Annotated in this window: 55 protein-coding genes, 1 tRNA gene, 4 pseudogenes and 1 riboswitch (2 of these 61 only partly in view); of the genes and pseudogenes, 10 read left to right on the forward strand and 50 right to left on the reverse strand. The window is 68.4% G+C overall.

Annotated features, from left to right (window positions below):
- The 4 genes in view from N0A24_06000 to N0A24_06015 are tightly spaced (at most 5 nt apart) and all read right to left on the reverse strand, a layout consistent with a single transcriptional unit that may run on beyond the window.
- On the reverse strand, positions 1 to 1155 hold the 5' portion of the coding sequence (locus tag N0A24_06000; protein ID MCS7172939.1) for a glycerate kinase. 207 nt of this gene lie to the left of the window's left edge; 1155 of the gene's 1362 nt are visible here — the first part of the coding sequence; it begins with the start codon at positions 1153 to 1155; the stop codon falls past the left edge of the window.
- A 2-nt stretch (positions 1156 to 1157) separates the two neighbouring features.
- Positions 1158 to 2369, reverse strand: a complete 1212-nt coding sequence (locus tag N0A24_06005) for a glycosyltransferase (protein ID MCS7172940.1) — start codon at positions 2367 to 2369, stop codon at positions 1158 to 1160.
- Entirely contained in the window at positions 2366 to 3136 is a 771-nt protein-coding gene (locus tag N0A24_06010; protein MCS7172941.1) for an MBL fold metallo-hydrolase, read from the reverse strand. The genes N0A24_06005 and N0A24_06010 overlap by 4 nt, the downstream gene beginning before the upstream one ends.
- A 5-nt stretch (positions 3137 to 3141) precedes the next feature.
- The gene (locus tag N0A24_06015) at positions 3142 to 4368 is read right to left on the reverse strand and encodes a glycosyltransferase family 4 protein (GenBank protein ID MCS7172942.1); all 1227 of its coding nucleotides are present in this window, start codon (positions 4366 to 4368) and stop codon (positions 3142 to 3144) included.
- A gap of 75 nt (positions 4369 to 4443) precedes the next feature.
- On the opposite strand from N0A24_06015, the gene N0A24_06020 reads away from it, so the two are divergent.
- Both N0A24_06020 and moaA read left to right on the forward strand, forming a co-directional pair.
- A tRNA-Gly gene (locus N0A24_06020) sits at positions 4444 to 4518 on the forward strand.
- 98 nt (positions 4519 to 4616) lie between these two features.
- On the forward strand, positions 4617 to 5594 hold the full coding sequence (gene moaA, locus N0A24_06025) for a GTP 3',8-cyclase MoaA (protein ID MCS7172943.1): 978 nt from the start codon (positions 4617 to 4619) through the stop codon (positions 5592 to 5594).
- Between the two features lie 147 nt (positions 5595 to 5741).
- Here moaA and sigH read toward each other — a convergent pair whose 3' ends face one another.
- The 21 genes from sigH to ispE all read right to left on the reverse strand — a co-directional run bounded on the left by sigH (position 5742) and on the right by ispE (position 24854).
- Positions 5742 to 6383, reverse strand: a complete 642-nt coding sequence (gene sigH, locus N0A24_06030) for an RNA polymerase sporulation sigma factor SigH (protein ID MCS7172944.1) — start codon at positions 6381 to 6383, stop codon at positions 5742 to 5744.
- 78 nt (positions 6384 to 6461) lie between these two features.
- Entirely contained in the window at positions 6462 to 7823 is a 1362-nt protein-coding gene (locus N0A24_06035; GenBank protein ID MCS7172945.1) for a VanW family protein, read from the reverse strand.
- Between the two features lie 7 nt (positions 7824 to 7830).
- A complete protein-coding gene (rlmB, locus tag N0A24_06040) occupies positions 7831 to 8625 on the reverse strand; it encodes a 23S rRNA (guanosine(2251)-2'-O)-methyltransferase RlmB (GenBank protein MCS7172946.1) in 795 nt (264 codons plus the stop codon).
- Positions 8625 to 10163, reverse strand: coding sequence for a cysteine--tRNA ligase (gene cysS / locus N0A24_06045; GenBank protein MCS7172947.1), 1539 nt, complete (start codon positions 10161 to 10163; stop codon positions 8625 to 8627). The genes rlmB and cysS overlap by 1 nt, the downstream gene beginning before the upstream one ends.
- 17 nt (positions 10164 to 10180) lie before the next feature.
- Positions 10181 to 10666, reverse strand: coding sequence for a 2-C-methyl-D-erythritol 2,4-cyclodiphosphate synthase (ispF, locus tag N0A24_06050; protein MCS7172948.1), 486 nt, complete (start codon positions 10664 to 10666; stop codon positions 10181 to 10183).
- Positions 10645 to 11334, reverse strand: coding sequence for a 2-C-methyl-D-erythritol 4-phosphate cytidylyltransferase (gene ispD / locus N0A24_06055; GenBank protein MCS7172949.1), 690 nt, complete (start codon positions 11332 to 11334; stop codon positions 10645 to 10647). The genes ispF and ispD overlap by 22 nt, the downstream gene beginning before the upstream one ends.
- Before the next feature lie 10 nt (positions 11335 to 11344).
- Positions 11345 to 12397 carry a TRAM domain-containing protein gene (locus N0A24_06060; protein ID MCS7172950.1) on the reverse strand — a complete coding sequence of 351 codons (1053 nt, stop codon included), beginning with the start codon at positions 12395 to 12397 and terminating at the stop codon, positions 11345 to 11347.
- 68 nt (positions 12398 to 12465) lie between these two features.
- The gene (radA, locus tag N0A24_06065; GenBank protein MCS7172951.1) at positions 12466 to 13818 is read right to left on the reverse strand and encodes a DNA repair protein RadA; all 1353 of its coding nucleotides are present in this window, start codon (positions 13816 to 13818) and stop codon (positions 12466 to 12468) included.
- Between the two features lie 160 nt (positions 13819 to 13978).
- Complete coding sequence (locus N0A24_06070; protein MCS7172952.1) at positions 13979 to 15196, reverse strand: aspartate kinase; 1218 nt, start codon at positions 15194 to 15196, stop codon at positions 13979 to 13981.
- 11 nt (positions 15197 to 15207) lie between these two features.
- Positions 15208 to 16533, reverse strand: coding sequence for a homoserine dehydrogenase (locus N0A24_06075; GenBank protein MCS7172953.1), 1326 nt, complete (start codon positions 16531 to 16533; stop codon positions 15208 to 15210).
- Complete coding sequence (thrC, locus tag N0A24_06080) at positions 16533 to 17591, reverse strand: threonine synthase (GenBank protein ID MCS7172954.1); 1059 nt, start codon at positions 17589 to 17591, stop codon at positions 16533 to 16535. The genes N0A24_06075 and thrC (N0A24_06080) overlap by 1 nt, the downstream gene beginning before the upstream one ends.
- A complete protein-coding gene (pheA, locus tag N0A24_06085) occupies positions 17588 to 18406 on the reverse strand; it encodes a prephenate dehydratase (GenBank protein MCS7172955.1) in 819 nt (272 codons plus the stop codon). Before pheA ends, thrC (N0A24_06080) begins: the two co-directional genes overlap by 4 nt.
- A gap of 1 nt (position 18407) precedes the next feature.
- On the reverse strand, positions 18408 to 19220 hold the full coding sequence (proC, locus tag N0A24_06090) for a pyrroline-5-carboxylate reductase (GenBank protein MCS7172956.1): 813 nt from the start codon (positions 19218 to 19220) through the stop codon (positions 18408 to 18410).
- A gap of 312 nt (positions 19221 to 19532) precedes the next feature.
- Positions 19533 to 19886 (reverse strand): ribosome silencing factor, encoded by a 354-nt coding sequence (rsfS, locus tag N0A24_06095; protein ID MCS7172957.1) that lies wholly within the window; start codon positions 19884 to 19886, stop codon positions 19533 to 19535.
- Positions 19887 to 19891: 5 nt separating this feature from the next.
- Entirely contained in the window at positions 19892 to 20518 is a 627-nt protein-coding gene (nadD, locus tag N0A24_06100) for a nicotinate-nucleotide adenylyltransferase (protein ID MCS7172958.1), read from the reverse strand.
- Positions 20519 to 21580, reverse strand: coding sequence for a GTPase ObgE (gene obgE / locus N0A24_06105; protein MCS7172959.1), 1062 nt, complete (start codon positions 21578 to 21580; stop codon positions 20519 to 20521).
- A 106-nt stretch (positions 21581 to 21686) separates the two neighbouring features.
- A complete protein-coding gene (rpmA, locus tag N0A24_06110) occupies positions 21687 to 21950 on the reverse strand; it encodes a 50S ribosomal protein L27 (GenBank protein ID MCS7172960.1) in 264 nt (87 codons plus the stop codon).
- 6 nt (positions 21951 to 21956) lie between these two features.
- Complete coding sequence (gene rplU, locus N0A24_06115; protein MCS7172961.1) at positions 21957 to 22271, reverse strand: 50S ribosomal protein L21; 315 nt, start codon at positions 22269 to 22271, stop codon at positions 21957 to 21959.
- Positions 22272 to 22338: 67 nt separating this feature from the next.
- Positions 22339 to 23226 (reverse strand): pur operon repressor, encoded by an 888-nt coding sequence (gene purR / locus N0A24_06120; GenBank protein MCS7172962.1) that lies wholly within the window; start codon positions 23224 to 23226, stop codon positions 22339 to 22341.
- Between the two features lie 3 nt (positions 23227 to 23229).
- On the reverse strand, positions 23230 to 23988 hold the full coding sequence (locus tag N0A24_06125) for a nucleotidyltransferase family protein (protein MCS7172963.1): 759 nt from the start codon (positions 23986 to 23988) through the stop codon (positions 23230 to 23232).
- Complete coding sequence (gene ispE, locus N0A24_06130; GenBank protein MCS7172964.1) at positions 23985 to 24854, reverse strand: 4-(cytidine 5'-diphospho)-2-C-methyl-D-erythritol kinase; 870 nt, start codon at positions 24852 to 24854, stop codon at positions 23985 to 23987. Before ispE ends, N0A24_06125 begins: the two co-directional genes overlap by 4 nt.
- Positions 24855 to 25283: 429 nt before the next feature.
- Between ispE and N0A24_06135 the strand changes: the two are divergent.
- Positions 25284 to 25784, forward strand: a pseudogene (locus N0A24_06135) (LCP family protein).
- A gap of 256 nt (positions 25785 to 26040) precedes the next feature.
- Here N0A24_06135 and N0A24_06140 read toward each other — a convergent pair.
- Positions 26041 to 26139, reverse strand: a pseudogene (locus N0A24_06140) (AMIN domain-containing protein).
- On the opposite strand from N0A24_06140, the gene N0A24_06145 reads away from it, so the two are divergent.
- The gene (locus N0A24_06145) at positions 26094 to 26342 is read left to right on the forward strand and encodes a LytR C-terminal domain-containing protein (protein MCS7172965.1); all 249 of its coding nucleotides are present in this window, start codon (positions 26094 to 26096) and stop codon (positions 26340 to 26342) included. The pseudogene N0A24_06140 and the gene N0A24_06145 overlap by 46 nt on opposite strands.
- Here N0A24_06145 and rsmA read toward each other — a convergent pair.
- The 4 genes and pseudogenes from rsmA to N0A24_06165 all read right to left on the reverse strand — a co-directional run bounded on the left by rsmA (position 26339) and on the right by N0A24_06165 (position 28892).
- Positions 26339 to 27217, reverse strand: a complete 879-nt coding sequence (rsmA, locus tag N0A24_06150) for a 16S rRNA (adenine(1518)-N(6)/adenine(1519)-N(6))-dimethyltransferase RsmA (GenBank protein MCS7172966.1) — start codon at positions 27215 to 27217, stop codon at positions 26339 to 26341. The two genes, N0A24_06145 and rsmA, sit on opposite strands and share 4 nt — an antisense overlap.
- A gap of 29 nt (positions 27218 to 27246) precedes the next feature.
- A pseudogene (locus N0A24_06155) lies at positions 27247 to 27522 on the reverse strand (3D domain-containing protein).
- Between the two features lie 57 nt (positions 27523 to 27579).
- Positions 27580 to 28185 (reverse strand): annotated as a pseudogene (locus N0A24_06160) (ubiquitin-like domain-containing protein).
- A gap of 191 nt (positions 28186 to 28376) precedes the next feature.
- Entirely contained in the window at positions 28377 to 28892 is a 516-nt protein-coding gene (locus tag N0A24_06165) for a GerMN domain-containing protein (protein ID MCS7172967.1), read from the reverse strand.
- Positions 28893 to 29112: 220 nt separating this feature from the next.
- Here N0A24_06165 and N0A24_06170 point away from each other — a divergent pair, with 220 nt between their 5' ends.
- Genes N0A24_06170 through N0A24_06180 form a run of 3 tightly spaced genes read left to right on the forward strand, consistent with a single transcriptional unit; the run spans position 29113 to position 32845 of the window.
- Positions 29113 to 29613, forward strand: coding sequence for a (2Fe-2S)-binding protein (locus N0A24_06170; GenBank protein ID MCS7172968.1), 501 nt, complete (start codon positions 29113 to 29115; stop codon positions 29611 to 29613).
- Between the two features lie 5 nt (positions 29614 to 29618).
- A complete protein-coding gene (locus N0A24_06175; GenBank protein MCS7172969.1) occupies positions 29619 to 31982 on the forward strand; it encodes a xanthine dehydrogenase family protein molybdopterin-binding subunit in 2364 nt (787 codons plus the stop codon).
- Positions 31979 to 32845, forward strand: a complete 867-nt coding sequence (locus N0A24_06180; GenBank protein MCS7172970.1) for a xanthine dehydrogenase family protein subunit M — start codon at positions 31979 to 31981, stop codon at positions 32843 to 32845. The genes N0A24_06175 and N0A24_06180 overlap by 4 nt, the downstream gene beginning before the upstream one ends.
- 38 nt (positions 32846 to 32883) lie before the next feature.
- On the opposite strand, the gene mptA is transcribed toward N0A24_06180, so the two are convergent.
- From mptA to N0A24_06220, 8 genes are all read right to left on the reverse strand, one after another.
- Positions 32884 to 34362 (reverse strand): GTP cyclohydrolase MptA, encoded by a 1479-nt coding sequence (mptA, locus tag N0A24_06185; protein ID MCS7172971.1) that lies wholly within the window; start codon positions 34360 to 34362, stop codon positions 32884 to 32886.
- An 81-nt stretch (positions 34363 to 34443) separates the two neighbouring features.
- On the reverse strand, positions 34444 to 35307 hold the full coding sequence (locus N0A24_06190; GenBank protein ID MCS7172972.1) for a uracil-DNA glycosylase: 864 nt from the start codon (positions 35305 to 35307) through the stop codon (positions 34444 to 34446).
- 38 nt (positions 35308 to 35345) lie between these two features.
- On the reverse strand, positions 35346 to 35798 hold the full coding sequence (locus N0A24_06195) for a GNAT family N-acetyltransferase (protein MCS7172973.1): 453 nt from the start codon (positions 35796 to 35798) through the stop codon (positions 35346 to 35348).
- Between the two features lie 79 nt (positions 35799 to 35877).
- Positions 35878 to 37101, reverse strand: coding sequence for a threonine synthase (thrC, locus tag N0A24_06200; protein ID MCS7172974.1), 1224 nt, complete (start codon positions 37099 to 37101; stop codon positions 35878 to 35880).
- 3 nt (positions 37102 to 37104) lie between these two features.
- The gene (thrB, locus tag N0A24_06205; GenBank protein ID MCS7172975.1) at positions 37105 to 38019 is read right to left on the reverse strand and encodes a homoserine kinase; all 915 of its coding nucleotides are present in this window, start codon (positions 38017 to 38019) and stop codon (positions 37105 to 37107) included.
- Between the two features lie 56 nt (positions 38020 to 38075).
- Positions 38076 to 38183: riboswitch (SAM riboswitch) on the reverse strand.
- A 59-nt stretch (positions 38184 to 38242) separates the two neighbouring features.
- On the reverse strand, positions 38243 to 39235 hold the full coding sequence (locus tag N0A24_06210) for an ABC transporter permease (protein MCS7172976.1): 993 nt from the start codon (positions 39233 to 39235) through the stop codon (positions 38243 to 38245).
- The gene (locus tag N0A24_06215; protein MCS7172977.1) at positions 39232 to 40170 is read right to left on the reverse strand and encodes an ABC transporter ATP-binding protein; all 939 of its coding nucleotides are present in this window, start codon (positions 40168 to 40170) and stop codon (positions 39232 to 39234) included. The genes N0A24_06210 and N0A24_06215 overlap by 4 nt, the downstream gene beginning before the upstream one ends.
- Positions 40167 to 41345, reverse strand: a complete 1179-nt coding sequence (locus N0A24_06220) for an NEW3 domain-containing protein (GenBank protein MCS7172978.1) — start codon at positions 41343 to 41345, stop codon at positions 40167 to 40169. The genes N0A24_06215 and N0A24_06220 overlap by 4 nt, the downstream gene beginning before the upstream one ends.
- A gap of 147 nt (positions 41346 to 41492) precedes the next feature.
- Here N0A24_06220 and lgt point away from each other — a divergent pair, with 147 nt between their 5' ends.
- From lgt to N0A24_06235, 3 genes are read left to right on the forward strand one after another with little or no spacing between them, the layout of a single operon-like run.
- On the forward strand, positions 41493 to 42296 hold the full coding sequence (lgt, locus tag N0A24_06225) for a prolipoprotein diacylglyceryl transferase (GenBank protein ID MCS7172979.1): 804 nt from the start codon (positions 41493 to 41495) through the stop codon (positions 42294 to 42296).
- A complete protein-coding gene (locus tag N0A24_06230) occupies positions 42293 to 43372 on the forward strand; it encodes a class II aldolase/adducin family protein (GenBank protein ID MCS7172980.1) in 1080 nt (359 codons plus the stop codon). Before lgt ends, N0A24_06230 begins: the two co-directional genes overlap by 4 nt.
- Before the next feature lie 3 nt (positions 43373 to 43375).
- Positions 43376 to 44608, forward strand: coding sequence for an alcohol dehydrogenase catalytic domain-containing protein (locus N0A24_06235; protein ID MCS7172981.1), 1233 nt, complete (start codon positions 43376 to 43378; stop codon positions 44606 to 44608).
- Positions 44609 to 44612: 4 nt separating this feature from the next.
- On the opposite strand, the gene N0A24_06240 is transcribed toward N0A24_06235, so the two are convergent.
- The 12 genes in view from N0A24_06240 to nuoF are tightly spaced (at most 44 nt apart) and all read right to left on the reverse strand, a layout consistent with a single transcriptional unit that may run on beyond the window.
- The gene (locus N0A24_06240; GenBank protein ID MCS7172982.1) at positions 44613 to 45551 is read right to left on the reverse strand and encodes a diacylglycerol kinase family lipid kinase; all 939 of its coding nucleotides are present in this window, start codon (positions 45549 to 45551) and stop codon (positions 44613 to 44615) included.
- A gap of 44 nt (positions 45552 to 45595) precedes the next feature.
- A complete protein-coding gene (locus N0A24_06245; protein ID MCS7172983.1) occupies positions 45596 to 45886 on the reverse strand; it encodes a 4Fe-4S dicluster domain-containing protein in 291 nt (96 codons plus the stop codon).
- Between the two features lie 15 nt (positions 45887 to 45901).
- The gene (locus N0A24_06250; protein MCS7172984.1) at positions 45902 to 47215 is read right to left on the reverse strand and encodes an FAD-dependent oxidoreductase; all 1314 of its coding nucleotides are present in this window, start codon (positions 47213 to 47215) and stop codon (positions 45902 to 45904) included.
- The gene (locus N0A24_06255; GenBank protein ID MCS7172985.1) at positions 47212 to 48621 is read right to left on the reverse strand and encodes an NADH-quinone oxidoreductase subunit N; all 1410 of its coding nucleotides are present in this window, start codon (positions 48619 to 48621) and stop codon (positions 47212 to 47214) included. The genes N0A24_06250 and N0A24_06255 overlap by 4 nt, the downstream gene beginning before the upstream one ends.
- Entirely contained in the window at positions 48618 to 50081 is a 1464-nt protein-coding gene (locus N0A24_06260) for an NADH-quinone oxidoreductase subunit M (GenBank protein ID MCS7172986.1), read from the reverse strand. Before N0A24_06260 ends, N0A24_06255 begins: the two co-directional genes overlap by 4 nt.
- Positions 50081 to 51937 (reverse strand): NADH-quinone oxidoreductase subunit L, encoded by a 1857-nt coding sequence (gene nuoL, locus N0A24_06265; GenBank protein MCS7172987.1) that lies wholly within the window; start codon positions 51935 to 51937, stop codon positions 50081 to 50083. Before nuoL ends, N0A24_06260 begins: the two co-directional genes overlap by 1 nt.
- Positions 51938 to 51939: 2 nt before the next feature.
- Positions 51940 to 52245, reverse strand: a complete 306-nt coding sequence (gene nuoK, locus N0A24_06270; GenBank protein MCS7172988.1) for an NADH-quinone oxidoreductase subunit NuoK — start codon at positions 52243 to 52245, stop codon at positions 51940 to 51942.
- Positions 52242 to 52811 carry an NADH-quinone oxidoreductase subunit J gene (locus N0A24_06275; protein MCS7172989.1) on the reverse strand — a complete coding sequence of 190 codons (570 nt, stop codon included), beginning with the start codon at positions 52809 to 52811 and terminating at the stop codon, positions 52242 to 52244. The genes nuoK and N0A24_06275 overlap by 4 nt, the downstream gene beginning before the upstream one ends.
- A 1-nt stretch (position 52812) precedes the next feature.
- Positions 52813 to 53298 carry an NADH-quinone oxidoreductase subunit NuoI gene (nuoI, locus tag N0A24_06280; protein MCS7172990.1) on the reverse strand — a complete coding sequence of 162 codons (486 nt, stop codon included), beginning with the start codon at positions 53296 to 53298 and terminating at the stop codon, positions 52813 to 52815.
- A 10-nt stretch (positions 53299 to 53308) separates the two neighbouring features.
- On the reverse strand, positions 53309 to 54280 hold the full coding sequence (gene nuoH, locus N0A24_06285; GenBank protein MCS7172991.1) for an NADH-quinone oxidoreductase subunit NuoH: 972 nt from the start codon (positions 54278 to 54280) through the stop codon (positions 53309 to 53311).
- Complete coding sequence (gene nuoG / locus N0A24_06290; GenBank protein ID MCS7172992.1) at positions 54277 to 56838, reverse strand: NADH-quinone oxidoreductase subunit NuoG; 2562 nt, start codon at positions 56836 to 56838, stop codon at positions 54277 to 54279. Before nuoG ends, nuoH begins: the two co-directional genes overlap by 4 nt.
- Positions 56839 to 56862: 24 nt before the next feature.
- A protein-coding gene (gene nuoF, locus N0A24_06295) for an NADH-quinone oxidoreductase subunit NuoF (protein ID MCS7172993.1) crosses the window boundary here: on the reverse strand, positions 56863 to 57088 show its end. 1064 nt of this gene lie beyond the right edge of the window; the window shows 226 of its 1290 coding nt (coding positions 1065-1290); the start codon falls outside the window, past its right edge — the gene reads right to left on this strand; it ends in the stop codon at positions 56863 to 56865.

The following is a 57088-nucleotide window of genomic DNA, read 5'->3' on the forward strand; positions in this document are numbered from 1 at the left end:
CGTAGCCAAACTCACCACCAACACCCCCCTTACCCCTTCTAGGGCCACGGCCGCGCTGAGGGCGAGCTCCTGGTTGCGGCCGCCTTTCCCCCTGCCCCGTACCGTCACCGTGGTCTCCCCGCCCAAGAGGAGGCAGGCGGGCAGCGGCAAAGGCCGGCCGGCCCTGCGTTCCTCGCGTGCCAGAGCCGCCACCACCCTTCCCACCTCCCGGGCTTCTCCCTCGAGGAACGTGGTGAGGACGAAGGTGTGGTACCCCAGGGTCTTGGCTTGCCCGGCCGCCGCCTCCACGGCTTGGGCGAGGTTTCCGACGATCACCGCATGCACCCGCTCGAAGGCGGGATCTCCGGGTTTAGGCGTCTCCGGGATCTCCCCGGCCATCCCCTGCTCCAGGTGGCGGCGCACGGCTTCCGGTATTTCCGCCAACAGGCCATACCGTTCCAGGATCTCCACCGCGTCGCGGTACGTGGTGGGATCTGGGGCAAGCGGACCCGAGGCGATGGTGTTCAGGTGGTCGCCCAGCACGTCGCTCAGCACCAGGGCCACCACCGTGGCCGGAAACGCGGCCTTTGCGAACCACCCACCCTTGATGGCAGACAGATGCTTGCGCACCGCGTTGAGCTCCCCGATGGTGGCGCCGGTGCGGAGCAACAGGTCCGTGGTACGCACCTTGTCCTCCAGGGTGAGGCCCGGAGCAGGCAGCGCAAGCAAGGCGGACCCCCCTCCCGAGACGAGGCAGAGCAGGAGATCACCCTCCCCGGCCTGCCGCGCAAGGTCGAGGGCGCGGCGCGCCGCTTCCTCCCCCCTCACATCTGGCAGGGGATGCCCAGCCTCCACCACCTCCACGTGCCGCAGCCCAAGACCGTGTCCTTCCTTGGTCACCACGAGTCCTCCGGAAATCCGGTCCCCCAGGAGCTCCTCCACCGCCTGCGCCATGGCCACGCTGGCTTTTCCGAAGCCGATCACGAGGACCCGGTCGTAGGCCTCCAGGGGATACGCACGGTCTGCGACGCGCAGCATCCCGTCCTCCATGCGCAAGAACCTGCGGACCGCTTCCCGGGCGTCTACCGCCCGAAGGGCCGATTGGAGGATGCAGGCCGCATCCCGACGTAGTTCCGGATCCTCCCCCACCCGTAGCCACCGACTGTCCCGCCACATGCCTACGCCCGGTTCCACAGCGCCAGCAGATACGGCTTGTGCACCTCGAAGGCCTCCGCCTGCCGCTCCACCACCGTCTCCGCTTCCCGCGTGGTCATCCCCTCCGTCTCCTGCACGAAGGCTGCCACCCGGCCAAAGTACAGGGGAACCAGGGCTTCCAGGAGTTCACCGGCCTTCATCCGGTGGAAGGCCACGGCAAAGGCATAGCAGATCCGCGCCCAGAGGGGATCCGGGAGTTCCGAAACCTCCATGCGGGAGGCCAGCGTCGCGAACTCCTCCGGTCCCAGCACCTCCCGCCACATCTCCCCGAAGCGGGAGAACCCGCTCCGGAATCCTTCCACGAGGGCTGCGCGGTTCACGGGAACCGGCTCGGGCTCTACCTCCACGGGTTCGCCTACCAGAGGGGCAGGCACACTGCCCACGATCCGCCGCCACCGATCCGTGTACGTCTCCATCAGGTTGAAGAGGGTTCCCACCACCTGGCGGAACATGGGACCGAGGTGCGCGGCCGGATCCCGGGGATCGTGCAATTTTACGCCAAGATGCGCCTGGACCACCCGGTAGCCTCCGTTGAGGGCGGTGGTGGTCATCCAGATGTCCACCCCGAACCGCGCCACGTCCCCCTCCCAAACGGGTGCCTGCAGCGCCCGTGCCGCGAATTCTCCGGAGAAGGCGAAGTCTCCACCGATGGGCTGGCGTACGCGCACACCGTACAGGGCCCTCGTCATAGGGTAGGCTAGGTGGTTGGTGATGGTGCCGTCGTACTTGTGCCGCACGTAGTACGGCGCCACGTACTCCGCCTCGCCCCGGACCACGGGCGCAAGCAGCCGCTCCATCCACCACGGTGCGATGGACCGAAGGTCCGCATCCAGGGTGGCGCAGGCCCGGGCGCCCAGAAGGCGGGCAGCCTCGAAAACGGCCCGCACCGCGCTCCCCTTTCCCGGGGGACCCTCGTACGGCGTGGTGAGCACCGCGACGCCCTCCGGAACCCGGGCGCTCAAAGCCAGCTGCGGGGTGCCATCCGTGGATCCTCCGTCGACGTTGAGGATCACGATGCGAAGACCCGGGAACGACCCTCGGGCGCCCTCCGCGGCTGCTTCCACCACGTAGCGGATGGTGGAGGCGTTGTGGTGGCTGGGAATGCCGATGAGGAGGTCCGCTTGCCCGACGCGCAGGAGTTCGCCCCGGGCCATTTCCGAAAGCGCTCGGCTCATTCCCCTACCCTCCACCACGCGCCCCCTGTATTGGGCCGGACGGTTTCCACCGCCACCTGGTCGATGCCCTCCCGGTGCAGGGCCGTGATCACGATGTCCCGGGCAAGGGGGGCGAGGTTGTTGACCTCGCTGAGGTGCACGAGGACCACCCGCTGAGGTTTTCCCGTGTGGAGCCGCACGCTCAGGCGCGCGGCCGCGTCGTTGCTCAGGTGGCCCCGGGGGCTCATGAGCCGCCGTTTCACCGCGGCGGGGTATGGACTTACCCCCAGCAGCCGCGGGTCGTAGTTCGCCTCCAGGAGCACCAGGTCCGCGCCCATGGCCCGCTCCACGAAGGCCTCATCGGCCCTGCCTAGGTCCGTAGCGATCACCACCCGCCTTCCCTCCCCCTCGATGACGAAAGCCACGGGATCCGCGGCGTCGTGCGAGACGGGGACCGCCTCCACCAGCAGCTCCCCGATCCGGAAAGGCCGTAGGTTCTCGAACCGTTCGTGTCCTGCCCGCAAGTCAGGGCAGGCCCGCAGGGTTCGCTCGTTCGCAAGGACCACGGTTCCCATAGCCCGGGCCACGGACGCGGCGCCCCGGGTATGATCGTCGTGCTCGTGGGTGAGGAGAACCGCGTCCAGCCGTGCGGGGGCGATCCCGAACCGTGCCAGCCACCGGCGGATGGCCCGGGCGGGAAGTCCCGCGTCCACCAGTACCCGCGTGGATCCCCCCTCCACCAGCACCGCGTTTGCTGTGCTGCCGCTTGCCAGGACATACACCCGCATTCGACCTACCTCCCTGCCGCCGCGGGGTGCAGGAGTCGATCCAGCAGCGGCTGCATCCTCTCGTGGAAGACGCGATCCCAGGTAAAGCGCTCGAGGATCCTCCGACGCAGTGCACTCTGCGGGTTCTGGGCGAGGTCCCTGAGGATTTCCCGGGCGATCTCCTCCGGCGAGTCCTGGGGAGGGAAGAACCGCACGTGAGGGCCTGCCACCTCCTGCAGGGCCGGAATCGCGGTGCAGAAGACCGGCACACGCATCAGTCCCGCCTCCGCCACCGGGAGCCCGAACCCTTCCTGGACGCTCGTGAGGAGCACCGCATCCGCCATCAGGTAGAGGTCGCCAACCATGCGGGCAGTACACCGCACCCCAAGTTCTGCAAGGAACACGCAGTGCGCCCTCAGGCCGAGTGTGTCCCGCAGCGCAGCCAGCTCCCCGAGGTAGCTCCGGTTGGCGGCGGTGTGGGCTCCGGGAGGTCCCGTGACTACCAGGAGCGGAGCAGCGCCCGCATCCCGGATGGCCGCGGTGATGCGCACCGCGAGTTCCAGGTTCTTGCGCCGGGTGACCCGTACGGGCGTGAGGAGGACGGGGAACCGATCCGGGATCCGCAGCCGCTCCAGGAGCGTCCGGGTCCGTGGCTGTAGGGGATGCAAGGACTCCAGGGAAACCCCCGGTGGGATCACCGGTACCTTCTCGGGCTCCACCCCGAGGACTCGGATCAGGAGATCCCGCACCGCCTCGCTGACGGCCACATAGGTGATCTCCGGCCGCGGCGTCCGCAGTAGGCTCCAGGGGTATTCCGGCCGCATCCGAGAGGCCACCGCAGGATCCGCCCAGCTGAGGTCGTGAGTCCACGCCACCATCCGAGCCCACGGGAAGCGGTCCAGGAGACGGTGCAGGGCCGCGGTGAGGGGGAGGTTTTTATCTAGGGTGAACACGTTGTGCACGAGAAGGAGGCAGTTCTGAACGTACGCGGTAAGGTCCTGCACGATCCGGTCCCGCACCCGCTCAAAGGGCCGCGGATCTCCCCGCTCCATGGCCCGGTGTGCGGCCTGAATCTCGGGGTGGCGGCCGTAGAGGAGCGGCAACAGGGTATGCCCTTCCTCCTTTCCCCCCCGACCCGTGAGGATCCGGACCCGGTACCCCGCGGCCCGGAGCAAGCGGGCTTGCTCCGCGAGCACGCCTTCCACTCCGCCCACCACCGGCGGGGCCGTGTAATGGAGGAGGACGATCTCCATCCCGGATAGAATTCCACCCCCTGGGGGCAAAATCCCCCGGACTTGCTGAGATCTGCTACAATGAGGGCTAGGCGGGCGGGTGTAGCTCAGGGGTAGAGCGTCGGCCCCCCAAGCCGAAGGCCGCGGGTTCGAATCCCGTCGCCCGCTCCAGGCAGGCCTTTCGAGGGCTCCGGATGCTGTCGCCGTCGGGTGGAATTCTTGATTGGATTGGTTTAGAATCGTCCCGGTGACCCGTCGCGGAGCCGTGGATGCTGGATCAGTACGGACGCCCCATCCAGGATCTGAGGATCTCCCTCACGGACCGCTGTAACCTTCGCTGTGTGTACTGCATGCCGGAGGAAGGGATCCCGTTCCTCCCCCGGGAAGGCCTGATGCGGGTAGACGAGATCCTCACCCTCACCCGCATCGCGGCGGAGCTGGGAGTGGTCAAGGTCCGGCTCACGGGCGGGGAGCCTACGGTGCGACCGGATCTTCTGGACATCGTACGGGGGATTGCGGAGATCCCGGGCATCCGGGACGTGGCCATGACCACGAACGGCGTGCGGCTGCGCAGCCTCGCGGGGCCTCTAGCCCGCGCGGGGCTCCGGAGGGTGAACGTGAGCCTGGATACCCTCAACCCCCAGACCTTCGCCCGCATCACCCGGGGAGGGCGACTCCGGGACGTCCTGGAAGGCATCCGGGCCGCGGAGGAGGCGGGGCTCCACCCCATCAAGGTGAACACGGTGGTGGTGCGATCCTTCAACGACGAGGAGGTCACAGACCTCGCCGCGCTCACCCTGAACCACGCATGGGAGGTCCGGTTCATCGAGGTCATGCCCTTCGGGGAGGTGGCAGATCTGGCCCTGGCGGGGGTTGTGCCCAGCGAGGAGACCATGGCCCGCATCGAGGCCGCCTTCGGACCGCTCGAACCCCTGGACCTGTCTGGGGAAGATCCGGCCCGCACCTACCGAATTCCCGGCGCGGCAGGAACCCTCGGGTTCATCAGTCCCGTAAGCCAACCCTTCTGCAGCAAGTGCGGACGGCTGCGGCTCACGCCGGACGGCAAGCTGCGGCTCTGTCTTTTACGGGACGACGAGGTGGATCTGCTGACTCCCCTGCGCCGCGGCGCCACGTACGAGGAGCTGCGGGAGATCTTCCGGGCCGCCGCCTACCGCCGTCCCTTCGGCCACGCCCTGGCGGAGCGCATGTACCCCCAGCAGCGGGTCATGACCCAGATCGGGGGCTGAGCTCAGGCATCCTCCGGATCCACCCACTCCTCCTCCGGAGGCTCGAAAACGTGCCCGCAGCGAGGACACCGCACCTGCTCGCCTTCTTCTGTGGGGGTCGTACGGAGGATGGGTGCGCCGCAGTGGGGGCAGGGGATGCGCACCAAGCTAGTCGTCCTGCTCCAGGTTCTTCTCCAGCTTGCGCTTCACCCGCTGGAGGGCGTTGTCGATGGACTTCACATGCCGCCGCAGTTCCGCGGCCATCTCCTGATAGGACTTGCCCTCCAGGTACGCGGTGAGGACCTGATGCTCCAGCTCGCTGAGGTTACGCCGGATCCTGTCCCGCATCCGGGCGGAGGTCTCCCGATTGATGACCAGCTCCTCAGGGTCCGCCACCTTCATGCCGCTGATCACGTCGAGGAGCGTGCGATCCGAGTCCTCGTCGTAGATGGGCTTGTTGAGGGAGATGTAGGAGTTGAGCGGGATGTGCTTCTGGCGGGTTGCGGTTTTGATGGCGGTGATGATCTGGCGGGTGATGCACAGTTCCGCAAAAGCCCGGAAAGAGCTGAGCTTGTCGCGCCGAAAATCCCGGATGGCCTTGTAAAGCCCAATCATCCCTTCCTGGATGATATCTTCCCGGTCAGCCCCTACCAGGAAGTAGGCCTTGGCCTTCACGCGGACGAAGTTCCGGTACTTGTTGATCAGGTATTCTGAAGCCCGATCATCCCCCCGTTTCGCCGCCTCCACCAGATCCTCATCGAGCATCTCCGTATAGCAGGATGAAGTGGCTTCCTTTCGGGCAACCGCCACACGCGCCTCCACGGATTCGGACTGCTCGAGCGATTGGCTTCGGGCCGCTGTCATTATAGGGAGCCTCGATGGGAAGGGTCAAGGTGAACGCGGCGCCCGGGCGAGGGATCGGACGCCCATCTTCACCGTAGCCGGGATGGGGCGGTAGAAGGAGCGGGCCACCACCTCCCGCCGCACCACCCTGCCCCCTTCCCGCACGACGCGCCAGGTGGTGGCTCGGAAGCCAGGTCTCGGCGGCAGGACCTTCACCACGCCCTCCGGAAGCTCCGGATCCGCCCGCACTACCCATCCCTCGGGCGGGGGAAGGCGCACCACATCCGTAACGAGGATCTCGACCTGCCGATCGGGGGGCCTGCGGCCGTAAAACCGAACTCGCAGCTCCCCGTTCCGCACCTCCGCCCAAAGTAGGAGCGGCGGGTCGTCGTTCCGGAAGACCAGGTCCACCGATCCGTAGACCACGGTGGCATCCCGGCCGATGGGGAGGTACCCCACGGGAATGCTGTGGTTGGTGCGGCTGAGGATGGTGAGCCCTGCCAGGAGGGCCGCGTTGAAGAGGGTGCTGGATACTTGGCAGACGCCGCCACCGTCCCCGGGGACGAACTCGTCGTTGAGGATCACCGGCGCGGGCCGGAAGCTCCGGGCCGGGGTGCGGGGCCCTACGACCGCATTGAAGGAGAAGACCTCTCCGGTACGCAGCAGGCGGCCCCGAAGCAGCCGCGCGGTGAGGAGGATGTTGTGGGTGCGATCCGGGTCTGGGGTGATCCGGGTGCGGAACTCCGCCACCACCTCCCGGATCCCCAAAGCCGCGGCTCCCTCCGTGGTCAGACGCGGCCGGATCACCCGAAGCGGAAGATCCACCACATCCCGGCCCTCGACCACCGCCCGGACCAACCGTTGCCGCGCCGCGGCCTCGTCCAGGGCAACGCCATCTTGGCTGGGGAGGATCCGAACCCCCTGGTCATCCACCCAGAACCGGGCGTCCCGGGGGGATCTGTAGACCGCGCGCGCGGCTTCGCGGAGGAAGGCTTCCAGCCGTTCTGGCTGCCTCCGGATCGGGATTCGGAGCACCACGGGCCTGCGCCACAACCGCCAGCGAGCCTGCATCCGGTCCATGAGGCTGCCGGTGCGCCCCACGGCGTACGCTTCCCGCAGTACAGAGGCAAGGTCGGGGGTGAACCCGAGCTCCTGCGGAGTCCGCCGCCACATCCAGATCTGCCCCGGAGGGGAGACACGCACGGAGAGGGGACGGCGGAACCGGGCGTCCGTCCGGTTCCGCAGCAGCATCCTCGCCTCTCCCACGGCCTTCCCGCCCACGGGCACGTCTTGCACCCACACACCGGGAAGGATGCGGCCCGCGAACTGAAGTTCCTGCGCCGCGTAGGCCACGGGGATGGCCCCCGTGACCGCGAGCAGGATCACGGCACCCCACCGCGCCCGCACCGCCCGCTCACCCTCTGGCGTTTTCCCCCCGGCAGGGGGCCTGCGGGAGCGCCCCGGCACGCCGCAGGCTCCGGACCACTTCGTAGAGCAGGATGCCCGCAGCCACCGAAGCGTTCAAGGAGGAGACCCTGCCATACATGGGGATGCACACCAGCCGGTCGCACCGCTCCCGCACGAGCCGGCTCACGCCCGTGCCCTCCCCTCCGACCACCAGGGCAATGGGTGGACGCAGATCCACCTGGTCGTAGGGATCCCCTTCCAGGTGGGCGGCCACTACGGAGATTCCCCAGTCTTTACACGCCTCCACCGCCCGCGGGAGATTGGGGACCACGGCCACGGGGAGATATGCCACCGCGCCCGCAGAGGCCTTTGCCACCGCAGGGGTTAGGCCCACGGATCGGTGCTTGGGGATCACCGCACCATGCGCGCCCGCAGCTTCCGCGGTCCGGAGGATGGCCCCGAGGTTGCGGGGATCCTGAACGGAGTCCAGGAGGACGAGGAAGGCCTGGCCCTGCGCGCACGCCCGGTCCAAGAGGTCCTCGAGCGCCATGGGGGGCACGACGTGGGCGAAGGCTATGACTCCCTGGTGCGTGCCTGTCTGAGAGAGGGCGTCCAGGTGGCGGGGATCCACGAACTGCACAGGGATCCCGCGGGACCGGGCTTCCGCCACGATACGGGCCACGCTCCCGCTGAGGCGGGCGGTACGGGAGATCTGGATCTTCCGGAGCGGCTTTCCCGCCCGCAGGGCCTCCAGAACCGGATTCCGCCCTTCCAGCTGTACAGCCGCCTTGCCAGCCGACATCACTCCTCCGCGCGATCCCGGAGTCGCCAGCGGCTTCCGCCCGGGAAGTCCTCCACCACCACCCCGATCTCCGCGAGGCGCTGGCGGATCCGGTCTGCCACGGCGAAATCGCGCCGCTCCCTGGCCCGCTGCCGGACCTCCAGGATACGCTCCAGCACCTCCTCCGCACCCCCTTCCCCATCCACGTCCCGCAGGACCTCCTCCTCCGAGAGGAGCCGTCGCAGATCCTCCCCGAGCCGTTCCAGGGAAACCCGGCCTGCAAGCCGCAGGCCCAGTACGGAGGCAAGCTCCTGGAGCACGTCCCGTGCGTGCGACAGGGCGTCCGCGGCATCCTCGGGGATGCCCACTTCCGGGAGCCGCTTGCTCAGTCCGTCCGTGAGTCGGTTGATCTCCGCGGCGAGCGCATGGAGCTCCGCGATGGCCCGAGGGGTATCGAAATCGTCGTCCAGGGCCGCGCGGAAAGCCTCCCGCGCCCGATCCGCCCGCTCCCGAAGGATCACGGCCGCGGGGGAATCCCGACCGCTCGGCCGCGTACGCCGCAGGACGACCTCCACGGCCTCAAGCGCATTGCGCAGCCGCAGGGCCCCGCGGTCCGCGGCTTCCACCGCTTGCTCCTTCCACGTGAGGGGGCTGCGGTAGTGGCTGCTCAGGAAGAACAGGCGCAGCCCGTCCGGGGTGTAGCGCCGCAGGGCCTCCTCGATGGTGACCACATTGCCCAGGTGGCGGGTCATCTTCTCCTCGCTCTCCCCCGGGCGCAGGAGGGCATTGTGGAGCCAGTACCGCACGAAGGGCCTGCGGCCCGTATAGGCCTCGCTCTGGGCGATCTCGTTCTCATGATGGGGGAAGATGACGTCCTCTCCGCCACCGTGGATGTCGATCTGGGGCCCCAGGTGCTCTAGCACCATCGCGGAGCACTCGATGTGCCATCCGGGCAGTCCCTCTCCCCACGGGCTCGACCAGGAGGGCTCCCCGGGTTTCGCGCGGGTCCAGAGGGCGAAGTCCATGGGATGCTCCTTCCGGGGATCCACCGCCACCCGGGCACCCGCCAGCATCTCCTCGAGCCGCCGGCCCGAGAGCCTGCCATACTCCGGAAAGGCCCGGACCCGGTAGTACACGTCCCCGTCCACCACATACGCGAAGCCCCTCTCCAGCAGGCCCTGGATGATCTCCAGGATCCTCGGGATGGTCTGGGTGGCGCGGGGGTAGTGGTGGGCCCGAAGCACGTTGAGCCGGTCCATCTCCCGGTGGAACCGCACGATGTACTCCTCCGCGATCTCCCCGACGGTCCGTCCCTCCTCTCGGGCCCGGGCGATGATACGATCCTCCACATCCGTGAAGTTCTGGACGTGGCGCACGCGGTATCCAGACCACTCCAGGTGCCGGCGTACTACGTCGAAGAAGACGTAGCTGAGGGCATGTCCCACGTGTGCGGGACCGTAGAGGTTCACCCCGCAGACGTACATGCGCACCTCCGGAGGGTCCATCGGCTTAAACCGCTCCTTGCGGCGGGTCATGGTGTTGGTCACGTGCAAGGCCACGGTTCCCTCCTCCGCGGTCAGAGTGGCTCCAGCAGTACCACCGCGAAAGCCTGGATCCCTTCTCCCTGCCCCACCGCCCCCAGTCCCTCCGCGGTGGTGACCTGAATTCCCACGTCCTCCACCGCTAGGTCGAGCGCCTCCGCTAGGTGGGCACGCATGCGGGCCACGTACGGCCGGAGCCGGGGGGCCTCCGCCATGATCACCGTAGAGACCTGGGCCACCCGGTAGTCCCGCGCCTCCACCCACTCCCGAACCTCCTGCAGCAGGTCCAGGCTGCGGGCGTCTCGGTACCGCTCGTCTCCCGGGGGAAAGTGGGTGCCGATGTCCGGAAGACCCAAAGCTCCTAGGACCGCGTCCATGATGGCGTGCACGAGCACGTCCCCGTCGCTCCACCCCGCCAGCCCCCGCTCGGAGGGGATCTCCACCCCTCCGAGCACGAGCCGGCGTCCGGCTTCCAGGGGATGTATGTCCACCCCGATCCCTATCCGAATCCCTCGTGCCACCGAAGCAACGCCTCCGCCACCCACAGGTCCTCCCGCGTGGTGATCTTCAGGTTTCGGACGCTGCCCGGAACCACGCGGACCGGATACCCGAGGCGCTCCACCAGCACCGCGTCGTCCGTCCCGTAGAATCCTTCCTGCCGGGCCCGGGCGTGGGCGGCCCGCAGGAGCTCTGCCCGAAAGCCCTGGGGCGTCTGCACGGTCCAGATCTCCGTGCGGTCCACGGTCTGCTCCACGAGCCCTCCCCGCACGCGTTTGAGGGTGTCGTGTACGGGGAGAGCCGGTACCGCGGCCCCGTACTCCGCCGCGGCCCAGATCACCCGCTCGATGAGCGCTTCCTCCACAAGCGGCCTTGCCCCGTCGTGCACCAGCACCACCTCGGTGTCCCGCAGCGCCTCCAGGCCCCGGTGGACGGAATCCTGGCGTTGCGCGCCCCCCGCCACCACCGTGTGTACCTTGGAGAGGCCGCACCGCTGGATCCACGTGCGCATGGCCTCCAAGCCTCCCTCCGGAGCTACCACCACCACCTCCGTCACACATGGACAGCGCTGGAAGGGAAGCACGGCCCGGACCGCGAGGGGAAGACCTGCCAGCATCACCAGGGGCTTCGGCTCCTCCATTCCCAGGCGGTTCCCCCGACCTGCGGCGGCGATGATGGCTCCCACGCGCACCGCCCCTCCCCTACCCCGTACTCCGCCGCAGGTCCTCCTCCTGCTTGGGACGGGCGAAGATCATGCGGCCCGCGGAGGTCTGGAGCACGCTGGTGACCACCACCTCGGAGGTCGTACCGATCCACCGCTTGCCCCCCTCCACGACGATCATGGTTCCGTCCTCCAGGTACCCCACGCCCTGCCCCGGTTCCCTTCCTTCCCGCACCAGGTGCACCGTGAGCTCCTCCCCGGGCAGCACCACGGGCCGCAGGGCGTTGCTGAGATCGTTCACGTTCAGCACCCGCACCCCCTGCAGTTCCGCGATCCTGCCCAGGTTGAAGTCCGTGGTCACGATTCCAGCCCGGTGGGCCTTCGCGAGTCGCACAAGCCGCTCGTCCACCTCCCCCGGACCCTCATCCTCCACCACCTGGACCGCCTGCAGCTCCGCCTGGAGCCGCCCCAGGATCTCCAGACCTCGCCGGCCCCGGTTCCGGCGCAGGGGATCCGGGGAGTCCGCGATGGCCTGCAGCTCCCGCAGTACGGAGCGAGGCACGAGAATGGGTCCCTCCAGGAACCCCGCGCGCACCACGTCCGCGATGCGGCCATCAATGATGGCGCTGGTATCGAGGATCTTGGCGGTCCCCCGGCGCCTCGTGGACCGCTCCCACAGGGTGATGAGCTCTTCCCGCCGCAGCTGCGCGAAGTGCCACCCGAGATACCCGAGCACCAGAAGGGCCGCCAACCGCAGGTATCCTCCAATCACGGGGATTCCGGAGAGCAGATACCCGATGGGGGTGGCGAGCAGCAGCCCCGCACTCAGGCCCACCAACCCCACCGTCAACTCCCGCACGGGCATGCGGTGGAGCCAGGCGAGCACCCCGGTCATGGCCCGGACGAACCGCCGCCACAGGGGCTGGGCCACGGCGGCCCCCACCGCGGCACCCACCACCCCTCCCAGCAGCTGGACGCCGAACCGATGCCAGCCGTTCCAACCGGCTCCCACCAGGGGGAGGAGGGCCTGCACGGCCTGGAAGCCCACCGCGGCCCCCAGCAGGGCTCCCCCGGTCCGGGTAATGCGTGCCACTACCTCCACCGATGCCATGTTCCAAGCCAGTATAGTGTTCCACGAACGGGAGGTGCCACGGGGGAGGGCTAGAGGAGTCCCAGGGCCTCCTCCACGGTCCCCACGGTCACAACCTCGATGCCGGGATCCCCCCCGGTCACGGAGCCCGCGCGGGGCACCACCATACGCCGGAACCCCAGCTTCGCCGCCTCCAGGAGGCGACGGCCAAGCTGCGGAATTCCTCGGATCTCGCCGCCGAGTCCCACCTCGCCGCAGAAAACGGTGTGCGGGTCCAGAGGTCGGTCCCGGTAGGAGGAGGCCACGGCCAGCAGCACTCCGAGGTCCACCGCGGGTTCCTCCACGCGGACGCCGCCCGCGGCGTTCACGTACACGTCGCACCCCCCGAGGTGAAACCCCGCTCGCTTCTCCAGCACCGCCAACAACAGGAGCAGTCGATTGTGGTCGAGCCCTGAGGTCGCCCGGCGAGGAGTGCCGAACACCGTGGAACTCACGAGGGCTTGCACCTCCACGAGGAGCGGCCGGGTTCCCTCCAGCACGCACACCACCGCGGTTCCCGCCGCGTCCGGCGGTCGGTCTCCGAGAAAGACGGTGGAGGGATTGGGGACCTCCCGCAGTCCCTCCGGGTGCATCTCGAAGACCCCGATCTCGTTGGTGGAGCCGAACCGGTTCTTCTGTGCCCGCAGAATGCGGTATGCCTGGTGCCGTTCGCCCTCGAAGTACAGCACCGTATCCACCGTGTGCTCCAGCACCCGGGGGCCCGCGAGGGTTCCCTCCTTCGTGACGTGCCCTATCAGCAGTACTGCAATTCCCTCCGTCTTCGCGAGCTGCAACAGGGCCGCGGCGCACTCCCGTACCTGCCCCACGCTCCCCGGAGCGCTTCCCAGTTCCCGCCGGTAGACGGTCTGGATGCTGTCCACCACCAGGAGCGCGGGCCGGAGGCGGCGGGCTACCTCCAGCACCGTTTCCAACTCCGTCTCCGCCAGCAGCAGGATCCCCCGCGAGTCCGCTCCGATGCGGTCCGCGCGCATCTTCGTCTGCTGCACGGATTCCTCGCCCGAGACGTACAGCACCGTGCGACCGTGCACGGCCAGCCGCTGCGCCATCATGAGCGCCAAGGTGCTCTTCCCGATTCCGGGATCCCCCCCGACCAACACCAAGGAGCCGGGCACAATCCCGCCTCCTAGCACCCGGTCCAGCTCCCCGATCCCCGTCACGAGCCGGGTCTCCGGGAGCGGCCGAACGTCCGGGAGTGCGATGGGCTCCGCGGCGCGCGCCGCCCATGGGCGGCGCGGCAAGTCCGGCTCCTCCACCAGGGTGCCCCACCCCTCACACCCGGGGCACCGGCCCAGCCACTTCCCGGAGGCAAACCCGCAGGCCTGGCAGACGTACCGGACTCCCACATCCGACTCCTTTGCGAACATTTGTTTGCAACCATGCTACCATCGGGGGGTCGCCGGGATCAACCGCTTGGGGTACGCCAGGGCAAACGGTACGGAGGCGGCGCGTTCCTGCACGGGGGCAGAGCCCCCCTCGCGGGCCGGGGTGGCGGGAAGGTGGTGGGAGGTGCTCCGATGCGGATACCTACGGGAGCTCCTCCAGGTTGAAGGCCCGGTGCAGGGCCCGTACGGCCCGGGGGACGCTCGCGGCGTCAATCACGCAGGAGATCTTGATCTCGGAGGTACTGATCATCTGGATGTTGATCTGCTCCGCCGCGAGCGCTCCGAACATGGTGGCCGCCACCCCGGGGTTGCTGACCATTCCCGCTCCCACCACGGATACCTTGGCCACGCCCTCCTCCCCCTCCACCCGCGTGGCGCCCAGTTCCCGGGCTACCTGCTCCGCGGCTTCCAGGGCGGTTCGGGCATCCTGGCGGCTCACGGTGAAGGAGATATCCGCCCGCCCCCCCCGGCTTGCGGTCTGCACGATCATGTCTACGTTGATGTGGGCCTCCGCCAGCACGCTGAAGAGCCGGTGTGCTACCCCGGGGACATCCGGCAGGTCCTGGACTGTGATCTTGCACACGTTGAGGTCATGGGTGACCGCATTCACCACCCGCACGGGTTCCATGGCTTCCTCCCCGATGAGGGTCCCTTCTTCCTCCTCAAAGGTGCTCCGCACGTGCAGCCGCACCCGGTGGAGCTTCGCGTACTCCGCGGCCCGGGTCTGGAGCACCACCGCGCCGCTGCTGGCCATCTCCAGCATCTCGTCGTAGGTCAAGTACCGCAGCTTGCAGGCCTCTGGCACGAGACGTGGGTCCGCGGTGTAGACCCCGGATACATCCGTGTAGATTTCGCACACATCGGCCCCCAAGGCCGCCGCGATGGCCACCGCGGTGGTGTCCGACCCTCCTCGGCCCAGGGTGGTGAGTTCCCCCGAAGCCGTCACGCCCTGGAAGCCCGCCACCACCGGGATACGGCCCCGACTCAGCTCGTCCAGCAGCCGTCCGCGCTCCACCTCCAGGATCCGGGCCCGGGTGTGCACGGGCTCCGTGAGGATGCGCACCTGCCAGCCCAGCAGCGAGGTGGCCGCCTCCCCCTCCGCGTGCAGGGCCATGGCCAGCAGCGCCACGGAGATCTGCTCGCCCACTGCCAGGAGCATATCGAGCTCCCGGGGCGCGGGGCGCTCCGCCATCTCGTGGGCCCGTGCCAGCAGCTCGTCGGTAGTGTCTCCCGGCGCGGACACCACCACCACCACCTGATTCCCTGCCCGCCGGGTGCGGACGATCCGGCGTGCCACGTGTCGCATGCGTTCCGGAGTCGCCACGGAGGTCCCGCCGTACTTCTGGACGATGAGAGCCACCTCTTCCTCCGTCACCCGATGACCCGAAGTAGGGGGCTGCTGCCCCGGACCACCTCCATGGTGTGCAGACGCGCCAGCACCGCCCGCAGGGCCCGCTCCGGGGCGGGGTGCGTTCGCAGCAGCACGTCTGCCTCCTCCCCGCGGCTCTGCTGTACGATGGAGTGCAGGCTCACCTGCTCCTCGCCGAAGACGGCCGCGATGCGGGCGAACACCCCGGGCCGATCCACCACCCGCAGCACCAGGCACGCGCTGGTAACCTGCTCCCCCCTCGGGACCACGGGCTTGTCGTAGAAGCAGGTGCATGGCACGCGGCCGTGGGCCCTCATCCGCCGGTTCCGGGCCACGGCTACGAGGTCCGAGAGCACCGCGGACGCCGTGGGGTCTCCACCAGCCCCTCGACCTGCCAACAACAGCTCTCCCGCCGCCTCCGCCCGCAGCCACACCCCGTTGAACTCGTACCGCACGGAAGCCAGGGGATGTCCGGAGGGCAGGAGGGCAGGGTAGACGGCGGCCTCGATGCGCCCCTCGCGGTCGCGGGCGTGCGCGATGAGCTTCAGGGCGTAGCCCAGCTGTCGGGTGTACGCCACTTCCCGCTGGGTAATGGTGGAGATCCCTTCACAGTGCACGTCGCTGCGCACCACCCGGCTGTTGAAGGCCGCGGAGGCCAGGATGGCGAGCTTTGCCGCGGCGTCGTGTCCCTCGATATCCTCCGTGGGGTCGCTCTCCGCAAATCCCAACCGCTGGGCTTCGCTGAGGGCTTCCGCGAAACTCAATCCCTCCTCCCCCATGCGGGTGAGGATGTAGTTCGTGGTGCCGTTGAGGATGCCCACGATCTCCGTGACACGGTCGCCCGCCAGGGATTCCTTGATGGTGCGCACGATGGGGATGCCCCCTCCCACGCTGCCCTCGAAGAGGAGGTCCACCCCGCTCGCCTCCGCGGCCTCCATGAGCTCCCGACCCCGGTTCGCCAGGAGCTGCTTGTTGGCGGTGACCACGGATTTCCCCAAACGCAGGGCCTCCAGCACGTAGCTACAGGCGGGCTCGATTCCCCCGATGAGCTCCACCACCACATCCGCCTCTGGGTCCCGCACCACCGACCAGGCATCATCCGTCAGCAGATCCCGCTCGATGGAGACCGGACGCGGCCGGTCCAGATGCGCCACCGCCACCCGGCGAAGCATGAGCGGCATGCCGGCCCGCCGCGCCAGGTCCGCCCCCGCGGTCTGCAGGTTTCGGACCACGGCGCTTCCTACATTCCCCAGACCCAGTAACCCGATGCGCAGCATCTTGGGAGATTGTACCGGTTCTCCGCAAGATCCGTGATCCACAGGGTTCATCAACCACGGGCTTCGGAACCCGCCTGCTCCAGGAGGGAGGCCACGGCCTCCACCGTGGGCTCGATGGGGACCGGCCTCGGAGATCGTTCCGCGGCCTCCGGGTCCTTTAGCCCGTGCCCCGTGAGCACCGCTACCACCACGCTCCCCGGCCGCAGAATCCCCTCCCGGGCCGCCCGCAGGAGTCCTGCCACGGCCGCTGCGGAGGCGGGCTCCACGAAGAGGCCTTCCTCCGCGGCCAGCCATCGCTGGGCCTGAAGGATCTCCTCATCGCTGACCGCGGCAAGACGTCCTCCGGACTCCCGCACCGCTCCCAGGGCTCCCTGCCAGGAGGCGGGGTTCCCGATGCGGATGGCGCTTGCCACGGTCCTGGGACGCTCCACGGGATGCCCCAGGACGAGGGGCGCGGCCCCCTCCGCCTGAAATCCCCACATGGCGGGCCTCGGTTCTACCCGAGCCTCACAGAACCCACGCCAGTAGGCGGTGATGTTGCCCGCATTGCCCACGGGGAGGGCCACGATGTCCGGCGGCCCTCCCAGCGCCTGGAGGATCTCGAAGGCCGCGGTCTTCTGTCCCTCCAGGCGGTGGGGGTTGATGGAGTTCACCACCGCGAGCGGCAGCTTCTCCGCACAGGCCCGTACGAGCCGTAACGCCACGTCAAATCCGCCCGGGAGGAGGGCGACCCGGGCTCCGTGCATCCGGGCTTGCGCCAGCTTCCCGCCCGCCACCGCGCCTTTCGGAAGCAGCACCACGCACCGCACCCCCGCCCGGGCCGCATACGCGGCCGCGCTCGCCGCGGTGTTCCCCGTGGAGGCACAGATGACCCCTCGCGCCCCCGCCTCCACGGCTTTGGCCACCGCCACCACCATACCTCGGTCCTTGAAGGAACCGGTGGGGTTCGCGCCTTCCCACTTGAAGTACAGTTCGACGCGGAGCGCGGGACCAATGGCGGTGGAGGGGATGAGGGGAGTGTTGCCCTCCAGGAGGGTGAGGGGGGGAGTCCGGTCCGTGATGGGGAGCCGATCTCGAAAGGCCACGAGGATCCCTGGCCAAGACCTCATGGGGAAGCGGGATACGATCCCAGAACGATCGCCCACCGGCAGTGCTCCTCCAGACGCTGCAGGGCCCGCTGCACCCGCGGATCGTCCACATGTCCCTCGAAGTCCACGTAGAAAACGTACTCCCACACCGCCCCCCGGGCTGGCCGGGACTCCAGCTTCGTGAGATTCAATTCCTCCCCCGCGAGCGCTCCCAGGGCCCGGTAGAGGGCTCCAGGCCGGTGCTCCGTGGCGAACACCACGGAGGTTTTGCTGGGATCCCGGCGAGGCGCGGGTTCTGGGGCGATGCTGAGGAAGCGGGTGGTGTTGAGGGGGTTGTTGTGGATATCCTCCGCGAGGACGCAAAGCCCGTACAGTTCCGCGGCCCTGCGGCTCGCGATGGCGGCCTCCTCTACCTCCCCCCGGGCGGCCACCAGCCGGGCGGAGCCCGCGGTATCGTAGGTGGGGATGGGCTCGACCCCTAATTTCCGCAGGAAGGCTTCGCACTGCGCCAGGGCCTGCGGGTGGCTGTAGACCCTGCGGATCCCCTCGAGGCGCGCACCGGGCACCCCCAGCAGGCAGTGCGCGATGCGGAGGGAAATCTCCCCCGTGATGACGAGCCGGTCGTGGAACTCCAGGAGGAGGTCGTAGGTCTCGTTGATGCTGCCCGCCTCCGAGTTCTCCACGGGCACGATCCCAGCCTCGCACGCCCCGCCTGCCACGCTCTCAAAGACCTCCTGCAGGGTACGGCGGGGTACGGTCTCGACCTGCCCGAAATGCCGAAGGGCCGCTTCCTCGCTGTAGGCGCCCGCTTCTCCCTGGAAGGCCACCCTTCGCATCTTACCTCCGCAGCTCCTGGGCCCGCCGGACGGCCCGCTGAACCGCCTCCACCACCGCACCCCGGACGCCCCGCTCCTCCAACGCACCCACCCCGGCCATGGTGGTCCCTCCGGGGGAGGTGACCCGTCGGCGCAGCTCCACGGGGTCTTCCCCCGTATCCCGGAGCATACAGGCGGCCCCGAATACGGTCTGAATCACGAGGTCCCGGGCGATCTGGGGATCCAACCCCGCCCGGATTCCGCCCTCGATGAGGCTCTCCACGAGGAAGAAGACGTACGCGGGACCGCTCCCGGAAAGCCCGGTAACCGCGTCCATGAGGTCCTCCGGCACTTCCACCACCTTCCCCACCGCGCCGAACAGCTCCCGGGTGAGGCGCGCCTCCTCCTCCCCCGCGCAGCGCCCTAGGGTAAAGGCCGTAACCCCCTGGCGGATGGCGGTGGGGGTGTTGGGCATGGTCCGCACCACGGGAACACCTGGAAAGGCGTGTTCCAGGGTCTGGAGGGTAAGACCGGTTACCACGGAGATCAGCACGTGACGGGGAGCTACGTACTCCGCCAGCTCCTGGAGGGCTTCTGGGGCATCCTTGGGCTTTACGGCCAGCACCAGCACATCTGCACGGGCACACAGCTCGGCGTGGGTCCGTGCCGTGCGGACCCCATAGCGGGCCGCCAGGGCATGCAGCCGTTCCCGGTTGGATCGGTTCGCCACCCAGACACGCTCCGGGGACACGCGCTCCGTACCCAACAGACCCACGAGGAGTGCCTCCGCCATGTTGCCGGCGCCCACAAACCCGAGGGTGTAGCGTTCCAGCATCCTCTGCCTCCTCAACAAAACGCGCCTCCGCCCTCAAGGGCGGAGGCGCCTCCGCGGTACCACCTTGGTTCCGAGACCACGTTCCGTCCCGGCCCTCTCCGCGCGGTATCGGGCGCGCCTCGACGGTCTTCTGGCCCCCTCAGGAGGACTTTTCTCGCCCGTGGCTCCGGGGCGGGTCAGGGGAACGGATTCCAACAGTACCTCCCAGCCATCAGGGCACTGCTCTCTGTTCGGCCCGGCTTCCCCCGTTTTCCCCTTCCTCGCCGAGTTTACGAACTCAGTAGCACGCTTCCGCATCACCCGTCAACGCGGTCAGGCGGAGGGGACCCCGAACCGCACCACCCGGGCCTCCCCCCACAGGCGCTCGAGCCGGTAGTACTTCCGCTCCTCGGGTCCGAAGATGTGCACCACCACGTCCCCGTAGTCCAGCAGCACCCAGCGGGCGTGCTCCGTGCCCTCCCGATGCCGCAGGCGCGCACCCGCGGCCCGCATGGCTTCCTCCACCGCCTCCGTGATGGCCCGGATCTGCACCGCGGTCTGGCCCGTGCAGATGACGAAGTAGTCCGCGACGAGGGTCTGCCCCCGCAGATCCAGTACCGCTACCGCCTCCGCCCTATGCTCCTCCGCCGCGTGCGCGGCAAGCAATGCGCGCTCCCGTGCGTCCAACCCGCCTATCCCCTCCTCTCGGTCCGGCTGTAGAGTCCGTGCTTGAGGATGTACTGCTCCACTCCCTCCGGTACCAGGTACCGGATGGTGCGGCCCTCCCGAACCCGCCTGCGGATCTCCGTGGAGGAGATGGCGAGGGCCGGGATCTCCAGGAGGTGAATCCGGTGCCGGTACTCCCGGGCGATGTCGCTGGACTGCCACACCTCCGTATCGATGCTATAGCCGGGCCTAGAGGCCCCGATGAACTCGCACATGCGCAGCAGCTCCTCGGTCCGATGCCACTCTCCCCGCAGGATCTGCCCGATGGCGTCCGCGCCTGTGATGTAGTACAGCTCGTCGTGCGGGTAACGGTGCCGGAAGGCCCGGACGGTATCCACCGTGTATGAGGGCCCGGGCCGATCGATCTCCTCCCGGGAGACGCAGAAGTGCGGGTGCGTGGCGGTGGCGAGGACCACCATGAGGTAGCGGTGTTCGGGGTCCGTCACCTCGGAGGGGTCCTTGTGGGGTGGGCAGCGGTTGGGGACAAAGATCACGAGATCCAGCCGGAGCTGGAACCGGGCCTCCTCCGCGGTCACCAAGTGCCCCAGATGGATGGGATCAAAGGTCCCCCCCATGATCCCGTACCGCGCCATCTACCCTCCTAGGACTGCCCTCTGCGGTCCCGGGGGAGCGTTCCCGCTGGAGGCCCCGGATTCCTCCTCCCTCCGGATCTTCCGGAGCTGGGCATACAGGGCCTGCAGCAGGAGCGGAATCCCCTCGCCCGTGAGGGCGGAGATGGGATAGGCGGGAATTCCCCGCTCCGCGAACGCCGCCCGGGCCTGCTCCAGCCGTCCCCGGGCCTCCGGGAGGTCGATTTTGTTCAGGGCCACCGCACACGGCCGCTCTTCGAGCCTGGAATCGTAGGCCCGCAGCTCCGCCCGCAGCACCTCGTAGGCGCCCAGGGGGTCCTCCGCGGCCAGGTCCAGGACGAACAGCAGGAGGCGGGTGCGCAAGACATGGCGGAGGAACTGATGGCCTAGTCCCGCCCCCCGATGCGCCCCCTTGATGAGACCGGGGAGATCCGCGGCCACGAAGCTGGCGCCCTCCCTGATCCGGACCACCCCCAGGTGGGGATGAAGGGTGGTGAAGGGGTAGTCCGCGATCTTGGGTCTGGCCGCGGAGATGCGGGCGAGGAGCGTGGACTTGCCCGCATTGGGGAAGCCCACAAACCCCACGTCCGCCAGGACCCGCAGCTCGAGGTCCAGCACCCGCTCCTCCCCCTTCTCCCCCGGCTCCGCGAACCGGGGTGCCCGACGGGTGGGGGTGACGAAACGGGCGTTGCCGCGCCCCCCGCGCCCCCCCCGGGCCACCACCACTTCCTGGCCGTGACGCACAAGGTCCGCGAGCACCTCGCCCGTGCGGGCATCGCGCACCACCGTCCCCGGGGGAACAGGGATGATAAGGTCTGGGGCAGACCTGCCGGTCCTGTTCCCTCCCTGCCCGTGCTCGCCCCGCTTTGCCCGGAAGACCCGGCGGTACCGGAAGTCCACCAGGGTGTGAAGGCCCTCATCCGCCCGCAGGATCACGTCCCCTCCCTTGCCCCCATCCCCCCCGTCGGGGCCACCCTTGGGCACGTACTTCTCCCGGCGGAAGCTCACGCAGCCCGCCCCGCCGTCTCCCGCCCTTACGAAAATGCGCGCCTGGTCGAGGAACATTTAGGATCCCCTTCCCCTGCAACGGGGAAAAGCACGCCAGACTTCCTCGGAAGCGAAAGGCCCGGGAATACCCCGGGCCTCCTCCAATCCCTGCAGGCCCCAGACCTCATGCGGGGGAAACGGGAAGAACGCTGATCTGGCGGCGGTCCCGACCTCTGGGTTCGAAGACCACCACCCCGTCCACGAGGGCAAACAGGGTATCATCCCGCCCGACGCCGACGTTCCGGCCGGGCCAGAACCGGGTTCCCCGCTGGCGCACGAGGATGCTCCCCGCGGTCACGTACTGCCCTGCGAACCGCTTCACACCCAGACGCTGTCCTGGGCTGTCGCGGCCGTTCCGGCTGCTCCCGCCCGCTTTCTTCTGCGCCATACTCCCTCACCTCCCACACTCGATGCGCTCGATGCGCACCGCGGTATACGGCTGACGGTGTCCGAGCCGACGGCGGTACCGGACCTTAGGCTTGAACTTGAACACGAGGATCTTGGGAAACCTGCCCTGCTCTACGATCCGGCCTACCACCCGGGCCCCCTCTACGAAGGGGATCCCCACCACCGTCTCCCCCTGGGAGACCAGCAGCACCCGGTCCAGAATCACTTCATCCCCTTCCCGTCCGCCCAGCTTCTCCAGGCGGACCACCTCCCCTTCACGGACCCGGATCTGCTTACCACCGGACTCGATCACCGCGTACACCGCGACGCCTCCTCACCTCGACCGGGCCGATTGTAGCAGGGGGGCCAGTTCCCTGCAACCGTCGGGGTCAGGCGGGGAGGGCGAGCACCGCGTCGCTTGGTCGGACCACCGGTCCGCCTCGCTCGTCCGTGCCCTCGAACACCAGGAGGGCAAAGTAATCCTCCACCAGCTTCTCCCGCGGTTCCCGGGAGGCGATGAACACCCCTACCCCGACCACCTCCGCCCGGAACTCCCGCATGAGGTCGTACATCCCCCGAACCGTCCCACCTCCCCGTAGGAAGTCGTCCACGAACAGGACCCGTTGGCCCTCCCGGATAGCCCGGAGGGGAAGACTCATCTGCTGGACCATTCGGGACGACCCGGAAAGGTAGTTCACGGTCACCGCGGGACCTTCCGTGACGCGACCCGCCCGTCGGATGGTCACGAGGGGGACGTTGAAGGCCCGGGCGGTCATGAAAGCCACGGGGATCCCCTTGACCTCCATGGTCAGGACCACATCGGGCCGACGATCGCCGAAGTACGTGGCGAACGCCTCCCCCACCTGTTCCACGATGGAGGGTGTGGAGAGGAGATCCGTGGTGTAGAGGAATCCGCCGGGCAGCAGGCGGTGCGGGGTACTCAGCTTGGCACTCAGCTCCTCTGCGACCACCCGGATGCGGCGCGGATCCCGTTCCGGAACGTAGCGCACGCCTCCCGCGGCTCCCGCCAGGGTCTCGATCCGACCTAGCCCAAACCGTTGAAAAGCCACCCGCAGGGCCGCGATGTCCTCACTGACGGTGGACTTCGCCACCCCCAGCAGCTGCATGAACACGTTCAAGGAGTGCACCTTGTAGGGCTCTGAGCGCAGCAGGTGCGCGACGTACAGCATGCGCTCTCCCCGGCGCAGGCGGGGGGAGCCCGCCGCGCGCTCCCGCACGGTGCCCATCGCCTGTCGGAACTCCGCTTCCCTGGGCATCTTTTACCCGTCCTGGGCCCCGAGAACCTGCCCGATCCGGCGCAGGGTCTCCGGTCGGTTCAGGTCCACGTCTACCGCCAGCTCCGGCCGATGACAGACCACCGCCTTGCCCCGGATCCCCGTAATTGCCTGGACCCGCTCCTCCAGATCCGTGATGCGGAGTCGCCCGAGCGCGTACTTCACCACATACTGCGGGCCAAACAGGCCTGCCAGCCGGGCCGGATTCTTCCGGACCTCCACCACCTGCCGGATCACGGGCTCCAGGCGTTGGAGGATCTCGGGACGCACGAGGATCATCCCCCCGCCCGTGAACACCCCCTCCGCCATGCGCACATAGGTCTTGCGGAGCCCGGGAAACGCGGCCTCCACCACCGCGCGGGGAATGACGGGGTAGTACACCTCCGCCTGCCCTTCGCGGCATCCCTCGAGGAACTCGGAGATGGCCTGAGGGGTGAGGAGTGGGAGGTCCGAGGCTACGAGAAGAACCCAGGGAGCCGGGCTCAAGGCCCTGAGCCCCGCCAAGGCATTCCCCAGGAGGTCCTGGGTGTCCGGGATCCAGAGGTCGCACAGATCCCGCACGGCCTCCGGGAGATGGGGGGCCACGAGGACGATACGTCCCACCTGAGGGGTGGCCCGCACCACCCGCATCACCCGCTCCACCATGGGGATCCCCGCAACGGGCAGGAACGCTTTGTTGGGCAGACCCTCCGGCAGGCCCTCCTCCCCCCCGCCCCCTGCCAGGACCACCGCGTCTACCCTCACCGCTCCAGCTCCGCGAAGGTTCGGGTGAGGATCACCTGCCCGGGGAAGGTGCCGGAGAGGGCTTGGATCGCCTCCCGGGCCACCGCCTCCTCCGCAAACAGGCCAAACACCGCGGGTCCCGTACCGGTCATGGAAGCCCCGAGGGCCCCTGCGCTTCTCAGGCGCTCCAGGAGTTCTCCCACCAGGGGATGGTGGGCGCACACCAAGGGCGTGAAGACGTTGCTCAGCCGGGCCGCCACCCCCTGGACGTCTCCCGCCCGCAGGGCCTGGATCGTTCCCTCCGTGTCCGGGTGGCGCGTGATCCCTGCACGATCCAGGGATTCATAGGCCCATCCGGTGGGGATGCCGAAATCCGGACAGAGGAGCACCACCCAGGTGCTCGGCAGGGTTGGCAGGTACTGGAGCCGCTCCCCCCGACCCGTGGCCAGGGCGGCACCCCCCGCCAGGAAGAAGGGAACGTCCGATCCGATCCGGGCTGCCAGGGACAGCAGCTCCCCTCCATCCAGCCGCAGCTTCCACAGCTGCGCGAGCCCCAGAAGGGTCACCGCCGCGTCCGAGGATCCGCCTCCCAGTCCGGAGGCGGGGGGGATGTGCTTGCGGAGCTCGATCTCGATGCCCCGATCCACCCCGTAGGTGTCCCGGAGCAGTTGGGCGGTCCGGAATACGAGGTTCTGTTCGTCGGTGGGCACCGCCCGGTGGTCGCATCGCACCGTGACACTCCGCTCCACCTCCCGCAGGATCACGATGTCGTGCAGCTCGAGGGTGTGCAGTACCGTCACGATCTCGTGGTACCCGTCCGGGCGTCGGCCGAGGACGTCGAGGGTGAGGTTCACCTTCGCATAGGCGTTGAGCCGCAGCTCCTTCACCAGCACCTCCCTCGGAGAGGCATACCCTTCCCCTGAGCTAGGGGCTACCCCTCTTCCGAGTTCCCAATCCCCCCACGCATCCGGCCAGCCCCTCCCGGGGATGCGGGAAAGATCCCTTTCATCTTGGACGGGAACCCCTCGGAATCCTACCGAACTGGAGGAAGATCCAAAAGTGGTACGCCGCGAGGAGATCCGCTATGCTGGGGAACTGCGCAGGGCTTTCTGTGAGAGGTCGGGGTGTCGCGTTCCCTCCGAGTCCACCGGAGCCTAGGACGGTTCCTCCGGGCAGCAGGGTTGCTGGTCCTGTTGGCGTTGGGGGGATTCCTGGCCTGGAACCTCGCCCGGATCATCTCCGCCGCGGGAGTTCTCTCCTTCGTGCGTCTCGGTGGGGACCCGCGGTTCGCATGGCCTCTACAGATCCGGGACCGCGTGAACGTCCTTCTCATCGGCACGGACATCACCCTCAACACCCGCCGCCAGGTCGTCTCGAATCTCGCGCGGGCGGATACCCTGATCCTCATGTCCTTCGACCCACACACCCGCACCGCCCAGTTTCTCTCCATTCCCCGGGACACCCGGGTCCACCTTCCGAACCACGGCACCTCGAAGATCAACGCCGCATACGCCTTTGGTGGCGTCCCCCTCACCATCCGAGCGGTGGAGGTGCTCCTGGGCGTCCGGGTGCACTACTACCTGAAGATGGGCGCGGAGTCCTTTGCCCGGCTCGTGGACGCGGTGGGTGGCGTGTGGGTGGACGTGGAGCAGGACATGCACTACCAGGACTGGTGGGGGGGCTTCTCCGTGAACCTCAAAAAGGGGCGGCGGTTGCTCACGGGGGAGCAGGCCATGGGCTATGCCCGGTTCCGAATGGACGAGTTGGGCGACATCGGGCGCGTCCAGCGCCAGCAGAAGGTGATCCGAGCCCTTTTCGCCCGGATGCGGGAGCCTCAGACGGTGCTCCGGTTCCCCCAGCTCCTCCACTGGTTCCGCACCCGCACCCAGACCAACCTCGACCTCCAGAAGGTCCTGGCCCTCGGCTGGTTTTTGCGCGGGATCGGCACGGATCGCATCCGCACCGCCACGCTACCGGGCCGATTCGCCCCCTCGTTCTGGGAGCCGGATGAACCCCGGGTGCGGGCAGTGGTGCTGGAGATGTTCTACGGCCTGGACCCGCACGCGGTGGCGCAGACCCGGGTGGAAGTCCTGAACGCGAGCGAGGTGCCAGGCATGGCCCGGGAGGTGGCCGCACGGCTGGAGCGGATGGGATTCCTCGTGGTCCGGGTGGGCCTTGCCCCAAAGCCCCGAAACCAGACCGCCATCCTCTCCCACCGGGGGGACGCGCGTCTGGCCCGGGCAGTGCGGGAGATGCTGGGAACCGGAGCGCTCGCCACCCGCCCCACCCGGAACGTGTACGTGGATCTCACGGTGCTTGTGGGGAGGGACTATGCACGCCGCCGCCTCCTGGCCCGGCGATCCGGAATCCCTTAATGCGCCTGGAGATCCCCAGCCGCGGAGAGACCGAGGTTGGAGGTGATCTCCCCGCACCGGGCCAGGGCCTCCGCAAGGGCCAGGAACTCCTGCAGGGAAAGCGTCTCCCCGCGCCGGCGGAGCGCCACCCTTGCCCGCTCCGCCGCTGCTTCCAGCGCCGCCGCGGGGATCCCCAGGGTCCGGAGGGCATTCCGCAGCTGTTTGCGACGGTGAGCGAAGGCGGCCCGGATCACGCGGAACAGCAGGGCTTCGTCCACCGAGCCGGGGGGAGGATGCGGCCGCAGGACCACCACCGCGGAGTGCACTCTGGGCGGCGGGAGGAAAGCGCGGGGGGGGATTCGCAGGGCGATCTCCACCCGGGCCCGATACTGAACGAGGAGACTCAACAGCCCGTAATCCTTCGTCCCCGGACAGGCGGCCATGCGTTCCGCCACCTCCCGCTGGACCATGAGCACCAGGCGCTCCAGGTCCGGAACCTCCTCCAGGAGGCGCACGGTGAGCGATGAAGCGATCTGGTAGGGAAGGTTGCTCACCACCTTGCGGACAAACCCCGGAGGAAAGAGGGACCGCAGGTCCAGGGTGAGGATGTCGGCCTGCACGATCTGCACGTTGGGAAGGCCCGAAACCTGCTCCCGCAACACAGCCTGGAGGGCGGGATCCACCTCCACCGCCACCACCCAGCCCGCGCGCCTGGCGAGCTGCTCCGTTAAGGTTCCCGTCCCGGCCCCCACCTCCAGCACCGCATCCTGGGGCCCCAGGTCCGCCAGGGCCACGATGCGCTCCAGAACCCGGGCATCCACGAGGAAGTGCTGCCCCAGCCTCCGCTTGGGCTGTAGGTGATGGCGACGGAGGGCGGCCCGGAGGTCCTGCCTCAACACACCCCCATTCTAGGACGGAGACAGGGTCATTGGCCCAGGATCCATACCCGGACCCGACGTCGGCCCCATCGTAGGGCCTCCCGTACGGAGTTGAAGCACACGTCGATGCGCAGCCCCCGGATGGCTCCCCCGGTGTCCGCGGCGATGGCGGTTCCGTACCCCTCCACGTACACCACGGTTCCCAGCGGGATCACCCGGGGATCCACCGCGATCACCCCGTGGCGGGCCCGCAGGCCCGTGGCGGTCACCGCATCCACCCCCCGATCCCCGTACGGCGCGTAGGCACTCGCGGTGACCACCAGGGAAGGTCGACGGATCAGTTCTCCCCGGGAAGGGATGTACCCACGTCCGATGCGTACCACCTGCGGTTGCGGCGGGAGGATCACCCGGTGCCCAACCTTCTCCCTGCGCACCACTTGCCCGTCCACTCGGATTATCCGGTAGCGTCGCTCGACCACGCCCGGCCGGCCGGGTTGGATCACCTCCGCTCCCCGGGCGAACAGCGCCCGCACCACCCGGTACGTCACGGGAAAGGGAACGGTCTCGCGCACCACCTCGGTTTCCTCTCGCACCCGCTGCACCCGGATCTCGCTCCCGCTCTCCAGGGGAGCGTCCAGAGGGGGAGAAACCCGATCTAAGGACTGGAGACGGATCCCCACAGCCTCCAGGACCTCTCGGGGGGTCCGGGCAAGGGTACGCAGGGAATGGATCCTCCCATCCACCCGGATCCGCACGGGAATCGCCCGCACCACCGTCACCCGGATCCCGGGCGCAAGAGGCGTGGCAAGCGGCGGGAAGACCGCGTCTTCCGGACGGAGGGAGATCTGCCGCTCCAGCAGGAGGTCTGCCACGGTCCGGGAGCGGGTGAGCACCGCTTCCACGCGACCGTCCACCTCCAGCTCCACCACTACCCCCTCCTCTGCGGCTCCCCGGAGACCCGCCACCAGGACCAGTCCAGCCACCATCACCTGCACAATCCCACGGTGCCCACACAGGCGCATCGGTTCCCTCCCTCGCTGTCCGGTATGTGGAACCACAGCCCCGACGGAAGGAAGGACGAATCGACCTGAATATTTACCTGTGCAACTGGAATGATCTTAGAGCATAAATTTTCATCAATTCAACTCGGCTTCAAAAGGGGGGTAGGGCAGGGAATTCAGAATTCCGGTGCGGAGGGAGGCCTGCGAAGGGGCGTGCCGATGAAGAGACCCTCACCTCCGAGGGTTTCCTGGAGACGTCCCTCCAGGAGGATCTGGACCGCGTCCACTCCGCGCATCCGGGTTGCCGTATAGACGATTTGGTAGACCCGGGCCAGCATGCTGGCGCTTCCCCCTCCCCGCTCAAACTCCCGGCTCAGGTTGACGTATGCGACCCCGCGCTCAACCCGCACGCCGAGGAGTCGGGTTCCGGAGGGGATTTCGGAGCTGTAGCCCATCCCCTGCTCCTCCGGGTTGGGGCCTTCCAGGAGGGACCGAAGGGCGTACGCTAGGCGCTCCGTGGGGGTTCGGCCGCGGGCCACCCGGAGACCGGGCGCAAGGCGCCCGGTGTTGCACTTCTCGTCCCAGTGTACGAAGTACACCAGGGTGGGCTCCTCCCGGGGCCAGGCCCACCAGAGGGCCACCACTCCCAGACCCAGGACGAGCAGGGCTCCCCACCACAGCCACCGGCGCATACTTCCGGGCCTCCTCGGGGGATTTGGGCTCGTTCCCTGGAGGAGTTCTGCAGGCAGTAGAGAAGAGTCCTTCCTGCGGGAACAGGGAGTAGCCCTGGACTCCATGCTCAGGAAATCCACCGTGCACATGGGTAAGGAGGTGAGAGCCCCACCGGCAGATACCTAGAGAAGTGGCCTACCTCGGGGATTCTCCAAGGACAAGGGAGGATACGTAGAGGAGGTGGCGAAGGTGAACGTCACGGTACGGGTGAACGGAAGGACCTACACACAGGACGTGGAGCCCCGCACCCTGCTGGTGTACTTCCTCCGGGAGCATCTGGGACTTACGGGGACCCACGTGGGCTGTGACACCTCCAGCTGCGGGGCCTGCACGGTTCTCCTGAACGGCAAGGCGGTGAAGTCCTGTACGGTTCTCGCGGTCCAAGCAGACGGCGCGGAGATCACCACCGTGGAGGGACTCGCCCGGGACGGGGAACTCCACCCCATCCAGCAGGCCTTCTGGGAGGAGCACGGCCTGCAGTGCGGGTTCTGCACGCCCGGCATGATGCTGACGGCCCTGGATCTCCTGCAGCGCAATCCGAACCCCACGGATGACGAAATCCGGCACGGGCTGGAGGGGAACCTGTGCCGGTGCACCGGTTACCAGCACATCGTGAACGCCATTCGATCGGCGGCGCGGATGATGCGGGGAGGCGCACCGGCCGCCGCTGGGGGGAGGTGAGGGGAATGGCCGTAACGCAGGTCTTCGGCGCCAGGATCCGGAGGCGGGAGGATCCGAGGCTCATCACTGGACTTGCCACGTATACGGACGACGTGGTGCTCCCCCGCATGTGCTACGTAGCCTTTGTACGCAGCCCGCACGCCCACGCACGGATTCGGCGCATCGACACGAGTCGGGCAAAGGCGGCTCCCGGGGTGGTGGAGGTACTCACGGGGGCTGATCTGGAGGGGAAGGTGCAGCCCATCCCTTGCGGATGGCTGGTTCCGGGCTGCGATCTGAAGACCCCGCCGCATCCCGCCCTGGCCAAGGAGAAGGTCCGGTACGTGGGAGACGCGGTGGCGGTGGTGGTAGCGGAGAGCCGGGCCCAGGCATACGACGCCGCAGGGCTGGTGGACGTGGAGTACGAGGTGCTGCCCGCGGTGGTGGACATGGAGCAGGCACTCCGCGGGGAAGTGTTGGTGCACGAGGACGTTCCTCAGAACCGGGCGCTCCTGTGGGCCCTGAAGGGAGGGAACTTCGAGGCGGCCGTCCGGGAGCCCGGGGTACGGGTGGTGCGGCAACGTCTCATCAACCAACGGCTCATCCCCACCGCCATGGAGCCCCGGGCCGCGGTGGCCCAGTACAATCCCGTCACAGGCGAGCTCACTCTCTGGAACACGAGCCAGGCGCCCCACATCGTCCGCGTGCTCCTCTCGGGCACCTTGGGGATCCCGGAGCATCGGATACGGGTCATCGCGCCGGAGGTGGGAGGAGGGTTCGGGAGCAAGATCCCCTTCTACCCGGAGGAGGCCGTGGTGGCCTACCTCGCCACCCGGCTGGGACGGCCCGTGAAGTGGACGGAGACCAGGCGGGAGAACTACCTGGGAACCATCCATGGACGGGACCACGTCACGGACGCGGAGATCGCCGTACGGCCGGACGGGACCATCGTGGGCCTTCGGGTGCGGACGCTCGCGAACCTCGGCGCCTACCTCTCCACCGCGGCTCCCGCCATCCCCACCCTGCTCTACGGGCTCATGCTCAGCGGCGTCTACCGGATCCCGAACATCGAGTGCGAGGTCACGGGGGTGTTCACGAACACCACGCCCACGGACGCGTACCGGGGAGCGGGACGGCCAGAAGCCACGTACGTGGTGGAGCGCATGGTGGATCTGGCGGCCCTGGAACTGGGGATGGACCCCGTGGAGTTCCGGCGGAAGAACTTCATCCCCAAGGACGCCTTCCCGTACGCCACGCCCACGGGAGTGGTGTACGATAGCGGGAACTACGAGGCGGCCCTAAACCGGGCCCTGGAGATCCTCGACTACGCCAAGGCCCGCTCGCAGCAGGAGGAAGCCCGCCGCCAGGGGCGTCTGGTAGGCATCGGGTTCTCCACCTACGTAGAGGTGACGGGCGCGGGACCCTCCAAGATCGCGGGCGCCACGGGCTTCCAGGGAGGCCTGTGGGAGAGTGCGGGGGTGCGCTTCTACCCCACGGGGAAGGTCACGGTGTTCACCGGCACAAGCCCCCACGGGCAGGGGGAGGAGACCACCTTCGCCCAGATCGTCTCGCAGGAGCTGGGTGTTCCTCTCGACGACATCGAGGTGATCCACGGGGATACGGATGCCATCGCCATGGGTTGGGGAACGTACGGGAGCCGGACCACCCCGGTGGGTGGAACCGCGGTCTACCTGGCGGCCCAGCGGGTGAAGGAGAAGGCCATGCGGATCGCCGCCCATCAGTTGGAGGTGGCAGTGGAGGACCTGGTGTTCGAGAACGGGCGGTTCCACGTGCGGGGCGCTCCCGAACGGGCCATCACCATTCAGGAGGTGGCGCGGCAGGCGTACTTTGCGTGGAACCTGCCCGAGGGAATGGAGCCGGGACTGGAGGCCCAGGCGAACTGGGATCCCTCCAACTTCGTCTTCCCCTTCGGGGCGCACGTCTGCATGGTGGAGGTGGATCCGGAGACCGGACAGGTGAGATTCCTGCGGTACATCGCGGTGGACGACTGCGGGCGGGTCATCAACCCCCTCCTCGTGGACGGCCAGGTCCACGGGGGAATCGTCCAGGGCGTGGCCCAGGCCCTGTGGGAGTTCGCCGGGTACGACGAGAACGGGAACCTGCTCACCGCCTCTCTCGCGGACTACGCGATCCCCAAGGCCAGCTGGCTCCCTTGGTTCGAGGCGGATCGGACGGAGACGCCGAGCCCCGTGAACCCGCTCGGGGTGAAGGGGGTGGGTGAGACGGGCACCATCGCGGCCACCCCGTGCGTGGTCAACGCGGTGATGGACGCCTTAAGACCCCTCGGCATCCGGCACATCGACATGCCGCTTCTGCCCGAACGGGTGTGGCGTGCCATCCAGGCGGCGAAAGGAGGTGGAATAGGATGATCCCCGCGACCTTCGAGTACGTCCGGGCACATTCCGTGGAGGAGGCCATCCGCCTGCTCCAGCAGTACGGGGATCGGGCGAAGCTGCTGGCGGGCGGGCACAGCCTTCTGCCCCTCATGAAGCTGCGCCTCGCCCAGCCCGAGGTGCTCATCGATCTCGGCCGGATACCGGAGCTGCGGGGGATCCGGGAGGATACGGGGGGACTACGGATCGGAGCCATGACCACCCACGACGAGATCGCCCGCAACCTCCTGGTGCAGCGGCAGTGTCCCCTGCTGGCGGAGACGGCTTCCCAGATCGGCGATATCCAGGTTCGCAACATGGGGACCATCGGCGGAAGCCTCGCGCACGCGGATCCTGCCGCGGATTATCCCGCGGCGGTCCTCGCCCTGGAGGCCGAAATCCACTGCCAGGGCCCAGGAGGGGGGCGTACCGTGAAGGCCACGGACTGGTTCGTGGACCTGCTCACCACCGCCCTCCAGCCCGGAGAGGTCATCACCGAAGTTCGGGTCCCCGTGCGCAGAGCGGGGCAGGGCTACGCGTACGTGAAGATGCCCCATCCCGCCAGCGGCTACTCCCTCATCGGGGTGGCCTGCCTCGTAACCCTGGAGGGCACTGTCTGCCGGGAGGCGAGGGTGGCCATTACCGGCGTAGGCCCCAAGGCCGTGCGGTTGGGGAAGGTGGAGGGGGCTTTAGTGGGCAAGACCCTGGACGAGGCCGTGGTGGCGGAGGCGGCCCAGCTCGCAGCGGACGGTCTGGAGGCTACGGACGACCTGTATGCCTCTGCGGAGTACAAGCGCCACCTGGCCACCGTTTACACCAAGCGCGCCGTGCTGCGCGCCGTGGAGCGCGCCAGGGCATAGGTCAGGGACGGGGGCGCCGAACGTTCGGCGCCCCCTGTTCATACGGGCGCGATTCCCAGCTTCCAGGCAATCCACCGGTCCATGGACATCCCCTCTACCACCCCCTCTGCATCCAGAAGACCCCTGCGTACTTCCCCCACGGTTCCGGAGTACTCCGCGTACACATCGTGGGGATGGATGGTCTCGAAGTTGGTCTGTCGGGCCAGCAGGAAGGCATCATCCGGGAGGTCCGGATAGCGGTCCAGGAGGTTCCGGATCATCTCCCGGACCGCATCCTCCACGAACCGAGGGCGTCGGTGCGCCTTCGCCACCAGGAACAACTCGTCCGGCCGCTTGAGGAGGTCGTAGATCTCCGCGCTCATGGCCGCCTCCACCACGCTGGCCAGCTCCTCTGCCCGCAGTACTCCCACCCCGCCCACCATGAGCCGGCCCGTTCCCCGCTGGTTGTGCGTGGCGAGTGGCACCACCTGGAGCACGTGTTCCGCCACCTCCGGGCTGATGCCCTCCTCCAGGAGTCGCTCCCGGGCGTAGGTCCGGATCATGTCCTGGGCACACGGGCAGGCCATCATTCCCTCTACCTCGATTCCCACGAGCCGGACCGTGCGCTGCGGGGTGCTGGCAGCTCGGGCCAGGAGGGTGTACAGCTTCTGGGTGGACTTGCCCGAGGCGGGAGCATAGCGGGTGGTGGGAAGGTGCGCCCGGATGAAGACCTCCGCCCGCCGGGCGTCCTGAGCCGCGATGAGCTGATGCGCCATCCGCTCCGCCACCGTCTCTAGATCCGGCGCGGGCTCGTCCGCGGCCTCCTCCAGGATCTCCTCCACGCTGTCGCTGAACCGGGACATGTGTACCCCCCGCTGGTTCGGGCCCAGATCCACGTAGAGATCCATCTCCGCGTAGAAGAGGTTGTCGCGGCCACCGTCGAGGATGCGGACGATGCGCCGCAGCCCCGTGATCCCCACGCGACTGAGACCCAGACGGAGGGCGGGTGGTTCTCCCTGCACGTCCCGGCGGAGCTGGGTTCCGAAGCCCGGCCGCACCCGTGCCACGCGGCCCTCCCGTTGGGCTGCCTGGGCCGCAAGTTCCGCCATGGACTGCCCCCGCTGAGGGTGGAGAAGGTCCGGGGCAATCTCCGCGAGGGGAACGAGCACAAAGGCCCGCTCCGTCATCCGCGGGTGCGGAATCACCAGTTCCGGAGTTTCTAGCACGAGGTCGTCGTAGAGCAACAGGTCCAGGTCAATGACCCGGGGGCCGTACCGCACCGTCTCCTGCCGTCCCATCCACCGCTCGATGCGCTTCAGGAACCGGAAGAGCTCCAGAGGATCCAGCTCCGTCTCCACCTGGACCACCATGTTCAGGAACCACGGTTGATCCGCGTAATAGGCGGGCTCCGTCTCGTAGACGGAGGAGACTCGGACGATCCGAGCCCGTTCCCGCAGCTGCTGCAGCGCCTCCAGGAGGTTCGTATGGCGATCCCCGAGGTTGGAACCCAAGCCGATCCATGCGGTATGCGTGGCCATACGGTTCTGCCTCCTGCACCCGGATTGCCCTCTGTCAGGAAGAGCATACCGGATCCCCTGCGAGGGGTCCCAGAGGGTGGCCTATCCGTCATCGGGCGGGAAGCGGACCTCCGCCACCAGGTGCGCGCACTCCGAGGACTCCAGGGAGATGGGATGGCCGCGTGCATCCATCCCCTGCAGGGAGAGGACCTCGAGGGACGCGGAGGCCGGGAGCTGTTGCCGGCGCATCAAGAACCGACGCAGGAGCTCCACCAGCGCGGACTCCGTCCGGAACATGGGGTGCACGGAGCGGATCTCCCAGGTGACCCGGAGGGTGGCGTCTTCCGAGACCACCCGGGGTTCCACCGCTTCTCCCACGAAGATCCTCCGCGCCACCCCCGGCGCCCACCGCGCGGGGTCCTTTGTCCCCCACTCCACGTCCACCAACCACCGGAACCGCCGGAAGTCCTCCACCAGGGCCTCCCGAACCCGATCGTTGCGCAGGGCCGCGGCGGGGTGATACGTGGCGAAGAACCAGCGGTTGGGCTCCCGGAACGCCCGACCCCGCACGCGGCTGATCTTCTGGTCCGATCCCAGGAGGGCGGTGACCGCGGTAGCGCCCAGCAGGCAGACGATCCGGGGCTGGAGCACCGCCATCTGACGGATCAGGTAGGGAAGACAGTTAGCCACCTCTTCCTGGGTGGGAATCCGGTTCCCAGGAGGCCGGCACTTTACGGTGTTGGTGATGAACACCTTCTCCCGCGGGATCCGGATCCCCTCCAACAGCTGCGTGAGCAGCCGCCCCGCGGGGCCCACGAAGGGCCTTCCCTGCCGGTCCTCCTGCTCCCCAGGAGCCTCCCCGACGAACATCACGGGAGCATCTGGAGGCCCTTCTCCCGGGACCGCTTGGGTTCGGGTCGCACTCAATTCCCCGCAGCACCGGCAGGTCCGGATCTCCTCCGCCAAGCGGGCGAGGACCTCCGCGCGGACGGCGGCAGGGGAGCTCACGGCTGGAGGGCGAGTCGGAAGTGTACCCGGGACTCGTCCCGCCCCATCTCCCGGAAGCCCCGCGAGCGATACAAACGCTGGGCCTGCTGCATCCACGGGGCGGTGTCCAGCTCCACCTCCCGGTACCCGCACACCCGACAGTACACCAGAGCCGCATCCAGTAGCTTGGCTCCGATGCCACGCCGCCGGAACTCCGGGTGCACGTACTGGTGCTTCAGGACCGCCCGATCCTTCGTGCGCTCCTGGACCGCGGTGGTTCCGATGATCCTTCCGTCCAGGCGGGCTACGAAGAACACAGAACGGGGCTGCGGGAAGTGGGACTCCAGGTTCGAGAGCTCCTCCTCGGTCTGCGGGTCGTATGGAAGCCCCAGTTCCGCTAGAACACAGCGGATCAGCTGTTGGATGGCCGGCTCATCCTCCGGCCGGGCTGGTTCAATCACAAGGCTCATGATCCACACAGGGGGAGGGGGATCCCTTCCCCACCCTATTTAGGATACGAGCTTCGCACAATCCCTCTTCCACCAGGATCTACACCGCGGCCAGGACCTCCCGCTCAAAATCCCGCAGGGTGGGGCGGATGCGCAGGGTCTGTCCCCCATTTTTCAGAACGTCCGCGGTCTTAAGGCCGCTCCCGGTGATGAAGGCCACCACGGTGGCGTCCGGATGTAGCCGGCCGGCCTCCGCCAGCCTCCGAAGCACCGCCACGGTAGTCCCCCCTGCGGTCTCCGCGAAGATCCCCTCCGTCCGGGCGAGCAGTTCGATGCCCTCCACGATCTCCTCGTCCGTAGCCACCTCCACCACTCCCCCCGTCCTCCGGACCGCTTGCAGGGCATAGTACCCGTCCGCGGGGTTTCCGATGGCCAGGGACTTGGCGATGGTCTGGGGTCGCACCGGACGCACCTGGTCCAGGCCCTGCCGGAAGGCGGCGGCGATGGGGCTACACCCCTCCGGCTGGGCTCCGTGGATCTGGGGAAGGGGCCCCTCCACAAGCCCCACCCTCCGCAGTTCCTCGAAGGCCTTCTCCGTCTTCACGAGCAGATTGCCGCTGGCCACGGGAACGACCACGTGATCGGGGAAGCGCCAGCCCAGCTGCTCCACGGTCTCGAAGGCCAAAGTCTTACAGCCCTCGGAGTAGAAGGGACGTACGTTGATGTTGGCAAAGGCCCAGGGGTACTCCCCCGCAATCTCCGTGCACAGCCGGTTCACGTCGTCGTAGGTTCCCTCCACCTCCACGATGAGGGGGCCGTACACCGCGCTCATAATGAGCTTCGCAGGTTCCAACCCCACGGGGACGAACACCACGGCCCGCATTCCCGCCCGGGCCGCGTGAGCCGCCACGGCGTTGGCCAGGTTCCCCGTGGAGGCGCACGCCAGCACCTCGAACCCGAACCGGCGTGCGGCGCTCACCGCCACCGCCACCACCCGGTCCTTAAACGACCACGTGGGGTTCGTGGTGTCGTTCTTGAGGTAGAGGTTCCGCAGGCCCAGCACACGGCCGAGGCGGTGCGCACGCACCAGGGGCGTCCAACCGGGCTGGAGATCCGCCTCGTGGGGCTCCGCGGGAAGCAGGGCTCGGTACCGCCAGATCGATCCCGGACCGGACGCGATCTCCTGTCGCGTGGTCTGGGCCGCGATCCGATCGTAGTCATAGACGACCTCGAGAGGCCCGAAACACTCCGTACATACGTATTCCGGGCCCGCTTCGTAGGTGGCCCCACAGGCCCGACACCTCAGATGCGTGGCATGTCCCATCTCTCACCTCCGAAGCACATGGGCTTGAACGCGCGTCCCTTCCAGATCCACCCGTGTAACCACCGCTCGAGCCCGCACCCCGTGTCCGATGAAGGCCGCCTCCATGGCTTCCGCCACCCGCACAGCCTGCCACGAAGGCGCAAAGGCCAGGAGGGAGGGACCGGACCCGCTCAGCGCCACCCCCAGGGCTCCCGCCCTTCGGGCCGCGGTGCACACATCCTCGAAGCCCGGTACCAGGGGCTTCCGGTACGGCTGGTGCAACCGATCCTCCATGGCGAGCTCCAGGAGATCCCACCGGCTCGTCGCAAGGGCTCCTATGAGGAGCGCCGTCCTGCCCACGTTGAAGGCCGCGTCCTCCCGGGGCACCCGGGAGGGCAGCCTCCCGCGTGCGAGGGCGGTGGGAACCTCAAACTCCGGGATGGCCACCACGGCCGTGGGGAGGTCCCGCACGGGCAACCGTACCCAGTGCACCGTCCCGTCCTCCATCACCGCCGCGGTCACCCCCCCCACGAGGGCGGGAACCACGTTGTCCGGGTGGCCCTCCAGGCGGGCGGCGAGGGAGGCAAGGTGCGAACGATCCAGGGGTCGTCCCAGCAACTCGTTGGCGGCCACCATTCCCCCCACGATGGCGGCGGCGCTGCTGCCGAGTCCACGGCCCAGGGGAATGCGGTTCCAGCAGCGGAAGGAGAACGCCACCTCCGCACCCACGGCATCCGCCACCGCGCGGGCGGCCCGGTACACCAGGTTCTCCTCGCCCTCCGGGAGCAGGCCTTCCCCCTCCCCGTGGAGGGTGAGGTGGGGATGGTGCGAGAGGCTCGCCTCCACCTCGTTGTAGATGCTCAGGGCAAGGCCCAGGGCATCGAACCCGGGTCCCAGGTTCGCGGAGGTGGCTGGTACGATCACCCGGAGCGTGGACACACACCCCCTCGGTGCAAAAAAATTGCCCTCCGAGCCTTCGGAGGGCCAACCGTGCGCCCTCATCTCTCGGAGCTCGGCTCCGCGGGAGTTGGCACCTTGCCGGCAAACAACCGGCAGGTTGCCGGGGGTCATCGGGCCCGTCCCTCGCCCACTCTGGATGAGGTGCCGCTATGCAGTTTTGCTTGAGCGTACCCTACCAGCCCCGCGGGCGGTTGTCAAGCATCTAGGCCCGCACTTCCTGCCGCTGGAAGGTGACGTAGGCGGCGCAGAAGAGCAGGATGGTGCCCGCGATGAGGGCCACCATCTGCGGCCAGACCAGCAGCAGGCTCTGCGAGAGCGGCAGGGGAGTGCCCAGAACCGCCCCCTCCAGCTGCGTGAGGAGCACGGGGCCCAGCGCCCGCACCTGGGGGTTCAGAAGAGCCAGGATAGTCTCCGCGTACAGGGTATTGGGGGAGAACCGGGCCAGGAACAGGTGAATTCTGGCCTGGGCGAGCTCCGTCGGGCCATACCCGGCCTGCTGCGCCACCAGAGCCTGCGCCACCAGCGCGCTCAGGATATCCCAGAACACCGCAAACAGCAGCCACACCGCGATGGCGGTGAGGGCGGAGGTGGCGGGCTGTCGGAAGACCGTGGAGAACAGCATGGACAGGGCCAGCCACACGCCCGCGTATCCCAGGGTGGCCAAGAGGAACCAGAGCCCCCGGGCCACCTCCTCCCCGCCCGGAGGAACCCCGAGGATGAAAAGCCCCATCCCGGTGGTGACCAGCCACAGTCCCACGAGCACGATCCCCAAGGTGAACACTCCTGCCAGGAACTTGCCCAGCAGCAGCGCATCCCGGTAGATGGGCTGCGCCAGCACCCGGCTCAGGGTTCTTCGGGCATGCTCCCCGTTGATGGCGTCGAAGCCCAGGGCGATGGCGGAGAGAGGGACGAGGAAACTGAGGAATCCCACAAAGGAGGGGAGGGGATCCCGGGCGGTGGTGAAGAGCTTGAGGAAAACGAAGGGATCCTCCCCGATCTCCTGCCGGATGCTCTGGCTTGCCGCGTACACGGTCCCTACCGCGGTGAGGAGCATGAGGGCCTCGAGGATCTGCATCCGGATGCCGGTGAGGTGATCGCTCAGCTCCTTATGGAGCACCGCCCACAGCCCGGTCCACGGGGAACCCTCACGCCGAAGGCTCCGTTGCGCGGTCCGCTCCTCCACCGCGGTGCTCATGTCCCCCCCTCCCTCGTGAGATCCTGGAAGTACCGGGCGTACACCTCATCCAGCCCCGGCCGCTCCAGAGATAGCCCCAACAGATCCCCCCGCTCCACGACCCGCCGGGCGATCTCCGCCCGGATGTCCGCCCGCGCCTCCACGGTGAACCTCCCGTTCCCTTCCGGGTGAACCCGCACCACCTGCGGAAGACCCCGCAGGAGATCCGCGACCCCCGTGCCCCGTGCCTCCAAGTGGATCCGATAGGAGCCGCCCAGCACCCGCTCGCTCAGCTCCTCCACCCGACCCTCCAGGACCATCCGCCCCTTGTGGAACAGGCCTACACGGTCACAGATGGCCTGCACCTGGTGGAGGAGGTGGGAGGCGAGCAGGATCGCCATCCCTTCCGCCCGCAGGCCCCGGATCAGGTGCAGGAACTCCAGGGCGGCCTCAGGGTCCAGGCCCAAGGTGGGCTCGTCCAGGATGGCCACCCGGGGCCGTTTGAGCAGAACCTCCGCCAGGCCCAGGCGCTGGCGCATGCCGCGGGAGAAGGTTCCCACCTTGTGGTCCGCCACCTCCGCGAGGCCCATCCGTTCCAGGACCTCGCCGATGCGGGTCTTCGCCTCGCGGGGGGAGAATCCGTTCAGGTTCGCGATATACCGGAGGTTTTCCCAGGCGGTGAGTTCGTCGTAGAACCCCACGGAGTCTGGGAGATAGCCCACCCGCCGCTTGACCTCCAGGGGTTGACGGGTGGGGTCGAACCCCAGGACCCGGGCGGTCCCCGCGGTGGGATCCGTGAGGCCCAGAAGCATGAGGATGGTGGTGGTCTTGCCGGACCCGTTGGGACCCAACAGTCCGAAGATCTCTCCTTCCCGGACCACCAGGTTGAGGTCCTGGACCGCCACGGTCCGGCCGTAGTGCTTGGTGAGCCCCTGGGTCTCGATGGCGACCGTCATCTCCGCCCGTACCGGCTCACCGCCTGTCCCACCACCAGCAGCGCGGCCGCGATGAGGATCACGCCCACCACCCCCCACAGGGTGCGGGTGAGGACCGTGATCCGGAAATCCTCGGACTTCGACACGTCTCCCGCGCTGGCGGTGAAGGTCACCATGTAATCGCCCGCGATGGCCCGGGGCGAGGGCCGGACCCGCGCGGTGACCTCCACCTGCTGCTTGGGTGCGATCTCCTCGATGCGCTCCGGTTCGAACTTCACGTCCCACCCGGAGGGCGGGGAGCTGCTGAGGGTGACGTTGCGGGCGGGAGCGCTCCCGTCGTTCTTCACGAGGATCTTGAGGGGCGTCTCCTGTCCCGCGTACGCCCGCCCCGAGAGGCGGCCATCCGGCGCGGTGATGGAGAGCTCCGGACGCCCGGTGATCTCCAGCGCGAGTGGCAGGGAAGCACTCGTCCCCGCGGCACTGGCGCGGACCACGAGGGAGTAGCGCCCCGCGGACATGTCCTGCGGGACGTTCACCTCCACGTCCAGGTCCCGGGACTCACCGGCCTTCACGGGGAGGCTTGTGACCTGCTGGGTCCCGATGGTGGGAGTGAAAGAGACCTGGAACCGCCGGGGGGCTTCTGCGTCCAGGCGGACCAGCAGCTCCTGGTCGCTGTCGTTCCGGAGGGTCACCCGGAACCGAAAGCTGCTGGTGGCAGGCCCCCGAAGGGTGGGAAGCTCCGCGGTCAGGCTGATCCGGGGGGGCAGGGCCTGCCCCAGGGTCAGGCGGAGGGGGAGGTGCGCCCGCCCGTCCTGGCCCACCGCGGCCACCCCGAACCGGAAGGTCCCGGAGCGGGCGGTTCGGGGGGGATCCAGCCGGAGGCTCACCGTGGCCTCCTGGTCCGGGAGCACGTACACCGCGCTGACGACCCGGCCGCCCGCGAGGAACGTGGCACGCCACCCGGGAGCGACCTCGGTCGCCTCCAGACGCACCACCTGGGGCGGCAGTCCGAAGTTCCGGACCGTCAGGGTGAGGGTGACGGACTCTCCGGCCCTCACGATCTGGTCCGGATAGGGGGTGTAGAGGGCCAGTCCCCGAAACGCAGGGGCGGCAAGCCCCTGCGCGCCCAGAAGGAGCGCGAGGCCGAGGGCCCACAGCAACCGACGCAATCCGCGCACGCGGTTCACCTCCTCCATCGAGATCCCCTCCTTAAGGTACCCGACCTACCCTCGGGGTTCCTTCTTCCGGTCCTGGGAATACTGAAGACGGCCGGCCCCTGAGCCAGCTCCCCCGGGAAGTCTACCACAAGACCGCAACGTGGATGGTCGGAGGAGTCTGCTATCATGTTGGCGGCCATGGATCCCGTGCTGGTGCAGATCGGGCCCATCGTCCTCCGCTGGTACGGCGCGATGATGGCCCTTGCCATCCTCCTGGGCCTCTGGCTCAGCGGTCGGATGGCGCCCCTTTTCGGCATTCCCGTGGAGGTGGTGGACCGGCATGGGATCCCCTTTATCCTCTGGTTGTTCGCGGGCGCGCGGCTGGGGTATGTGGTCTCCCACCCCGGTCCCTTCCTCGCCAATCCCGTGGAGATCCTCCGCATCGATCGTGGGGGGCTCGCGTCCCACGGAGCCATCGCCGCAGGACTCCTGTACGCGTGGTGGCTGGGGCGCAGGGAGGGGATCTCGCCCTGGTCCTTCACGGACCTGTGCGCGGTATGGATCCCTCTTGCGAATCTGCTGGTGCGGTTCGGGAACTTCATGAACGGCGAGCTGTACGGAGACCGGACCTCCCTCCCTTGGGGGGTGGTCTTCCCCACAGCCCCGGACGGCCCCCGGCACCCCCTGCAGCTCTACGAGATGCTCACCTCCGCGATCCTGTTCGGACTTGTCCTCCGTTGGACGGACCGCCGTCGGTATCCCGGAGAGGTGTTCTGGAAGACCATGGTCTTCCTCTCCGGCGTCCGCTTCCTCCTGGACCTCCTGCGCTCCCAGGATCGCGTGATCGGATTTTTGACCCTGGGGCAGGTGGCGGCCCTCGTGCTCCTGGCCTCCGGCGTATACGTGCTGGCGCGCCACAGGGTTCCCACCGGATCGGGGGGAGTACCGGAGGGCGAAACTCCAAGGGTACAGGGGAGAGAAGAAGGATGAACTTCACATTCGTCGGAGCCTACCAGACACACCCCATCCTGCATCGGTTCGCAGAAGGCCTGCGGAGGACGCTGGAGGCCCACGGGCACCAGTACGCGGAGGACCGGGGACGGGACCTCCGCTTGGTGTTCAACTTCATCGATCCCGAACGTCCCCGCCCGTACCGCCGGCGCGCTAAGGCCACCTTCGTGGTGTCCGTGGCCCTTGGCACGCCGGGCGTGGAGGACGTCCTGCGGGCCGCCTATCCCCTCCTCGTCCGGTCGCTGGCGAACCTGGTGATCTATCTCGTGCCGGAGGGAGAAGGGTGGCGCACGTACTTCGTCACCCTGGAGCAGGGCCGGTACGAGGTGGGCGGGGAGGGAGAAGCGTACTTCGAGCGGGTGTACGAGCGGTTGTACCCGCTGGCCACGAGCCAGTTGGTGATCGACAACGAGTTCCACCCGGACCTGCCGGAGGAGCTGTGGGAAGGGGATGCGCTTACCCAGAAGCTCTCGGAGGCCGGTCGCCGCCTGGACGCTCTGCAGCTCCTGCCTTCCCCCTTCCCCATCGAGGAACTCCTGAGCCCTCGGGATCTCCGGCACGTACAACGCCTGTACGGCATCGGCGGCCTCAGCTACGGCAACCTCAGCGTGCGCAAGGACGCCACCCGCTTCTGGATGAGCGCCAGCGGGGTGAACAAGGCAAACCTCCGGGTCATCGGACGGGACATCCTCCTCGTGAAGGGCTACGATCCCGTGCGGAATCGGATCCTCCTGAGCGTCCCCCCCCACATCCAGCCCCGACGCGTCTCCGTAGACGCCATCGAGCACTGGATGATCTACACGGAGCACCCCTCCGTGGGTGCTATCATCCACGTGCACGCCTGGATGCGGGGAATTCCCTCCACGGAGATCAACTACCCCTGTGGGACCCTGCAGCTCGCGAAGGCCGTGGCGGATCTGGTGCGGCAGGCTCCGGATCCCACCCGGGCCGTGGTGGGACTCAAGAACCACGGGATCACGGTGACGGGCCCGGATCTTGAGGACATCCTGGAGCGGCTGGAGCGGGACATCATCCGACAGGTCCCCATGACCTGAGGCGTGCGCGCCCTGATCTTCCACCCCACCGTCCCCCGCTACCTGGCCACCCGGATCCTGGGAAGGTTTGCCCGCCGGGCCTACTGGAGTGCCCTCTCCCCCCTTTCCCTCCGGGAGATTCCGGAACCTCCCTTGCCCGGCCCCGAGTGGGTCAAGGTGCGCACCCTTCTGGGAGGGATCTGCGGATCGGACCTACACCTGCTCCGGCTGGATGTAAGTCCCTACGCCTCCGCCTTCACCTCCTTCCCCTTCGTACCGGGCCACGAGAATGTGGGCATCGTGGTGGAGGTGGGATCTGCGGTGCGGGGGGTGGAACCTGGCCAGCGGGTGGTGGTGGAGCCCACCCTCCCGTGCGCCGCCCGGGGGCTTGGGCCCTGCCGGTTCTGCCGCGGGGGAGATTACCACCTGTGCGAGCGCACCCAGGAGGGGGAGCTGGGGCCCGGACTTTTGATCGGCGCCTGCCGGGACACGGGCGGGAGCTGGGGGGAGTTCTTCGTGGCCCACCGGTCCCAGATCTTCCGCGTCCCGGACTCCGTGAGCGACGAAAACGCCCTCCTCGTCGAGCCCATGGCCTCCGCCCTACACCCGCTCCTGCGGCACCCCCCTCAGGACCACCACACGGTGCTGGTGATCGGGGGTGGCATCATCGGGCAGCTGGTGGTGGCGGGCCTCCGGGCGATGCACAGCCGCGCCCGGGTGATCCTGCTCGCTAAGTACCCCTTTCAGGCAGAGGCCTCCAAGCGGCTGGGGGCCGACCACACGGTGCTCGTGGGTCGGGGGGACCGGCACTATGAGGCGGTGGCGGAGCTCACGGGCGGTCGCCTCATCCGGCCCATGTTCGGCAGGCGGGTCCTTCTGGGCGGGGGCGCGGATTGGGTCGCGGAGTGCACAGGCACCGAGCGGGCCCTGGACGACGCCCTGCGGCTTGCACGGCCCGGCGGCACCGTGATCCCCCTCGGCCTGCCGGCCATCCCCCGGACCGTGGACTGGACACCCCTGTGGCTGAAGGAGCTGCGGGTGGTGGGCAGCTACACCTACGCCTGGGAATCCTGGGGCGGGCAGCGCCGCCGCACCCTGGAGATCGTTCTGGAGTGGATGGCAGGAGGGCAGGTGGATCTGGGTTTCCTCGTCACCCATACCTTCCCCCTGGAGCAGTTCCCTCGGGCGTTCCAGGTGGCCATGGCTAAAGCGGAAACCGCCGCCTTCAAGGTGGCCTTTGGCTTCGGCGCCGGGTAACCCCCTACGCGCCCAGACGGGCGGGCTGCGCGGCACGAAGGGACACCCGCTCGGCCGTGGAGGCGGGCAGGAGCACCCAGAGGGCCTGGGTGTGGACCGTGAACCGGGCGGGGGTGGTGCCCACGAATTCCCCGTCCGCGTGCACGGCCACCGGTATGGCGCTACGCACCTCCACCTCCCGGGCCCGCACCACCTCCACCTTCGGATGCCGCACGTGGGAGCCGTCCAGGAGGCGCGGAAGCAGCCGCACCACCTCCGTCCGGCTCACCTCCCGGACGAGGACCACTTCCAGCCATCCGTCATCGGGGCGCGCTTCCGGGCACATGCGCAATCCCCCCGCGTAGCAGGGGAGGTTTCCCGCGGCCAGCAGGAAGGTAGGCTGAATCCACACCCGCTGGTCCGTGGAGATCTCCATGCGCACGGGGCGGAAGGTGGCGAGCTGGTGGAAGATCCCCGCCACGTACATCACCTTCCCGCCCAGCAGCTTCGGCCATCCGTTGACCCGGCGAGCCACCTCCGCATCGAAGCCGCATCCCGCAATGGTCAGGAAGAACCGCCCGTTCACCCATCCCACGTCGATTCGCCGGGGGCGGCCCCCTACCAGGGCCCGGGCCGCGGCGTCCGGCTGCCCGGGAACCCCCATACAGGCGGCGAAGTCGTTGGCCGTCCCCACCGGGAGGGGGGCCAGAAACCGGCAAGCAGCGTGGTTGGAGGTCCGCAGCAGGCCATTCGCCACCTCGTTGCAGGTCCCATCCCCTCCCACCGCCAGGATCCCGTCGTAGTCCAGGGCGGAGGCCGCCAGTTCCACCGCATGTCCTCTCCCCGCGGAGCATACCTCCTCCACGGACCAGCCCGCCTGCACGAAGTGGGCCCGTAGCCGCGGCCACAGCTTCCGGGCTCGACCCTGGCCCGCAACGGGATTGATGATGGCAAGCACCCTCACGGCCAAGGAATTTCCTCAAAATGCCGGAAGATTCCTCTTGGAGCCTAGCCGTAGCGGTACTGGATCCCGAACCCGCCCCGGGGCAGCCGCCAGTCAATGACCCGGTACGGGCAGCCCACTAGACAAGTGGTACACTCCACGCAGTTCTCGTAATAGACCACGATGCGGCCCTCCGCGGGATCCCACTCGTATACCCTAGCGGGGCAGAAGGTGGTGCAGGGGCGGCCCCAGGTCTTTCCGCACCGGTCCCGGCAGGTGGCGGGATCCGTGATGGCGATATGGCTCTGCCTGTCGTGCTTCCACCGCAGCAGGTACAGCTTCTCCTCGAGCCTCACCCCTCCCGCCTCCCTTCAGCGCACCGCCCGCCAGATCTCGTACAGGTCCCGGAGCAGCTGCAGGGGTCTGCGCCGGCGGGTGATCTCCTGCCAGATCCTGCGCTGCTTGGCGCGCTTGGGCAATCCGTCCACGGTGAGCATCTCGTGCACCGCATCGTGCACGAGATGGGGGTAGATCCGGAAGAGGTCGGGCCGGCGGTCCGCCAGTTCCGGCAGGTGACGGTACTTCACGAGATCCTGCAGCACGAACGATTCCCGCAGCTTCGCCTCGTACAGGGCGAGGGTGCGGGCGCTGAAGTCCCCCCGCCGCTTGGCCTCGATCACCGTCTCCCCCGCCAGACGTCCAGCGGCCATGGCCAGGTTGCTGCCCTCCCGGTGCAGGCCGTTCACCATCATCGCGGCGTCGCCCGCGATGAGCACCCCGTTGCCGAACAGCCTCGGCATGGCCTCATATCCCCCCTCCGGGATGGCGTGCGCCGCGTACTCCAGCACCTCCCCGCCCGTCAGCAGGGGCCGGACCGCGGGGTGCTGCTTGAGTCGCTCCAGGAGCTCATAGGGGGTGCGGCGGGTCCGCATGAGGTGGCTCACCAGGACCCCCACGCCCACGGAGAGGGAGTCGCGGTTCGTATAGAGGAAGCCGTAGCCGGACATCCCATCCGTAACGGCCCCGTAGAGTTCGATGGTGACCCCTTGTCCCGGCTCCAGATTGAACCGGCTCTCGATGATCTCCGGAGGAAGTCCGATGACCTCCTTCACCGCCAGGGCGAGGTGGTGTGGGGCAACGGGGTGGTCGCGCAGCCTCGCCCGCTGCGCGAGGAAGGAGTTCACCCCGTCCGCGATCACCACCACATCCGCGTAAAGATCCCCCTCCTCCCGGCCCGTGCGCACGCCCACGATCCGGTCGTCCTGCCAGATCACATCCTCCGCCACCGTCTGCGGAACCAGGATTGCCCCCGCCTCCTCCGCCCGGGCCGCAAACCACCGATCCCACCGCGCCCGGAGCACGGTGAAGGCGTTCGGGCACCCGTCCGGGTGGTAGGCCTGGCGAGGGTTGCGGTAGCCCAGGGAGACCACCCCCTCCTCCGTGGTGATCCACACCCGCTCCTCCACCACCACGCGCTCCAGAGGGGCATCCAGCTTCCAGAACTCCGGGACCACGTCCGCCACCATGCGGCCGTACATGACCCCGCCCATCACGTTTTTGGCACCCGGGTACTCCCCGCGCTCCAGGAGCACCACGGAGAGGCCGGCCTGGGCCATGGTGATGGCGGCCGCGGCGCCCGCGGGGCCCGCGCCCACCACGATGGCGTCGAACTTCTCCGTGCTCATGGGATCACTCCCGCAGCGATGTACACCCACTGGATCACGGGTCCTCCCACCACGCCCCCCAGCAGTACCCCGAGGGCGGCGGTGGCCACGCCCGCCGCCGCCCACCGCCCACCCGCCATCCGGACCCCGGCCCGGCCCTCCTCTGCATACGCCGCGTAAGCGGCCCGCAGGTAGTACGCTACGGAGACCACGCTGGTCGCCACCCCCACCAGGGCCAACCAGCCGAGGCCTGCTTCCAGGGCCGCAGCAAAGAGATAGAACTTCCCCACGAACCCCACGGTGGGCGGAACCCCCACCAGGGAGGCCATAAAGAGGGCGAAGGCCGCCGCCAGGGTGGGGGAACGATCCCCGAGCCCGCCGAGATCCTGCACCTCGTCCGCCTCCAGCCCCATCCGTTCCAGGAGCACCAACACCCCGAAGGCGCCCAGCTGCATGAGGGCGTACGCGGCGAGATAGTAGGCGGAGGCCACAAGCCCCGTGGCGGTTCCTGCGGCGAGTCCCGTGAGGAGGTAGCCCGCATGCGCGATGCTGCTGTAAGCCAGCATGCGTTTGAGGTTTCGCTGCCACAGGGCACCCAGGTTGCCCACCACCATGGTGAGGGCACTCAACACAGCCACGAAGGGCCGCCACAGGTCCACGAGGCCGGGGAGAGCCGCGCTAGCCAGCCGCGCCAGGGCTGCGATGGCGCCTACCTTGGCGATCACGGACATGTAGGCCGCCGCCGGCATGGGAGATCCCTCGTACACGTCCGGAGCCCAGGCGTGAAAAGGCACCACCGCCGCCTTGTACGCCAGCCCCACCAGGAGCAGGCCCGTGCCCAGCCGCAGCAGGAGCCCCCCCTCCTCTCCCAGCCGTGTCAGATCCAGGGTGCCCACCTGCCCATACACCAAAGCCATCCCGTACAGGAACACCCCGGAGGCAAAGGAGCCCAGCAGGAAGTACTTGAGGCCCGCCTCCTGACTGGAACGGTGGTGTCGGGCGAAGGCCGCAAGCACGTAGAGGGGAACGGAGAGGAGCTCCAGGGCCAGGAACATCAGCAGGAGGTTGCGGGATGCAGCCAGCAGCTGCGCTCCCAGGGCCGCGAAGAGCACGAGCGCATAGTACTCCCCCCGCTCCAGGTCCATGCGGACGAGATAGTCGCGGGAGAGCACCAACCCCACCGCCGCCACCCCCAGCGCTAGGACCCGGAACACCCGGGTGAGTCCATCCCCGACGACCATACCACCGAAGGCCAGGGAGGGCGCCTCCGCCCAGGTGGCCCACAGGGCCAGGAAGATGCCTCCAAGGCTCAACCACAGGAGGAGCCGGCGCTGCGCGGCGGTGCGCAGGGGCAGATCCGCGAACAGGACCGCGATGGCCGTGGTGGCCACCAGGATCTCCGGGAGCAACGTCCGCAGCACGTTCACCGCACCACCTCTCCCACCGCGCGGAGCCGGGAGCTCAGAAGGCTCAGGGCCGCCTCGCTCCGCTCCAACAGCGGCTTCGGATACAGCCCGATCCAGAGGATCACCAGGACCAGGGCCACGAGGGCGGCCGCTTCCTTCCAGGTTAAGGGGGTGAACCGGCCGGGATCGACCCGCACGGGACCGAAGTACACCCGCTGCACCATCCACAGGAGGTAGACCGCGGAGAGGATCACCCCCCCCGCCGCCAACGCCGCGAGCCGTACGTCTGCCCGGAAGGTTCCCAACAGGACCAGGAACTCCCCTATGAACCCGTTGGTGCCTGGGAGAGCCGCGGAACTGAACACGATGAAGAGGGAGAGGGCCGCGAAGGTGGGCATCACCCTCGCGATCCCTCCGAAGGCGTCCATCTGCCGCGTATGGGCCCGCTCGTAGAGCACGCCCACCAGCAGGAACAGGCCCCCCGTGGAAAGCCCGTGGTTCACCATCTGTAGCAGGGCGCCGTGCATCCCCTGCAGGGTGAAGACGAAGGTGCCGAGGACCACGAACCCCAGGTGGCTGATGGAGGAGTATGCCACGAGCTTCTTGATGTCCTGTTGCGCGAAGGCCACCCCGCCTCCGTACAGGATCCCCACCACCGCGAGGAGGCTCAGCAACGGTGCCGCCTCCCGGGCCGCCTCGGGAAAAAGCCCAAGGCCGTAGCGCACCAGCCCGTATGCCCCCATCTTCAGCAGCAGACCCGCCAGGATCACGGAGCCCGCGGTGGGAGCCTCCACGTGGGCGTCCGGGAGCCAGGTATGCAGAGGAAACATGGGGACCTTGATGGCGAAGGCCACGGTGAAGGCCCAGAAAAGCCACCGCTGGTCCTGCGTCGGGAGCGGGGTCTGGAGCAGGCGCGGAACTTCGAACGTGCCGGTGCGCAGGTACAGGACGAGGATGCCGAGCAGCATCAACACGCTGCCCGCCATGGTGAACAGGAAGAACTTCACGGCCGCGTACCTCCGCCGCTCCCCGCCCCACAGCCCGATGAGGAAATACATGGGGATGAGCACCGCCTCCCAGAACACGTAGAAGAGCACCAGGTCCAACGCAAGGAAGGTGCCCAGGACGGCTCCTTCCAGGAGCAGCAGGAGGCTCAGGTATTCCTTGACCCGGTGGCGCACCGCGTCCCAGGTCCCCAGCTGCGCCACGGGGAAGAGGAAGGCGGTAAGCATCACGAGCAGGAGCGAGATCCCGTCCACCCCCAGCTGGTAGCTCACACCCAGGGCCGGGATCCACGGGGCCCGCTCCACCCACCGGAAGCCCCCTTCCCCCGGAGGGAAGGTCCAAAACAGCCACGCGGCGAGCACGAACGTGAGGAGGAACGTGACAAAGGCCACGGACCGCAGCAACCCCTCCCGTCGGGGGAGAAGCATCACCACCGCGGCACCCAGGATGGGGAGGAACACCAGGACCGAGAGCATCACCGTACCAACCAGTAGGCCACCGCCAGCACGGTTCCCACCAGGAACAGGGCCGCGTACTGCCGCACATACCCCGTCTGCCACCGCCGCACCGTGATCCCCAGAGCGCCCACCACGGCCGCCAAGCCGTTGGCGGCTCCGTCAATCCAGCGGAGATCCACCACCTGGGCGCAGAAGTGCGCGAGCGCCCGGGCCGGTCTCACGAGGGCCACCTGGTACAGGTCTTCCACGTACCACTGCCGGCTCAGCACCTGTCCGAGGCTTCCCAGCTCCGGCGTCCGCCGGCCCCGGTACATGCGATACCCCACCACCATGCCCGCCACCGCCGCGGCCACGGAAACCCCCGCCAGCACAAGCCCGTTCGCTCTGTGCCCGCCGGTGGGCTCCAGTTCGGACCCGAAGAGCGGAGCGAGGAACCGATCGAAGGGAGCCCCCAGAGCCTGAGATCCCAAAACTCCACCCACCGCGGAGAGCACCAGCAGAACCCCCATGGGCCAGCGCATCACCGGAGGGGCCTCGTGCGGGCGCCGCGTGGGATCCGCGGGGGGATCCGAGAAGGCGAGCATCGCGGCCCGGGTGATGTACAGGGCGGTGATCCCCGCGGTGAGAACCCCGAGTCCCCATAAGGCCGTAAATCCGTGGGTCTGGGCCGCGGTGAGGATGTGCTCCTTGCTTACGAACCCTGCCAGGGGCGGGATTCCGCTCAGGCTCAAAGCTCCCACCAGGAAGGAGACCGCGGTGAAGGGCATGGCCCGACCCAGTCCCCCCAGCCTCCGCACGTCGATGAGGCCATGCATGGCGTGCATGACGTTCCCCGCGCTCAGGAACAGGAGGGCCTTGAAGAAGGCGTGGGTGGTGAGGTGGAGCATCCCGCTTGCCGCGGACCCTACCCCCAGCCCGAGGAACATGTATCCGATCTGGCTGACGGTGGAGTACGCGAGAATCCTTTTGAGGTCCACTTGCGCCACGGCCACGGTGGCCGCGAAGAGGGCCGTGCTGGCTCCCACCGCGGCCACCACCGGGAGAACGCCGCTCGCCACGTAGAGGGGCCACAGCCGGGCCACCAAATACACGCCCGCGGTGACCATGGTGGCCGCGTGGATCAGGGCGGAGACGGGGGTGGGGCCCTCCATGGCGTCCGGAAGCCACACGTACAGGGGCAGCTGTGCGGATTTCCCCGTGGCACCCGCAAAGAGCAGCAGGGCCGCGGCCGTCATCGAGACACCGGAGGCCTTCTGGACGCGCTCCGCTAGGGTCTCGACGTCCAGCGTTCCGAAGGTCACCGCCACAAGGCAGATTCCCAGCAGGAACGCCGCGTCCCCGATGCGGTTCGTCACGAACGCCTTGCGGCCCGCCGCGGCCGCCGTGGGTCGCTCGAACCAGAATCCGATGAGCAGGTAGCTGCACAGCCCCACGAGCTCCCATCCCACGAAGAGCACCAGCAGGTTTCCGCCCAGGACCAGGAGGAGCATGGAGGCCACGAAGAGGTTCAGGTAGGTGAAGTAACGGCTGTAGGCCTCCTCTCCGTGCATGTAGCCCACGGAGTACACGTGGATCAGGAACCCCACGCCCGTGACCACCAGGACCATCACCGCGGCGAGGCGATCCAGCTGCAGCGCCCAGGCCACGTGGAAATCCCCGGAGGCGATCCACTCCCAGAGGGCCACGCGTACCACGGTCTCCGGGGGCGCCGTGTTCAGATTCCAGAACCCGAGGACCCCCAGTCCGAAGGCCCCCAGCACCACCAGGCACCCGATCCAGCTTACGGCCCGTCGACCCACTCGGAAGCCCACAAGGCCGTTCGCCACCGCGCCCGCAAGGGGCAACGCCACGATGCCCACCACCACCCACTCCATCCCTAGCCTCGCAGGAGATCCATCTCGTCCACGTCCATGGCCCGGTGGGCGCGAAAGAGGGCGATGAGCATGGCGAGGCCCACCACCACCTCCACCGCGGCCACCACCAGCACGAAGAAGGCCACCAGCTGTCCGGAGAGGTCTCCGTGCATCCGGGCGAAGCTCAGAAACGCCAGGTTCACGGAGTTCAGCATGAGCTCGATGGACATGAATACGATGAGGGCGGTGCGGCGCAGGAGGACCCCAAGCCCTCCCAGCACGAACAGGAGAATGCTCAGGAGCACATAGGCGGGAAGGGGAACCGTCATCTCCTCTCCCCGGGGAGAAGGACCTCCGTGCTCCGCGCCTCCTCCCGCTCGGGGCTCCGACGCTCGGGAGCCTTCCCCAGCACGATCCCTGCCACGATCCCCACCAGGAGCAACACGCCCGCCACCTCCAACGGGAGGACGAAGGTGGTGAGCAGTTCCCGGCCTATGGCGGGAGCCGTTCCGAACTCCGCGGCCACGGGTGGCCTCCCCGTGCCACGGCCCAGTTCCCGCAGGACCCCGAAGCTCAGAAGGGCGGCCAGCGCTCCCCCGGAGGCCATGGCAACTACCCCGTGGAGCCGCCCGGGTCCGGGGGAGGGTCGGAGCTCGGGACTGTGGGCATGCAGGAGCATGATCACGAAGAGAAAGAGCACCAGGATGGCCCCCGCATAGACGATGACCTGCAGTACTGCCACGAACTCCGCCAGGAGCGTGAGGTAGAGTACCGCGAGGGAAACCAGGACCACCAACAGGCTCAGGGCGCTGTGTACGGGGGCCCGGGCCGTCACCACGCCCACCCCACCCGCCAGGCTCAACGCGGCCGCCACCACGAAGAGTACGGACTCCACCCTAGACCTCCCGGCGGGGATCCCGGCCCGAAGCTCCCGGATACGGCTCCGTGAGCATCTCCTTCGTGTAGATGAGAGCCTGTCGGGAGTAATCCGCCAGTTCGAAATCGTGGCCCAGAACGATAGCCCCCGTGGGGCAGGCCTCCTCGCAGAACCCGCAGAAGATACACCGGAGCATGTTGATCTGGAACTCCTCCGCGTACCGTTCTCCCTTGCTCACGCGCTTTTCCGGGGTGTTCTCCGCGGGCTTCACGTAGATGGCTTGGGCGGGACACACGATGGCGCACAGCTCGCACCCCACGCACCGCTCGTCCCCGTCCTCGTAGAGGGTGAGCCAGTGCCGCCCCTTGAACCGGGGGGGGATGCGGGGTCGCTGCTCCGGATACTGCAGGGTCACGGGGCGCCGGAAAAGGTACCGCGCGGTCACCCCAAGGCCTTTCAGGATCGCCGCGCCCTCCACCATCGCACGCCGGACCGTCCGATTCACGGTTTTCCTCCTAGACCACGAACAGCGAGGTGACCACGAGGTTCGTGAGGGCGAGCGGGATCAACAGTTTCCAGCTCAGCCCCATGAGATGATCATACCGCACCCGGGGAACTGTGGCCCGGATCCAGATGAAGACTCCTACAAAGACCGCGGTCTTCAGGAGGAACCATACCACCCCGGGCAGCACGGGACCCAGCCAACCGCCGAAGAACAGGAGTGTCGCCAGCGCGCTCTGGGTGATGATGGCCACGTACTCCGCGATGTAGAACATCACGAACTTGAGCCCTCCATACTCCGTGTGGTAGCCCGCGATGAGCTCCTGTTCCGCCTCCGGGAGGTCAAAGGGTGCCCGGTTGGTCTCCGCCAGGGCCGAGAGGAAGAACACCACAAAGGCCAGGGGTTGCTTGACGACGAACCACAGCTCCCGTTGCGCCTCCACGATTCCCCCCAGACGCAAGGTGCCCGCGGTCAGCACCACGCTCAGGACCGATAGCCCCCATGCCAGCTCGTAGCTCACCACCTGGGCCGCGCTCCGCAGGCTCCCCAGCAGGGCGTACTTGCTGTTGGAGGACCACCCTCCCAGGATGAGGCCGTACACCCCGATGGAGGAGGCCCCCAGCACCAGGAGGACCCCTGCGTCGGGGTTCGCGATGTACAGGTGGATCCGGCGGCCGAACAGCTCCACGGGGGGCCCGAAAGGGATCACCGCATACGCGAACAGGGCCGCCACCATCACGATGAGGGGGGCCGCCAGGTACACCACTCGGTCCGCGGCCCGGGGCATGAAGTCCTCCTTGGCCAGCAGCTTGATGCCGTCCGCTAGGGGTTGCAGCAGGCCCCACGGTCCCACCCGGTTGGGCCCGATGCGGTGATGAAACCTCCCCAACAGTCGCCGCTCCAAAAAGACCGTGTAGGCGGTGGCGGTGAGGAGCAGGAACGCCAGGAGAGCGCTCTTCGCGGCGGCCTCCAGCACCAACGTCACCGCACCCCCTCCAGGGCCCGCACCCGGACCCGCACCAGCTTGTGGAAGACGCCCCAGCGGCTCAGCGGGATCCCCCGGAACCCCATGGGCACCAGCACCTGTCCGGGGAGACTTTCCCGGGACAGACGGCACCGCACCGCGGCCGGGATGCCGTCCACCTCCAGCTCCACCGCATCCTCATCCCGAACGCCCACGGACGCCGCGTCCTCCGGGTGGAGGATCGCGAAGGGTTCTCCCACAAGATCCGGGATCCCCCGGCACCGCTCCGCCATCTCCCCCTGGCGAAAGAGCCGGGGCACGGGCACGAGCACTAACCCATCGCCCTCGTCCCCCGGTCCTTCGAGATCCACGGGCTCGATGCGCGGTGCGCGACGCGGGAGGGGATACGGACGGTCCACTTCCAGCCCCGGGATCACCCGGCGCATCTCCGCGAAGACGGCTTCAGGGTCAGGGTACGCCAGGGAAAGGCCTAAGCGGGCGGCGAGGGCCTGCAGGATGGTGCCGTCGGCCCAGGCGCCCTCCGGGCCCAGCCGGGCCCGCTCCAGGCGCTGCGGCCTGCCCTCGATGTTGCCCACGGTCCCCGACCGTTCCGCAAACGCCAGGGCCGGGAGCACCACGTCCGCGGCCCTGGCGGTGTCCGTCCAGAACAGATCCGTGACCACCAGGAACAGGTTCGCCCGGGCCCGGGCCCACAGGACGGCATCGGGGAAATCCCGGGCGGGATCCGCGCCCGCCACGTACAGAACCCGGAGCGTACCGTGCGCGGCCGCTTTCAGCATCTCCACCGCGTTCAGGCCGGGTTTGGGCGGCGGCCGAACGCCCCAGACCGATTCGATACGGGCCAGGGTCTTGGGGTCGTCCAGGGGCCGTAGGCCCGGCAATACGTCCGGTGCCATGCCCGCGATGGCGGCTCCAATGGCGCTTCCCCGACCCTGCAGGAGCGAAAGCGTTCCCCCGCACAGGGCCCGTAGGGTGTTGGCGGCCCGGAGCACCCGCTCCGCATGCGGGCCCAGCAGGCTCATGCGGCCCACGAAGAAGGCCACGGGTCCCTGCCGCAATGCCTCCGCGGCCCGCTCCAGGGCCTCCACGGAAACCCCCGCCTGCCGGGCTACCGCGTCCACATCCACTCCATCCAGGGCCTCCGCGTTTGGAAGGTGCGGCATCCGGTCCCGTACCAGGCGTGCCAGGGCAAAGAGCAGCCGGTGCTCGTGCCCGTACCGGTGGAGGATGGGGTGCGAGCAGTACCGCTCGATCTCCAGCCGCTTGGGCGCCAAGACCACCGCGTTCGCGCCCCGGTCCAGGGCGCGCTTGGCGCGTAGCCACAGCACCGGGTATTCCTCCGAGAGGTCGCAGCCCACGAGCACCAAGGTCCGAACAAGATCCAGCTGGTCCACGGGGCCGCCGATGGGCCTGGGCGCGAGGCCCCGCTGGCGGCCATCCGGGTCTGTCACCTCCCCGCCTTCCACCCCCTCCATCCCCCAGGCCCAGTCCCGGGTGGGGAGGGGATACAGGGTGTCCACCCGGAAGTCCAGGTTGTTGGAACCCAGGGTACGCACCAGGCGGCTCAGAAGGTAGGCCTCTTCCAGGGTGAGGCGCTCCCCGCCCAGGGCTCCGATGCCCTCCGGTGCCGCTTCTCGCAGCCGATGCGCCACCCGCTCCAGGGCCTCGTCCCAGCTGCAGGGCTCCAGCCTGTCCCCGCGCCGCACGTAAGGCGTGCGCAGCCGATCGGGGTGATGGAGGTAGTCGTACCCGAAGAACCCTAGATCGCACAGCCAGATGTCGTTGAGGGCTCGGTGCTCCCGGGCGCGAATCCGCACCACCTCTCCACCTCGCACGTCCACCCAGACCGCGCACCCCAAGCCGCAATGCGTGCACACGCCCGCAACCGCGCGGTTGTCCCACGGACGGGCTCGGAACCGATACACCCCGCTCGTGAGGGCTCCCACGGGGCAGATGGCGATGGTGTTCCCGATGAACTTGCTGGGATTCTCCTGGGCGATGGGCGGAGCGTCGATGTGGGTGAGGTATCCCCGTTCGTGCCCCTTGAGGGCGTGATCCCCAGCCACCACCTCCCCGAACCGGACGCATCGCCAGCACAGGATGCACCGCTCCCGGTCCAGGGTCAGCACGGGGCTGAGGGGCACTGCCTTGGGGAAGTGGCGCTTGGGCTCCACGAACCGGCTTGCCCCCGGCCCGTACTTGAAGGTGTTGTCCTGGAGGGGGCATTCTCCGCCCTTGTCGCAGATGGGGCAGTCGAGGGGGTGGTTGATGAGCAGGAACTCCAGGATGGCCCGCCGGGCCTCCACCACCTCCGGCGCCTCCGTCCACACCACCATGCCCTCCTGGGCCTCCAGGGTGCAGGCGGTCTGCAGGCGCGGCATCCTCTCCACCCGCACCAAGCACATGCGGCACGCCCCAAGGGGCGGCATCCGCTCGTGGTAGCAGAACACGGGAACCTCGATGCCCAGGCGCTCCGCGGCGTGCAGCACCGTGGTTCCCCGGGGCACCGTCACCGTACGGCCATCGATCGTCAGGGTCACCGATTCCGGATCGGCCATGGCTTCCCTCGACTCCCGCTCGGGCTATCCACCCGGTGCCAGGATTCCCTCCCGGATCCGCACCGGCATCTCCACGGGCGCGCGCGCCCCCTCGATGTAGGCGATGAACTCGTCCCGGAAATCCTCCAGTCCCGCCCGGAGGCTTGGGGGCACACTCTCCCCCAGGGGACAGAAGCAGGTACCCGTCATGTTCTTCGCGATGCTCTCCAGGAGGTCCAGGTCCTCCATGCGACCCTGGCCGTGCAGGATG

The organism is Armatimonadota bacterium, assembly GCA_025059775.1.
Classification (GTDB): domain Bacteria; phylum Sysuimicrobiota; class Sysuimicrobiia; order Sysuimicrobiales; family Sysuimicrobiaceae; genus Sysuimicrobium.

Excerpts from the sequence above, each read along its gene's own strand:
- N0A24_06210 (MCS7172976.1), bottom strand. The coding sequence starts at position 39,235 with ATGAGCACCGCGGTGGAGGAGCGGACCGCGCAACGGAGCCTTCGGCGT.
- pheA (MCS7172955.1), bottom strand. The coding sequence starts at position 18,406 with ATGCGAAGGGTGGCCTTCCAGGGAGAAGCGGGCGCCTACAGCGAGGAA.
- moaA (MCS7172943.1), top strand. The coding sequence starts at position 4,617 with ATGCTGGATCAGTACGGACGCCCCATCCAGGATCTGAGGATCTCCCTC.
- proC (MCS7172956.1), bottom strand. The coding sequence starts at position 19,220 with ATGCTGGAACGCTACACCCTCGGGTTTGTGGGCGCCGGCAACATGGCG.
- N0A24_06015 (MCS7172942.1), bottom strand. The coding sequence starts at position 4,368 with ATGGAGATCGTCCTCCTCCATTACACGGCCCCGCCGGTGGTGGGCGGA.
- N0A24_06230 (MCS7172980.1), top strand. The coding sequence starts at position 42,293 with ATGAACTTCACATTCGTCGGAGCCTACCAGACACACCCCATCCTGCAT.
- N0A24_06010 (MCS7172941.1), bottom strand. The coding sequence starts at position 3,136 with ATGCGGGTGTATGTCCTGGCAAGCGGCAGCACAGCAAACGCGGTGCTG.
- radA (MCS7172951.1), bottom strand. The coding sequence starts at position 13,818 with ATGTTCGCAAAGGAGTCGGATGTGGGAGTCCGGTACGTCTGCCAGGCC.
- N0A24_06195 (MCS7172973.1), bottom strand. The coding sequence starts at position 35,798 with ATGAGCCTTGTGATTGAACCAGCCCGGCCGGAGGATGAGCCGGCCATC.
- nuoL (MCS7172987.1), bottom strand. The coding sequence starts at position 51,937 with ATGGAGTGGGTGGTGGTGGGCATCGTGGCGTTGCCCCTTGCGGGCGCG.
- purR (MCS7172962.1), bottom strand. The coding sequence starts at position 23,226 with ATGCCCAGGGAAGCGGAGTTCCGACAGGCGATGGGCACCGTGCGGGAG.
- N0A24_06175 (MCS7172969.1), top strand. The coding sequence starts at position 29,619 with ATGGCCGTAACGCAGGTCTTCGGCGCCAGGATCCGGAGGCGGGAGGAT.
- N0A24_06215 (MCS7172977.1), bottom strand. The coding sequence starts at position 40,170 with ATGACGGTCGCCATCGAGACCCAGGGGCTCACCAAGCACTACGGCCGG.
- N0A24_06005 (MCS7172940.1), bottom strand. The coding sequence starts at position 2,369 with ATGAGCCGAGCGCTTTCGGAAATGGCCCGGGGCGAACTCCTGCGCGTC.
- rlmB (MCS7172946.1), bottom strand. The coding sequence starts at position 8,625 with ATGTCGGCTGGCAAGGCGGCTGTACAGCTGGAAGGGCGGAATCCGGTT.
- N0A24_06220 (MCS7172978.1), bottom strand. The coding sequence starts at position 41,345 with ATGGAGGAGGTGAACCGCGTGCGCGGATTGCGTCGGTTGCTGTGGGCC.
- thrC (MCS7172974.1), bottom strand. The coding sequence starts at position 37,101 with ATGGGACATGCCACGCATCTGAGGTGTCGGGCCTGTGGGGCCACCTAC.
- mptA (MCS7172971.1), bottom strand. The coding sequence starts at position 34,362 with ATGGCCACGCATACCGCATGGATCGGCTTGGGTTCCAACCTCGGGGAT.
- N0A24_06075 (MCS7172953.1), bottom strand. The coding sequence starts at position 16,533 with ATGAACCCTGTGGATCACGGATCTTGCGGAGAACCGGTACAATCTCCC.
- N0A24_06180 (MCS7172970.1), top strand. The coding sequence starts at position 31,979 with ATGATCCCCGCGACCTTCGAGTACGTCCGGGCACATTCCGTGGAGGAG.
- N0A24_06260 (MCS7172986.1), bottom strand. The coding sequence starts at position 50,081 with ATGCTCTCGGTCCTGGTGTTCCTCCCCATCCTGGGTGCCGCGGTGGTG.
- thrC (MCS7172954.1), bottom strand. The coding sequence starts at position 17,591 with ATGAGGTCTTGGCCAGGGATCCTCGTGGCCTTTCGAGATCGGCTCCCC.
- nadD (MCS7172958.1), bottom strand. The coding sequence starts at position 20,518 with ATGGCGCGGTACGGGATCATGGGGGGGACCTTTGATCCCATCCATCTG.
- N0A24_06250 (MCS7172984.1), bottom strand. The coding sequence starts at position 47,215 with ATGAGCACGGAGAAGTTCGACGCCATCGTGGTGGGCGCGGGCCCCGCG.
- nuoG (MCS7172992.1), bottom strand. The coding sequence starts at position 56,838 with ATGGCCGATCCGGAATCGGTGACCCTGACGATCGATGGCCGTACGGTG.
- nuoK (MCS7172988.1), bottom strand. The coding sequence starts at position 52,245 with ATGACGGTTCCCCTTCCCGCCTATGTGCTCCTGAGCATTCTCCTGTTC.
- N0A24_06165 (MCS7172967.1), bottom strand. The coding sequence starts at position 28,892 with ATGCGCCGGTGGCTGTGGTGGGGAGCCCTGCTCGTCCTGGGTCTGGGA.
- obgE (MCS7172959.1), bottom strand. The coding sequence starts at position 21,580 with ATGTTCCTCGACCAGGCGCGCATTTTCGTAAGGGCGGGAGACGGCGGG.
- lgt (MCS7172979.1), top strand. The coding sequence starts at position 41,493 with ATGTTGGCGGCCATGGATCCCGTGCTGGTGCAGATCGGGCCCATCGTC.
- rpmA (MCS7172960.1), bottom strand. The coding sequence starts at position 21,950 with ATGGCGCAGAAGAAAGCGGGCGGGAGCAGCCGGAACGGCCGCGACAGC.